Annotated in this window: 69 protein-coding genes and 1 pseudogene (2 of these 70 cut by a window edge); 60 read left to right on the forward strand and 10 right to left on the reverse strand. The window is 65.2% G+C overall.

Annotated elements, in window-relative coordinates:
- From EBN1_RS16735 to EBN1_RS16780, 10 genes are all read left to right on the forward strand, one after another.
- Positions 1-665 carry the 3' portion of an AAA family ATPase gene (locus EBN1_RS16735; protein ID WP_011239155.1) on the forward strand. The gene continues 625 nt to the left of window position 1, outside the view, so the window shows 665 of its 1,290 coding nt (coding positions 626-1,290); the start codon falls outside the window, past its left edge; the stop codon is at positions 663-665.
- Positions 666-750: 85 nt separating this feature from the next.
- Entirely contained in the window at positions 751-1,005 is a 255-nt protein-coding gene (locus tag EBN1_RS16740) for a hypothetical protein (protein ID WP_193759528.1), read from the forward strand.
- 24 nt (positions 1,006-1,029) lie between these two features.
- Positions 1,030-1,500, forward strand: a complete 471-nt coding sequence (locus EBN1_RS16745) for a glycosyltransferase (RefSeq protein WP_049780306.1) — start codon at positions 1,030-1,032, stop codon at positions 1,498-1,500.
- 208 nt (positions 1,501-1,708) lie between these two features.
- Positions 1,709-2,044, forward strand: a complete 336-nt coding sequence (locus EBN1_RS16750) for an H-NS histone family protein (RefSeq protein WP_011239157.1) — start codon at positions 1,709-1,711, stop codon at positions 2,042-2,044.
- Between the two features lie 60 nt (positions 2,045-2,104).
- The gene (locus EBN1_RS16755) at positions 2,105-2,968 is read left to right on the forward strand and encodes a toxin-antitoxin system TumE family protein (RefSeq protein ID WP_011239158.1); all 864 of its coding nucleotides are present in this window, start codon (positions 2,105-2,107) and stop codon (positions 2,966-2,968) included.
- Complete coding sequence (locus EBN1_RS16760) at positions 2,965-3,312, forward strand: HVO_A0114 family putative DNA-binding protein (RefSeq protein WP_011239159.1); 348 nt, start codon at positions 2,965-2,967, stop codon at positions 3,310-3,312. The genes EBN1_RS16755 and EBN1_RS16760 overlap by 4 nt, the downstream gene beginning before the upstream one ends.
- Positions 3,305-3,718 carry a type II toxin-antitoxin system HicB family antitoxin gene (locus EBN1_RS16765; RefSeq protein WP_011239160.1) on the forward strand — a complete coding sequence of 138 codons (414 nt, stop codon included), beginning with the start codon at positions 3,305-3,307 and terminating at the stop codon, positions 3,716-3,718. Before EBN1_RS16760 ends, EBN1_RS16765 begins: the two co-directional genes overlap by 8 nt.
- Before the next feature lie 210 nt (positions 3,719-3,928).
- Complete coding sequence (locus EBN1_RS16770) at positions 3,929-4,210, forward strand: nucleotidyltransferase family protein (RefSeq protein ID WP_011239154.1); 282 nt, start codon at positions 3,929-3,931, stop codon at positions 4,208-4,210.
- On the forward strand, positions 4,207-4,680 hold the full coding sequence (locus EBN1_RS16775; RefSeq protein WP_041646533.1) for a ribonuclease HepT family protein: 474 nt from the start codon (positions 4,207-4,209) through the stop codon (positions 4,678-4,680). The genes EBN1_RS16770 and EBN1_RS16775 overlap by 4 nt, the downstream gene beginning before the upstream one ends.
- 21 nt (positions 4,681-4,701) lie before the next feature.
- Positions 4,702-4,902 carry a hypothetical protein gene (locus EBN1_RS16780; RefSeq protein ID WP_041646535.1) on the forward strand — a complete coding sequence of 67 codons (201 nt, stop codon included), beginning with the start codon at positions 4,702-4,704 and terminating at the stop codon, positions 4,900-4,902.
- A 12-nt stretch (positions 4,903-4,914) separates the two neighbouring features.
- Here EBN1_RS16780 and EBN1_RS16785 read toward each other — a convergent pair.
- Positions 4,915-6,485 (reverse strand): IS3-like element ISAzo10 family transposase gene (locus EBN1_RS16785; RefSeq protein ID WP_085938654.1). Its coding sequence is split into 2 segments (ribosomal slippage): positions 4,915-6,053 and positions 6,053-6,485, totalling 1,572 coding nucleotides; the frame shifts between segments, so codons are not numbered across the junction.
- Between EBN1_RS16785 and EBN1_RS16790 the strand changes: the two genes are divergently transcribed.
- From EBN1_RS16790 to EBN1_RS16855, 14 genes and pseudogenes are all read left to right on the forward strand, one after another.
- Positions 6,468-6,794 (forward strand): UDP-N-acetylglucosamine 2-epimerase, encoded by a 327-nt coding sequence (locus EBN1_RS16790; RefSeq protein ID WP_011239162.1) that lies wholly within the window; start codon positions 6,468-6,470, stop codon positions 6,792-6,794. The genes EBN1_RS16785 and EBN1_RS16790 overlap by 18 nt on opposite strands.
- Positions 6,795-7,108: 314 nt before the next feature.
- The gene (locus EBN1_RS16795; RefSeq protein WP_011239164.1) at positions 7,109-7,909 is read left to right on the forward strand and encodes a TIGR04255 family protein; all 801 of its coding nucleotides are present in this window, start codon (positions 7,109-7,111) and stop codon (positions 7,907-7,909) included.
- On the forward strand, positions 7,900-8,478 hold the full coding sequence (locus EBN1_RS16800) for a hypothetical protein (RefSeq protein WP_011239165.1): 579 nt from the start codon (positions 7,900-7,902) through the stop codon (positions 8,476-8,478). The genes EBN1_RS16795 and EBN1_RS16800 overlap by 10 nt, the downstream gene beginning before the upstream one ends.
- A gap of 68 nt (positions 8,479-8,546) precedes the next feature.
- Entirely contained in the window at positions 8,547-9,332 is a 786-nt protein-coding gene (locus EBN1_RS16805) for a hypothetical protein (RefSeq protein ID WP_157866641.1), read from the forward strand.
- Between the two features lie 223 nt (positions 9,333-9,555).
- The gene (locus EBN1_RS16810) at positions 9,556-9,900 is read left to right on the forward strand and encodes a VanZ family protein (protein WP_041646536.1); all 345 of its coding nucleotides are present in this window, start codon (positions 9,556-9,558) and stop codon (positions 9,898-9,900) included.
- Between the two features lie 40 nt (positions 9,901-9,940).
- Positions 9,941-11,500, forward strand: coding sequence for an ATP-binding protein (locus tag EBN1_RS16815; RefSeq protein WP_011239169.1), 1,560 nt, complete (start codon positions 9,941-9,943; stop codon positions 11,498-11,500).
- Positions 11,501-11,821: 321 nt separating this feature from the next.
- Positions 11,822-12,280, forward strand: a pseudogene (locus EBN1_RS16820) (IS110 family transposase); the annotation flags it as partial.
- 295 nt (positions 12,281-12,575) lie between these two features.
- Positions 12,576-12,905: a hypothetical protein gene (locus EBN1_RS16825; protein WP_157866642.1), complete on the forward strand. Its 330-nt coding sequence runs from the start codon at positions 12,576-12,578 to the stop codon at positions 12,903-12,905.
- Between the two features lie 205 nt (positions 12,906-13,110).
- A complete protein-coding gene (istA, locus tag EBN1_RS16830; protein WP_011239172.1) occupies positions 13,111-14,673 on the forward strand; it encodes an IS21 family transposase in 1,563 nt (520 codons plus the stop codon).
- A 22-nt stretch (positions 14,674-14,695) separates the two neighbouring features.
- The gene (gene istB, locus EBN1_RS16835; RefSeq protein WP_011239173.1) at positions 14,696-15,430 is read left to right on the forward strand and encodes an IS21-like element ISAzo4 family helper ATPase IstB; all 735 of its coding nucleotides are present in this window, start codon (positions 14,696-14,698) and stop codon (positions 15,428-15,430) included.
- A 395-nt stretch (positions 15,431-15,825) separates the two neighbouring features.
- Positions 15,826-15,987, forward strand: coding sequence for a hypothetical protein (locus tag EBN1_RS16840; protein ID WP_157866643.1), 162 nt, complete (start codon positions 15,826-15,828; stop codon positions 15,985-15,987).
- Positions 15,988-16,002: 15 nt separating this feature from the next.
- Positions 16,003-16,356, forward strand: coding sequence for a VanZ family protein (locus EBN1_RS16845; RefSeq protein ID WP_011239175.1), 354 nt, complete (start codon positions 16,003-16,005; stop codon positions 16,354-16,356).
- A 54-nt stretch (positions 16,357-16,410) separates the two neighbouring features.
- Positions 16,411-17,634 (forward strand): ISAzo13-like element ISAzo13 family transposase, encoded by a 1,224-nt coding sequence (locus tag EBN1_RS16850; RefSeq protein ID WP_011237251.1) that lies wholly within the window; start codon positions 16,411-16,413, stop codon positions 17,632-17,634.
- 333 nt (positions 17,635-17,967) lie between these two features.
- Complete coding sequence (locus tag EBN1_RS16855) at positions 17,968-18,312, forward strand: HepT-like ribonuclease domain-containing protein (RefSeq protein WP_011239177.1); 345 nt, start codon at positions 17,968-17,970, stop codon at positions 18,310-18,312.
- On the opposite strand, the gene EBN1_RS16860 is transcribed toward EBN1_RS16855, so the two are convergent.
- Together EBN1_RS16860 and EBN1_RS16865 are read right to left on the reverse strand one after the other, a co-directional pair.
- Positions 18,302-18,688 carry a type II toxin-antitoxin system VapC family toxin gene (locus EBN1_RS16860; RefSeq protein WP_041646537.1) on the reverse strand — a complete coding sequence of 129 codons (387 nt, stop codon included), beginning with the start codon at positions 18,686-18,688 and terminating at the stop codon, positions 18,302-18,304. The two genes, EBN1_RS16855 and EBN1_RS16860, sit on opposite strands and share 11 nt — an antisense overlap.
- Positions 18,685-18,933, reverse strand: coding sequence for a type II toxin-antitoxin system Phd/YefM family antitoxin (locus EBN1_RS16865; protein WP_041646538.1), 249 nt, complete (start codon positions 18,931-18,933; stop codon positions 18,685-18,687). The genes EBN1_RS16860 and EBN1_RS16865 overlap by 4 nt, the downstream gene beginning before the upstream one ends.
- A gap of 169 nt (positions 18,934-19,102) precedes the next feature.
- Between EBN1_RS16865 and EBN1_RS16870 the strand changes: the two genes are divergently transcribed.
- From EBN1_RS16870 to vapC, 17 genes are all read left to right on the forward strand, one after another.
- Positions 19,103-19,438 carry an H-NS histone family protein gene (locus EBN1_RS16870; RefSeq protein ID WP_011239179.1) on the forward strand — a complete coding sequence of 112 codons (336 nt, stop codon included), beginning with the start codon at positions 19,103-19,105 and terminating at the stop codon, positions 19,436-19,438.
- A complete protein-coding gene (locus EBN1_RS16875; protein WP_011239180.1) occupies positions 19,419-19,898 on the forward strand; it encodes a VanZ family protein in 480 nt (159 codons plus the stop codon). The genes EBN1_RS16870 and EBN1_RS16875 overlap by 20 nt, the downstream gene beginning before the upstream one ends.
- A gap of 14 nt (positions 19,899-19,912) precedes the next feature.
- Complete coding sequence (locus EBN1_RS16880) at positions 19,913-20,179, forward strand: type II toxin-antitoxin system Phd/YefM family antitoxin (protein WP_011239181.1); 267 nt, start codon at positions 19,913-19,915, stop codon at positions 20,177-20,179.
- The gene (locus EBN1_RS16885; RefSeq protein ID WP_011239182.1) at positions 20,179-20,550 is read left to right on the forward strand and encodes a type II toxin-antitoxin system RelE/ParE family toxin; all 372 of its coding nucleotides are present in this window, start codon (positions 20,179-20,181) and stop codon (positions 20,548-20,550) included. The genes EBN1_RS16880 and EBN1_RS16885 overlap by 1 nt, the downstream gene beginning before the upstream one ends.
- Complete coding sequence (locus EBN1_RS16890; RefSeq protein WP_011239183.1) at positions 20,543-20,854, forward strand: helix-turn-helix domain-containing protein; 312 nt, start codon at positions 20,543-20,545, stop codon at positions 20,852-20,854. The genes EBN1_RS16885 and EBN1_RS16890 overlap by 8 nt, the downstream gene beginning before the upstream one ends.
- A gap of 41 nt (positions 20,855-20,895) precedes the next feature.
- On the forward strand, positions 20,896-21,339 hold the full coding sequence (locus EBN1_RS16895) for a type II toxin-antitoxin system VapC family toxin (RefSeq protein WP_011239184.1): 444 nt from the start codon (positions 20,896-20,898) through the stop codon (positions 21,337-21,339).
- Between the two features lie 227 nt (positions 21,340-21,566).
- Positions 21,567-21,854 (forward strand): type II toxin-antitoxin system TacA family antitoxin, encoded by a 288-nt coding sequence (locus EBN1_RS16900; RefSeq protein WP_041646540.1) that lies wholly within the window; start codon positions 21,567-21,569, stop codon positions 21,852-21,854.
- On the forward strand, positions 21,851-22,342 hold the full coding sequence (locus EBN1_RS16905) for a GNAT family N-acetyltransferase (protein ID WP_011239186.1): 492 nt from the start codon (positions 21,851-21,853) through the stop codon (positions 22,340-22,342). Before EBN1_RS16900 ends, EBN1_RS16905 begins: the two co-directional genes overlap by 4 nt.
- An 83-nt stretch (positions 22,343-22,425) precedes the next feature.
- Complete coding sequence (locus tag EBN1_RS16910) at positions 22,426-22,716, forward strand: type II toxin-antitoxin system Phd/YefM family antitoxin (RefSeq protein WP_011239187.1); 291 nt, start codon at positions 22,426-22,428, stop codon at positions 22,714-22,716.
- Positions 22,716-23,153, forward strand: a complete 438-nt coding sequence (locus tag EBN1_RS16915) for a putative toxin-antitoxin system toxin component, PIN family (RefSeq protein ID WP_011239188.1) — start codon at positions 22,716-22,718, stop codon at positions 23,151-23,153. Before EBN1_RS16910 ends, EBN1_RS16915 begins: the two co-directional genes overlap by 1 nt.
- A gap of 205 nt (positions 23,154-23,358) precedes the next feature.
- Positions 23,359-23,697: an H-NS histone family protein gene (locus EBN1_RS16920; protein WP_011239189.1), complete on the forward strand. Its 339-nt coding sequence runs from the start codon at positions 23,359-23,361 to the stop codon at positions 23,695-23,697.
- A gap of 185 nt (positions 23,698-23,882) precedes the next feature.
- On the forward strand, positions 23,883-24,134 hold the full coding sequence (locus tag EBN1_RS16925; RefSeq protein ID WP_011239190.1) for a type II toxin-antitoxin system Phd/YefM family antitoxin: 252 nt from the start codon (positions 23,883-23,885) through the stop codon (positions 24,132-24,134).
- Positions 24,121-24,258, forward strand: a complete 138-nt coding sequence (locus tag EBN1_RS16930) for a type II toxin-antitoxin system RelE family toxin (protein ID WP_277813115.1) — start codon at positions 24,121-24,123, stop codon at positions 24,256-24,258. The genes EBN1_RS16925 and EBN1_RS16930 overlap by 14 nt, the downstream gene beginning before the upstream one ends.
- 33 nt (positions 24,259-24,291) lie before the next feature.
- The gene (locus tag EBN1_RS16935; RefSeq protein ID WP_277813127.1) at positions 24,292-24,450 is read left to right on the forward strand and encodes a type II toxin-antitoxin system RelE/ParE family toxin; all 159 of its coding nucleotides are present in this window, start codon (positions 24,292-24,294) and stop codon (positions 24,448-24,450) included.
- A 483-nt stretch (positions 24,451-24,933) separates the two neighbouring features.
- Positions 24,934-26,484, forward strand: a complete 1,551-nt coding sequence (locus EBN1_RS16940; RefSeq protein ID WP_011239193.1) for an O-antigen ligase family protein — start codon at positions 24,934-24,936, stop codon at positions 26,482-26,484.
- 73 nt (positions 26,485-26,557) lie between these two features.
- Positions 26,558-26,791 carry a type II toxin-antitoxin system VapB family antitoxin gene (gene vapB, locus EBN1_RS16945; protein ID WP_011239194.1) on the forward strand — a complete coding sequence of 78 codons (234 nt, stop codon included), beginning with the start codon at positions 26,558-26,560 and terminating at the stop codon, positions 26,789-26,791.
- Positions 26,791-27,192, forward strand: coding sequence for a type II toxin-antitoxin system tRNA(fMet)-specific endonuclease VapC (gene vapC / locus EBN1_RS16950; protein WP_011239195.1), 402 nt, complete (start codon positions 26,791-26,793; stop codon positions 27,190-27,192). Before vapB ends, vapC begins: the two co-directional genes overlap by 1 nt.
- Before the next feature lie 206 nt (positions 27,193-27,398).
- Here vapC and EBN1_RS16955 read toward each other — a convergent pair whose 3' ends face one another.
- Together EBN1_RS16955 and map are read right to left on the reverse strand one after the other, a co-directional pair.
- Complete coding sequence (locus EBN1_RS16955) at positions 27,399-29,987, reverse strand: [protein-PII] uridylyltransferase (protein ID WP_011239196.1); 2,589 nt, start codon at positions 29,985-29,987, stop codon at positions 27,399-27,401.
- Between the two features lie 6 nt (positions 29,988-29,993).
- A complete protein-coding gene (map, locus tag EBN1_RS16960) occupies positions 29,994-30,815 on the reverse strand; it encodes a type I methionyl aminopeptidase (RefSeq protein ID WP_011239197.1) in 822 nt (273 codons plus the stop codon).
- A 369-nt stretch (positions 30,816-31,184) separates the two neighbouring features.
- Here map and rpsB point away from each other — a divergent pair, with 369 nt between their 5' ends.
- The 17 genes from rpsB (at position 31,185) to EBN1_RS17045 (ending at position 46,594) form a co-directional block, all read left to right on the forward strand.
- Complete coding sequence (gene rpsB / locus EBN1_RS16965; RefSeq protein WP_011239199.1) at positions 31,185-31,940, forward strand: 30S ribosomal protein S2; 756 nt, start codon at positions 31,185-31,187, stop codon at positions 31,938-31,940.
- Between the two features lie 52 nt (positions 31,941-31,992).
- Positions 31,993-32,883, forward strand: coding sequence for a translation elongation factor Ts (gene tsf, locus EBN1_RS16970; RefSeq protein ID WP_011239200.1), 891 nt, complete (start codon positions 31,993-31,995; stop codon positions 32,881-32,883).
- A gap of 10 nt (positions 32,884-32,893) precedes the next feature.
- Entirely contained in the window at positions 32,894-33,610 is a 717-nt protein-coding gene (gene pyrH / locus EBN1_RS16975; protein WP_011239201.1) for a UMP kinase, read from the forward strand.
- A gap of 10 nt (positions 33,611-33,620) precedes the next feature.
- Positions 33,621-34,178 carry a ribosome recycling factor gene (frr, locus tag EBN1_RS16980; protein WP_011239202.1) on the forward strand — a complete coding sequence of 186 codons (558 nt, stop codon included), beginning with the start codon at positions 33,621-33,623 and terminating at the stop codon, positions 34,176-34,178.
- Between the two features lie 46 nt (positions 34,179-34,224).
- A complete protein-coding gene (gene uppS / locus EBN1_RS16985; RefSeq protein ID WP_011239203.1) occupies positions 34,225-35,016 on the forward strand; it encodes a polyprenyl diphosphate synthase in 792 nt (263 codons plus the stop codon).
- Positions 35,009-35,836, forward strand: a complete 828-nt coding sequence (locus EBN1_RS16990; protein WP_011239204.1) for a phosphatidate cytidylyltransferase — start codon at positions 35,009-35,011, stop codon at positions 35,834-35,836. Before uppS ends, EBN1_RS16990 begins: the two co-directional genes overlap by 8 nt.
- A 3-nt stretch (positions 35,837-35,839) precedes the next feature.
- The gene (gene ispC, locus EBN1_RS16995) at positions 35,840-37,051 is read left to right on the forward strand and encodes a 1-deoxy-D-xylulose-5-phosphate reductoisomerase (RefSeq protein ID WP_011239205.1); all 1,212 of its coding nucleotides are present in this window, start codon (positions 35,840-35,842) and stop codon (positions 37,049-37,051) included.
- Positions 37,048-38,412, forward strand: a complete 1,365-nt coding sequence (gene rseP, locus EBN1_RS17000) for an RIP metalloprotease RseP (protein ID WP_011239206.1) — start codon at positions 37,048-37,050, stop codon at positions 38,410-38,412. Before ispC ends, rseP begins: the two co-directional genes overlap by 4 nt.
- A 7-nt stretch (positions 38,413-38,419) precedes the next feature.
- Positions 38,420-40,720, forward strand: coding sequence for an outer membrane protein assembly factor BamA (gene bamA, locus EBN1_RS17005; protein ID WP_011239207.1), 2,301 nt, complete (start codon positions 38,420-38,422; stop codon positions 40,718-40,720).
- Between the two features lie 112 nt (positions 40,721-40,832).
- Positions 40,833-41,336: an OmpH/Skp family outer membrane protein gene (locus tag EBN1_RS17010; RefSeq protein ID WP_011239208.1), complete on the forward strand. Its 504-nt coding sequence runs from the start codon at positions 40,833-40,835 to the stop codon at positions 41,334-41,336.
- A gap of 12 nt (positions 41,337-41,348) precedes the next feature.
- Positions 41,349-42,359 carry a UDP-3-O-(3-hydroxymyristoyl)glucosamine N-acyltransferase gene (gene lpxD / locus EBN1_RS17015; RefSeq protein WP_011239209.1) on the forward strand — a complete coding sequence of 337 codons (1,011 nt, stop codon included), beginning with the start codon at positions 41,349-41,351 and terminating at the stop codon, positions 42,357-42,359.
- Positions 42,360-42,363: 4 nt separating this feature from the next.
- A complete protein-coding gene (gene fabZ / locus EBN1_RS17020; protein WP_011239210.1) occupies positions 42,364-42,801 on the forward strand; it encodes a 3-hydroxyacyl-ACP dehydratase FabZ in 438 nt (145 codons plus the stop codon).
- The gene (gene lpxA, locus EBN1_RS17025) at positions 42,798-43,568 is read left to right on the forward strand and encodes an acyl-ACP--UDP-N-acetylglucosamine O-acyltransferase (RefSeq protein ID WP_011239211.1); all 771 of its coding nucleotides are present in this window, start codon (positions 42,798-42,800) and stop codon (positions 43,566-43,568) included. Before fabZ ends, lpxA begins: the two co-directional genes overlap by 4 nt.
- A gap of 4 nt (positions 43,569-43,572) precedes the next feature.
- On the forward strand, positions 43,573-44,748 hold the full coding sequence (gene lpxB, locus EBN1_RS17030) for a lipid-A-disaccharide synthase (protein WP_011239212.1): 1,176 nt from the start codon (positions 43,573-43,575) through the stop codon (positions 44,746-44,748).
- Positions 44,721-45,335, forward strand: a complete 615-nt coding sequence (rnhB, locus tag EBN1_RS17035; protein WP_011239213.1) for a ribonuclease HII — start codon at positions 44,721-44,723, stop codon at positions 45,333-45,335. The genes lpxB and rnhB overlap by 28 nt, the downstream gene beginning before the upstream one ends.
- Positions 45,332-45,787 (forward strand): CopD family protein, encoded by a 456-nt coding sequence (locus EBN1_RS17040; RefSeq protein WP_011239214.1) that lies wholly within the window; start codon positions 45,332-45,334, stop codon positions 45,785-45,787. The genes rnhB and EBN1_RS17040 overlap by 4 nt, the downstream gene beginning before the upstream one ends.
- Before the next feature lie 21 nt (positions 45,788-45,808).
- Positions 45,809-46,594: a TrmH family RNA methyltransferase gene (locus EBN1_RS17045; RefSeq protein WP_011239215.1), complete on the forward strand. Its 786-nt coding sequence runs from the start codon at positions 45,809-45,811 to the stop codon at positions 46,592-46,594.
- 16 nt (positions 46,595-46,610) lie between these two features.
- On the opposite strand, the gene bioD is transcribed toward EBN1_RS17045, so the two are convergent.
- From bioD to EBN1_RS17070, 5 genes are read right to left on the reverse strand one after another with little or no spacing between them, the layout of a single operon-like run.
- Positions 46,611-47,288 carry a dethiobiotin synthase gene (gene bioD, locus EBN1_RS17050; RefSeq protein WP_011239216.1) on the reverse strand — a complete coding sequence of 226 codons (678 nt, stop codon included), beginning with the start codon at positions 47,286-47,288 and terminating at the stop codon, positions 46,611-46,613.
- Positions 47,281-48,147 carry a methyltransferase domain-containing protein gene (locus EBN1_RS17055; protein WP_011239217.1) on the reverse strand — a complete coding sequence of 289 codons (867 nt, stop codon included), beginning with the start codon at positions 48,145-48,147 and terminating at the stop codon, positions 47,281-47,283. Before EBN1_RS17055 ends, bioD begins: the two co-directional genes overlap by 8 nt.
- Complete coding sequence (locus EBN1_RS17060; RefSeq protein WP_011239218.1) at positions 48,140-48,892, reverse strand: alpha/beta fold hydrolase; 753 nt, start codon at positions 48,890-48,892, stop codon at positions 48,140-48,142. Before EBN1_RS17060 ends, EBN1_RS17055 begins: the two co-directional genes overlap by 8 nt.
- Positions 48,889-50,049 (reverse strand): 8-amino-7-oxononanoate synthase, encoded by a 1,161-nt coding sequence (bioF, locus tag EBN1_RS17065; RefSeq protein WP_011239219.1) that lies wholly within the window; start codon positions 50,047-50,049, stop codon positions 48,889-48,891. Before bioF ends, EBN1_RS17060 begins: the two co-directional genes overlap by 4 nt.
- Before the next feature lie 5 nt (positions 50,050-50,054).
- Complete coding sequence (locus EBN1_RS17070) at positions 50,055-51,386, reverse strand: adenosylmethionine--8-amino-7-oxononanoate transaminase (protein WP_011239220.1); 1,332 nt, start codon at positions 51,384-51,386, stop codon at positions 50,055-50,057.
- 142 nt (positions 51,387-51,528) lie between these two features.
- On the opposite strand from EBN1_RS17070, the gene yaaA reads away from it, so the two are divergent.
- Together yaaA and EBN1_RS17080 are read left to right on the forward strand one after the other, a co-directional pair.
- Positions 51,529-52,314, forward strand: a complete 786-nt coding sequence (yaaA, locus tag EBN1_RS17075; RefSeq protein ID WP_011239221.1) for a peroxide stress protein YaaA — start codon at positions 51,529-51,531, stop codon at positions 52,312-52,314.
- Positions 52,315-52,343: 29 nt separating this feature from the next.
- On the forward strand, positions 52,344-52,903 hold the beginning of the coding sequence (locus EBN1_RS17080; RefSeq protein WP_011239222.1) for a M14 family metallopeptidase. It continues 565 nt past the right edge of the window; 560 of the gene's 1,125 nt are visible here — the first part of the coding sequence; its start codon is at positions 52,344-52,346; its stop codon lies off the right edge, out of view.

A 52,903-nucleotide genomic window follows, 5' to 3' on the forward strand; every position in this document is an offset into this window, starting at 1 on the left:
ATTACCCCTCGCTGCGTATGCCCTATGGGCAGGACGTCGCGCTGATTCACGCCTCGGCGGGCATGCGCCGTATCGCCGCCCTGGCCTATCTGCTGGTGTGGATCTGGCGTGAGCATCAATTGGCGTGCGAGCAGACCGGACGGAAGCCGGCCAGGGAGATCATCTTCCTGATTGATGAAATCGAGTGCCACCTGCACCCGCAGTGGCAGCGTCGCATCGTGCCGGCCCTGCTGAAGGTGATGCAGGCACTGACAGGCAGGAAGGTGCTGGTGCAGCTCATCGTGGCAACGCATTCGCCCCTGGTGTTGGCCTCGGCCGAGCCGTTGTTCGACGGTGAGGAGGATGCGGTATTTACCATTGGCCTGCGCGAAGGGCAGGCGGTGATCGTGCGCGAAACCTGGGCGAAGCAGGGGGATGTGGTCAACTGGCTGGTGTCCGATGCCTTCGGCCTGCAGCAGGCGCGCTCGGTGGAAGCGGAAGAGGCCATCGAGGCGGCTGAGGCCTGGATGCGGGGCGAGCGTGATGCGCTGCCGCCGCACCTGACCAACGAACGAACCATCCATAAGGCCCTGGAGCGTGCGCTGCCCGGCGGCGACCATTTCTGGCCGCGCTGGGTCGTTTGGGTGGAAAACCACCAGGTGGCCAAGAAGGATAAGCGTTCGTGATTCCGGTGCCCAACCCCATCTGGACGGCTGGATCAACAGTTCGAAGAACAAGAAGCGGTCCCAGGATTTCCTCGATCCCTTTGAAGTGGGTGATGGGTGGTTCGAGATCGACCTGCCCTCTCTGCAACTGAAGCTGACCGACGCAGTACCGGACGCCTATCGGGCTCGTGCCGAGTACACCTTGCGCAATCTGCCGATCCGGGATGACGAACGCCTGATCCGGCAGCGTCGTGCGTGGTACCAACTGTATGAGCAGGGCAAATTGACCCTCGATGGGCTTCGTGAGAAGGCGCCGCTGATTGCGACGGCCGTCGAGAAGAAGGTGGCTGCCAAGCCCTGATGATTTATTGAAACTCTTGCGACTATGAAAAAACTGAAAGTCATGTCCGTGGTCGGCACCCGGCCCGAGATCAACATGGGTGTGGCGCAGGGCATGGATATCCTGCTCGATCTGGCCGAACGGCTGCGCGCCCGGTCCGACGTCGGCTTCCTCTTCGTCGGGCGCGGCAGCGACGCTCGTCGTCTCGCTGCCGATGCGCAGGCTCGCGGGCTGGACAACGTGCTGTTCCGCGACGAGATCCACCCCGACGAGATTCCCGGCTTGTATGCCCAATGCCATGTCGGCGTGGTCGCGCTCGACCGGCGCCACAAGACGCACAACATTCCCGGCAAGTTTCTGACCTACATGCAGAGCGGCCTGCCGGTGCTGGCGAATATCAATCCCGGCAACGATCTGGTGGATCTCATCGATAGCGAGCAAGTAGGGCGGATACCGGGATGGCGTCGCGCTGCAAGGCACTGGCGGCACGGCTGTTTTCACCCCGAACGGCCGTAAGGCAGATTGTCTCGGCGCTGGGCTCATCAACGCAGGGAGTCGTAAAGCCGGCGTAGATCAAACCCCAGCCAGCACGGTTTTTCGGCGGTTTCTGCTGCAGGCGAAAAGCAGAGTTGCGGCACCCGGCATCGACGGTCAGGCATGGTGCCGGCGTGGGTGGAAGCCACACCATTCGAACGTCGAATACAACACAAATGGAGTACGCGGAATGAGCACCTATCAGGAAATCCTCGCGCAGATCGAAGCGCTCAAGCAGCAGGCGGAAGAAATGCGGCAGGCCGAGATCGTCGGCGTGATCGCCGACATCCGGCAGAAGATCGCCGACTACAACCTGAGTGCAGCCGATCTGGGCTTCGGCGCGCCGGCGCGGGCCGAGAAACCGGCGGCGGGCAAGCGCGGGACGGTGAAGGCGAAATATCGCAATCCGGCCACCGGCACGAACTGGTCGGGCCGCGGCGTGATGCCGAAGTGGCTGAAGGCCGAGCTGGATGCGGGCAAGGCGAAGGAGGCGTTCCTGATTGCGGATGAAGGGGCGCAAGTGTGATGAATCGCGTTCGCGGCGCGGAGCGAATGCAATGAAAAATCCGGAGCCGGGATTTCGGGGATGCCCGCCGCGGGCGGGCAACTGGCGTGGAAGGTCGTCGCCCTGGCGATAGTGGTCGCGCTCTTCGCCGGGGGCAGGGACACGCCTGCAGTCGCGGGGCTGATCGCATTGCCGTGGGACAAGCTGATGCATGCCACCGCGTTCGGCGTGCTGGCGCTGTCGCTGGTGCGCGGCTTTTCGCTGCCGCTCGTCCGGGCGGGCGCCGCGGCGGCGCTGTTCGGGGTTGCCGACGAGCTGCATCAGACCACCTTGCCGGGACGCGATCCGAGCGTCGGGGATTGGGTAGTGGTACGGGCGCACGCTGATCGGCATCGAGCGCTGGTATCCGTCCAGCAAGCGGTGCTTGGACTGCGGGCATACCGTCGCCAAGTTGTCGTTGAACGTGCAGGAATGGACGTGCCCCGAGTGCGGCACGATCCACGATCGCGACATCAACGCTGCGCCCAACGTTTTGGAGACGGAGGTGGCAATCTTTATCAGCGGTTGATACACTTTTCCATGCGCGAAGACCCTGGCATCGCTACCCTTGTCGAACTGCACGACCAGACCATTGATCAGGGCAATGGCTACTGGATCAAGATCGAAGCGTGGCGGGTGGAGGTTACGCACGACATCCCGCACGGCATCCGTTACTCGCTTACCTTGCACGAGCCCTATGGCAAGCGGATCCTGGGCTACGACAACGCCCATGCCATCAAGCCGCCAAAGAAGTTCAAGTACGCGGGAACCCGGCTGCCGTATGACCACAAGCATCGGCACGTCAGCGATAAGGGCGTGCCTTACGAGTTTCGCGATGCTCACCAGTTGCTGGCCGATTTCTTCAATGAGGTCGACCGCGTGTTAGAGGAGATCATGGGGTCATGAAAGCTATCGTCGTTGGAATCCTGCCGCAGGACCGCATCCGCGAGCGCATGCTGGCGATCGCACGCGGTGAGTACAAGCCCAAGCCCACCGAGCCCAAGATCTGGTTCACCTCGATGCGTTCACTGGCCGAAGTCCTGAGTGATGAGAACCGCGCCTTGCTCAAGGTCATCCAGGAGGCCAAGCCTCAGTCCATCTCTTCGCTGGCCGACATGACCGGTCGCAAGCCCGGCAACCTGTCGCGCACGCTCAAGATGATGTCGAACTATGGGTTTGTGGAGATGAAGCGGGAAAACCGGCATGTGCGTCCGATCGCTAAGGCAACGGAGTTCAGGATCGTTGCCTGAGGACACCGAAGCTCTACTTTCTGGATGTGGGGCTTATCATGGCTGGCAACAAAGGGACACCCACTTTGTCCTTGCCCACTTTCCGGGCTGTTTTTCCGCTGCGGACGAATTGGCCGACCTGCCGCGCATGGCGCAGGAGGCCGTGGAGGTGCATTTCGAGGGGGAGGACATGGCGATCCCGAAGCCGTCCGCCCCCGAGCAATGGGGCGATGATGAGCGCTTCCACGGCGGGTACTGGATGCTGGTGGAAATCGACCTGGCGCGGGTAAGCGCAAAGCCCGTGCGGCTGAATATCTCGCTTCCGGAATACCTGGTGCGGCAGATCGACGCCTATGCCGCGTCCCATCATCAAAGCCGGTCGGGCTTTCTTGCCCGGGCGGCAGAAGAGGCGATGCGAGCGCGATAGCCAGTTCGTACCCCCATCGTAAACAGGGGGATACCCACTTTCTTTCGTTCTCGGATATCTTCGGCATCGATCTGGTTCTGCTCGCCAAGCCGAACGCCACGGCAAGGCAGATGCAGCACATGGTCGATCTGTGCGAGGCCACCGCGCCCACCCCGACACGTTCGCGTGCTCGCTGTAAACTGCAAGATGCCCCAGGAACGGAGTGCGCACATGCGAATTTCTGCCGACAAGGCTCATCTTGCTTCCGACATTATCGCCAGTCAATACGGCGAAAATGCCCGGATATGGTTATTTGGCTCTCGCGCTGACGACAACCAGCGCGGTGGCGATGTGGACCTCTACGTGGAAGCTGACTCCACGGACGTCATGCGAAAGGTTCGCTGCAAGGCAGCGCTTACCGAGTTGTTCGACCTGAAAGTGGACCTGATCGTAGGCACAGGCGACAAACCGATTCATCGCATTGCAAGATCAACTGGAGTGCGTTTGAAATGACCGAAAACCTCAGGATCATTCACAAAAAGCTCGGCTACCTGGCTCGCATGCAAGCCGACTTGCAGCACTCCACTGGAAAGATGGCTTCTCCGCTCCGGAAGATACAGCTGGGCGATATTGCCGGAATGACGCCTGACGAGCGCGAGACGGTCTCCGCCTTCACGACCCGATTTGCCGCGTATCAGGAGCAGATCGGCAAGACCATGCGAAGCATCGCCATTGAAGAGGAAAGCGCTACCACCCCGTTCGGAGCAATTCTTGCGCTGATGGAAAAGCTTGGGATCCTTGACAGTGGGGAGAAATGGAAGGAACTCCGAGAACTTCGCAATCTGGTCAGTCACGAATATGAGGACGATCCGGACGAACTGTTTCAGGCCCTCAACAAGCTGGTAGAGAACGCTCCGTACCTCACGGCTATCCACGAAAGAATCCAGGATTTTGTCACGCAAGCCTACCCGGCTGCTTCCTGACTCGACCGTTCGAATATCCCAATGAAAAAACTCAAAGTCATGTCCGTGGTCGGCACGCGGCCCGAGATCATCCGCCTGTCGCGCGTGCTGGCCGCGCTCGACCGGCATTGCGAGCATGTGCTGGTGCATACCGGCCAGAACTACGATTACGAGCTGAACCAGGTCTTCTTCGACGACCTGGGGGTGCGCAAGCCGGATCACTTCCGGAACAAGTCAAGATAGTTGTCGCCTGATTCATGCAACCAACCGCCCTATGTCTTCAGCATGCAAGTGGTCGCGTACGACCGCGTCGCGCTCCGGATTGAGCGTGACCGCGCCGATCGGGGTCCAGTCGCGTGTCCCACGGGACCAGCGTGCGGGGTGGCGCTCGCGGGCCTGGAGATACGTCTGATGGCGTGCAGCCAGGATCGCCCGATCCTCCAGCGCGTGTCGCTGCGCCGGCGTGACGTAGCGGATGCCGCTGTGGCGGTGCTCGAAGTTGTACCAGCGCACGAAGTCGTGTCCCCAGAGGCGGGCGTCTTCCAGGGTGGCGAAGCCGCGCGCCGGGAATTCGGGGCGGTACTTCGCCGTCTTGAAGAGCGACTCCACGTAGGCGTTGTCGTCGGAGACGCGCGGGCGCGAGTACGACGGTTTGACGCCCAGCCAGTGCAGCATCGCGAGCACCGTGGTGGCTTTGAGCGTGCTGCCGTTGTCGCCGTGAAGCACGGGTTTGTCGATCATCGCGTGGACGCCTTCGGAGAGCGCGGTGCGCTTGAGCAGGCTCACCGCATGGTCAGCGTCATCGGCGTCGTGGATCTCCCAGCCGACGATCTTGCGGCTGTAGAGGTCCTGGATCAGGTAGAGATAGAACCAGCGCCCCTGCACCTGCGTGGGCAGATAGGTCATGTCCCAGCACCAGACCTGGCCGGGCGCGGTGGCCACATGCGTGGTCGGCGTGCGCGAGCGCTGGGGCGCCCGGGCGCGACCCCGGTGACGAGTTTGCCCGTGGGCGCGCAGCACGCGCTGGAAGCTCGATTCGCTGGCGATATAGACGCCTTCGTCGGCCAGCGCCGGCACGATGCGCGCCGGCGGCTGATCGGCGAAACGCGGCTCGTTGGCCACCGCCAGGACGCGGGCGCGCTCCTCGTCGGTGAGCGCATGCGCGGGCGTCGGGCGCTCGGCCAGAGGCCGGCGGTCTCCGACCTGCAGGCCGTCCTCGGCCTTCCAGCGTTGCAGGGTACGCACGGTGATGCCAGCGAGCTCACACGCCGGGCGCAAGCGCGCACCGGCTGCGTGAGCAGTCTCGATGTGGCGGACCATCGTTTGGCGATCTTCCAGGCCGATCATGCGTCCTCGTCCTTGTCCGTTGGAAAGATCACCTCGAGCTTTTTTGACAGCACCAGCAGCGCGGCGGCTTCGGCCAAGGCCTTCTCCTTGCGGCGCAGGTCGCGCTCGAGGTCCTTGATGCGACGCCGGTCGGCCTTCTGTTCCCGGTGGCTGGTGCGCGCCGCGTCTTCGGGGTCGGCCAGCGCCTGTGTGGCCGCCGTGCGCCATTGCTCGAGCTCCTGCGGATACACGCCGTTCTCCCGGCACCAGGCGCTCTTGCTCGCCTCGTCCATCGCTGCGGTGACCAGCACTGCCTCGAATCGGGCCGGCGCTGTCCAGGCCCGCTCGCGAGCGGGCCTGGACAGCGCATCCGCGCGCCACCGCTCCAGCGTGGCCGTTGAAATGCTCAGTTCGCGGGAAACCGTCTCCACCGATGCGCTCTCCGGTGGCAACAACCGTGCTACCGCCTTGTCCTTGAATGCTTGTCCGTATCTGGCCACTTCGTTCTTCCGTTATCGCCCTCGGGTTTCGGATTCTATCGAGGCGACAACTATCTTGACCCAGAGGGCTTCCTCAACAGCGCGGCTGGCAGCAGCGGGGCGGCGCATACGATCGGCAACCTGATCATCGGCGTGGACCACCAGGTGCTGGTCGAAGTCCTGCCCGAAGCGATGCTGGTGCTGGGCGATACGAACAGTTGCCTGGCGGTGATCCCGGCCAAGCGGCGCAAGATCCCGATCTTCCACATGGAAGCGGGCACCAGGCTGGCAGAACGCTGCTTGGGGTTGTTCGAGCAACGGTGGGGGTGACGCTGGGCTGGGTGGCGTGGCGCTGCGGCGGGGTTGTGCTGCACCGGTCAGACGGTTGCCAGGTGTGAGAAGGCATTGGCCGAGTTTGACGAGCGCATCGTGGTTGAGCGGACGATGGGGGTTTATGGGGAACTGGTGGGGTGAGGATGGGGGGGAGCGCTGTTTGGTGGGGTCTCCTATTGGAGCGGGGGGTTGCGGCGGAGCCGCTCCTACGGGGAGCGGTTCAAGCTGCTGCAGTCGAAAGAACTTCCTGAGGGCTTGCGGTCGAAGTGTATAGTTCGGTGTATAGAAACGCTTCGTAGAGGGGGAGTGGCATGGTGCGCGATGAGGGCTATCCGAAGCTTGAACGGCAGCCGCTGACGCTGGTGCTGGCGGAATTTCGCTTTGCTCGGGTGACGTTCGATCCGTCTGCGCTGGCGATGCTCAAGGAGCGGATGGCGTCGCGATTCGGGGAGATGACCGAGGGCGTGGCGCAGCAGGTGCAGTTGGGCGACGCAGGGGTGACGATCATGCCGGCGCCCTATGTGATCTGGCGGGCGCCGGAGTCTGGCGCTTCGGTGCACCTCGAGGTGGATCGGATCGCCTATGCCACGACGATGTATCCGCGCTTCGAGGGCTTCGCGCGCGATTGCCTGGCGGTGCTCGAGGCCTTGATCGAGACGCTGCAGCCTGTGACCTTGCACCGGGTGGGGCTGCGCTACAATGACGCCATCATTCCGATGCCAGATGAACTGCTTGAGCAGTATGTGGAGGCGCCGTTGCTGCCGTTTTCACCCCTTGCCGCCGGCAGTGGCGCGGTGGTCCGCCACCTGAGCGAGACGGTGGTGCAAACCACGGCGGGAGCACTGGTGGTGCGGGCACTGGCCGGGATGCATGGGTTGGGCATGATGCCCGACTTGCTGGGGCAGTTCGGTTTGCCGCTACGGGTCGATGTGCCGCCCGACCGGCCTGTGGCGGTGCTGGATTTCGACCATTACTGGGAAGTGGCGGAGGCTGAAGGCGTAGCCTTCGACGTCGATACCGCGAGCGATCGGCTCACCCGGCTACATGAGCCGGCCCGTGAGGCTTTCTGGAAAGTGACGAAGGAGTTTGCGAGGACACAGCGATGGAACTGACTCGAAGCGGGTCTGCAGGCGCGCCAAAGGGATTCATGGCAGTCATCTTCAGAGGGGCCGAGGGTGAAGGGGCTGGTGTTGTCACCCAGGCAAGCGGCGGTATCTTGATGCGCTTTTTTTCGGATACATCGGGCGGCGGTGACAGGATGCGCGTTCTTCCGTCGCTTCCGCAGCCCGAGCAGACGCGCGACCATGCCCGGACCGGTGCGGGTGTCGCTGCCGATCTGGATCTGATCGCGCGCGCATTTGGCTTGAATGTGGCGCAAATAGCCGAGGTTTGCGGCGGCGTGACGCGACCGACGGTTTATGCGTGGCGCGATGGTTCGGCGCCCCGGCCGGCAAAGCTGACCCGCATTCATAAGCTGCGCCGCGCCGCGCTCGATTGGGAGCGATCAGGATTCGGCGTGCCCGGTACTGCAATGACCGCCCCGATCATCCACGAGAAGAACTTGTTCGATCTCCTGCGAGCCGATCCGCTGGACCTTGCAGCGATCCAGTTCGCAGGCGGCCGTCTTGCAATGGAGCGCGAATTGGCAACCAAGCGCACTTTTGCCGACCCATTTCGCTGAGGGGCCGTTGATCGATGGCGGAGCTTGGAAAGCGAATTGCAGATCGGGGTTGGCGACAGGGGAGCGTCTTGCAGTGCGACGACTCCGGACTGCTGGGCGAGTGTTACGCCGAGGGGCGACCTGCGGGCGCTGTGATCGGCTTGGTGGTGAGCCAGTCTTGCGATCTGACGCATGAACGGCTCGAAGGCGAACCGTTCGTGGAGATCCTTGTTGGGTGCCGGGCCGAGGACGATGCGGCCTTGAAGCTGCGAGGCAATTGCACCGGCGGTAAGCATCCTCGTTGCTTGCATGTGCCGATAAGGCACGGACGTGATCAGGTTTGGTTTCAGTTCTTGCCGTGGGATCGGGTCGTCATCGATCGCGGGGCGCTGGTCGAAATATTGCCGGATGACGAGCGTGTGATCCTGCATGCGGACCTGGACATGCTGGTCAACTGGCTGGCACAGCGCTATGTCCGCGCAGCCTTTCCGGATGACTTCAACAATCTCCTCGACACGGCTCGAAACAAACAGAAGAAGTTGCACGCACGCCTTTCACCCGACGTCTCGGGGCTCTATGCACGACTGAACCCGGACCGTGACCTGCTCGAGGGCGAGCGTTACGCGCTCGATCTGTTGGCGTTGGTGCCGGGGTTCCGTGGTGGCGAGCTCTCGTCGGTAAGCAAGACCGTGGAGGCACTGGTCGATTTGATTCGAAGTGCCGGCATTGATGCTCGCGGAACTGTGAAGCTGGAGGACGAGGTTTCGTATGGGTTCGTGCGTTCCTTCCGGCGTTTTCCGCTTGAACACCTTTCGCTGCGTGGCGACCCGCCCGATCCGATGCCCTTTGAGCTATCGGCGAGTGAGCTGCGCTGATTCGTGTTGCTGCCCAGCTACCGCGAGGGCCTGCCCAAAGGCTTGATCGAAGCCGCCGCCTGCGCCCTGCCCCTGATCACCGCCAACGCCCCCGGCTGCACGATTCCCCCGAACTGCGCCAACGCCTGGGGGCTGCTGCGCGGGAGAAGGCGTTGGCGGAGTTTGACGAGCGCATCGTGATTGAGCGGACGATGGGGGGTTATCAGGAGCTGCTGGGGTGAGGATGCGTAGCGCGCTGTTTGTGCTTGCCTGCCTGGCGGTGGCGGTGTTGTCGCTGCTGCCCGGCACGGCGCTGCCGCCGGTGGCCTTCAACGTGTGGGACAAGGCGCAGCACGCCGGCGCCTTTGCCGCGCTGGCCGTGCTGGGCCTGTGGGCGTTTCCGCGCCAGCCGGCGGCGGTGGTGGGGGCCTTGTTGGTGTATGGCGTGTTCATCGAGCTGGCCCAGGGCGCCACGAGCTGGCGCTATGGCGACTGGCATGATTGGCTGGCCGATGCGGTGGGGGTGACGCTGGGCTGGGCAGCGTGGCGCTGCGCCGGGGTTGTGCGGGGAAGGATGGGCGTGGCGTAGCGGCTACAATCGGAGCTTCGCTGTTCCGGAGCCGGCCCTCATGTCCCGCAAGAAGCTGCCCATCGGTATTCAGACTTTCGCACGCATTCGCGAGGATGGCTGTTATTACGTCGACAAGACGGGCTTCGCGCTGCAGCTGATCGAGGAAGGCAACTATTACTTCCTGTCGCGCCCGCGGCGCTTTGGCAAGAGCTTGCTGCTCGACACGCTGGCCGAGCTGTTCGAGGGGAATGAGCCGCTGTTTCGCGGGCTGGCTGCGCATGGGAAATGGGACTGGACCCGGCGGTTTCCGGTGCTGCGGATCAGCTTTGGCGATGGGATGTTGCAAAGCCGCGCGGCGCTGGATGAGCGGATCGACGAGCTCTTGACGGAAAACGAGCAGCGACTGGGTTTGACCGTCGAGCGCGCCAGCGTTGCCGGCCGCTTCGGGGCGCTGATTCGCCAGGCCGAGCAGGTGCATGGCCAGCGGGTGGTGGTGCTGGTCGATGAGTACGACAAGCCGATCCTGGACAATCTGACCCGGCCCGGGATCGCGCGCGAGATGCGCGACGGGTTGCGCAACCTGTATTCGGTGATCAAGGGCCAGGATGCCCACATCCGCTTCGCGATGCTCACCGGGGTGTCGAAGTTCAGCAAGGTGAGTTTGTTCTCGGGGCTGAACAACCTCAACGACATCACCCTGGATGAACGCTACTCGGCCCTCTGTGGCTATACCGACGAGGACGTCGACACGGTGTTCGCCCCCGAGCTGCCCGGGCTGGATCGGGACGAGATCCGCGCCTGGTACAACGGCTACAACTGGACGGGGACATCGGTCCATAACCCGTTCGATCTGTTGTTGCTGTTCCAGAAGCGGCAGTTCCGGCCGTTCTGGTTCGAGACGGGGACGCCGACTTTTCTGGTCGATTTGCTGACGGCGCGGCGTACCTTTACGCCGGACCTCGAAAGGGTGGTGGCGCTCGAGTCGCTGCTCTCGAGCTTCGATGTCGACCGGATTCCGACCGAGGCGCTGATGTTCCAGGCGGGCTATCTGACCATCGATTCGGTGCGCTATCTGCCCGGCCTGATGCAGCTGACGCTGCGCTACCCGAACCTGGAGGTGCGCAGCAGCCTCAACAATGCCCTGCTGGAGGTGCTCTCCGACGACCCGGCGCGACACGGCGTGCACCTGCCCCAGCTCTACGACCTGTTAACGGCAAACGATTTCCCCGGCCTGCAGCAGCTGTTTACCGCCTTCTTCGCCAGCATTCCGCACGACTGGTACCGCAACAACCCGATCGCCCAGTACGAGGGCTACTACGCCAGCGTGTTCTACAGCCACTTCGCCGCGCTGGGGCTGGATATTCGGCTGGAGGATGTGACGAATCGCGGTCGGATCGACATGGCGGTGCTGTTCAACCGCAACGTCTATCTGTTCGAGTTCAAGGTGGTGGAGCTGGTGCCCGAAGGCAAGGCGCTGCAGCAGCTGCGCGACCGCGCCTACGCCGACAAGTACCGCGCCCGCGGTGAGCCGATCCACCTGATTGGGGTGGAGTTCAGTCGCGACAGCCGCAGTGTGGTGGGGTTCGAGGTCGAGCGGGTCGATGCGGCCTCCTCGTAGGATGTTCTAGTAATCCGTTCCAGAAAAATCATTCCAATGAATCCGTTCGGGCTGAGTGGGATATTCGCCCGATGGTCGAAAGGCGTTGGCAAGAAACAGGGCGGTGGTAGTGTTCGGGGAGTTGCTTGTGGACAAAGACCGACTGAGCACTGGTGCCCTGGAGCCCGTCCTCTGAGTATGGTTGAGGCATCGTCGGCGAGTATGGTGAGTCCCCTGGCGCGTTGGTGCTGGCCACCGGCGGGTCTGTCCGACATCCCGATTGAGAGATTGAGCGTATCGACATGCCCACGTCCGCGAGCGACCTTGACTCAAGGAGAGAACATGGCGCAACGAGTTGGTCCGACCCGACGCGGAGTTGACGGCACACCGGTCGAGCCGTTGAGCATCAAGCATCCCAACGCTGCCGGCATCGACATCGGCGGGGCAAGCCACTATGTGGCGGTGCCGCCTGATCGGGTAGGCAAAGGCGAGCCCGCGGTGCGCGAATTCGGACCGCACACCGAAGACCTGGTCGCGGTTGCCAATTGGCTTTGCGCGTGCCGCATCGATACCGTCGCGCTCGAATCGACGGGGGTGTATTGGATAGCGCTGTACGAGCTTCTGCAGGCGCGTGGCTTTGAGGTGTGGCTGGTCGATGCCAAAAGCGTACGCCACGTCAAGGCGCGCAAATCCGACGTGCTTGATTGCCAGTGGTTGCAACAACTGCACAGCTTCGGACTGCTGAGTCAGGCGCATCGGCCGGATGAGCAGGTTTGCGCGCTGCGCGAGATGTCGCGGCTGAACTGGCCCCGGAAAGCAGACGAGGTTGAGGCCGCATATCGGCGACCAATCAGGGCGAAAAACCTGCTTGATCATCCACCCAAGGGCGTACCGGCAGGCTTTTCGATCGAGTTCGCACCGGTTCGCAGCAGCGCGCAGCGCTTCGATTCCGCACTTTCAATAGTCGTTTGATGCGGGGTACCACCCCACCAGGAAGCGACAGGGGGTAATGCGATTCCGCAAACATTGGCTGCGGTGTGCGCCGCGATTTTTCAGGGACGGGTAGATACGGAAATCGTCCAATCCGACCAGGTCGGTGCTGGTCAATGCAGGTCGCAACCCGGCGCTTGTGCCCGGCGAGAAGTTTGTGCGGCTGATCAAGGAGCGGTTTGACGATGAATTCACAAAAGTCTTCGGCATCGAGCCAGACGCCCTCACGGCCAACGAGGCAGAGTACCTGGTTGGCTTCAAATCGATTGACGCCATCCGAAATCGCCTTGCTGCAGCAGAGCAAGAAATCGATCGCCGACTACGTTCAAAAGGAATTACCCGAGCGTCTGAAGCAACGGCATCTGGAGCACATGCTGACAAAGGTGTGACGCCTTCCGAACCCGGGGTGCGGATTCCGACCCAACGTGACCGCTGACTCCGAAATAGTGTGACCGGTGAATCCGCGGTCGTGACCGCGGATTCCGATTTGATCGTGACCGATTTCGGCGAGTTGTCGGAATGGGCGGTCACGATGTCGGAATCAATGGTCACGATCAAATCGGAACGGGTTTGTGAGGCCAAGCGTGGCAACGTCGTTTGTCAGGCCGGCTACCCTCGCGCGCTTTGCGCGGAGACCGAGGATGCCGGCGGAGCGGATTGCCATGCACAAGATCAGGGAGCTGTTACGGCTCAAATACGACTGCGCGCTGTCGCATGAGCGCATTGCCCGCGCGCTGTCGATTTCCAAAGGCGTGGTCGCCAAGTATGTGAAGGCGGCCGAGGAGTGCGGCCGGCCGTGGGCCGAGTTGTCGGCGGCCGACGAGGCAGAGTTGCGCCGGGTGCTGGGGGTCGCCCGGCGTGGACGTGGCGCGAGCGTCGCGAATGTGCCGCCGGATCTGGCGGCGGTGCATCAGGGGCTCAAGCGAAAGAACGTTACGCTGGCGCTGCTGTGGGAAGAGTACGTGCAGACGGCCGACGGGCCGAGCTATCAGTACTCGCGCTTTTGCGACCTGTACCGCGCGTTCGCCCGCACGCTCAAGCGCTCGATGCGCCAGGTTCACCGCGCCGGCGAGAAACTCTTCATCGATTACGCGGGCGACACGGTGCCGATCGTCGACGCCGACACGGGCGAGATTTCCCGCGCGCAGATCTTCGTCGCGGTCCTCGGGGCCTCGAGCTACACCTTCGCCTGTGCCACGGCGACGCAGTCGCAGGCCGACTGGCTGGGGTCGCTTGCCCGGGCGCTGGCCTTCATCGGCGGCGTGCCCGAGCTCGTGGTGCCCGACAATACGCGCTCGCTCGTCGGGCAGGCCGACCGGTACGAACCGCAACTGCAGCGCACCACCGCCGAGTTCGCCGCGCACTACGGCGTGGCGATCCTGCCCGCGCGCCCCTACAAGCCGCAGGACAAGGCCAAGGTCGAAGTCGGCGTGCAGATCGTGCAGCGCTGGATTCTGGCGCGGCTGCGGCATCAGCGTTTCTTCTCGCTGGGGGAGTTGAACGAGGCGATCGCCGCGTTACTCGAGCCGCTGAACACGCGTGCCTTCCGGCGCCTGCCAGGCTCGCGCCACGAAGCGTTCGAGACGCTCGATCGGCCGGCGCTGCGCCCGTTGCCGGCCACGCCCTTCCAGTTCGCCCAGTGGAAGCGGGCCAAGCCCAACATCGATTACCACGTCGAGTTCGACGGGCATTACTACAGCGTGCCGTATGCGCTCGCCGGCCAACCGGTGGAGTTGCGCATCACCGCGAGCAGCATCGAATGCTTTGCCGCAGGCCGTCGCGTTGCGGTGCATGCGAGAAGCCACCGGCACGGGGCTTTCACCACGCTCACCGAGCACATGCCCGCATCGCATCAGGCGCACCGTCAGTGGTCCCCGGGCAAACTCATCGCCTGGGGTGCCACGGTCGGACCTCACACCGAGCAGGTGGTCAGCCACCAACTCGAACGCATGCCGCACCCCGAGCAGGGCTACCGGGCATGCCTCGGGCTGATGCGCCTCGGTCGTCAATACGGCAACGAACGCCTCGAAGCCGCGGCGACCCGCGCCGTCACCCTCGGGGCAATGCGTTACCGCAGTGTCGCCTCGATCCTCAAGAGCGGGCTCGACCGCGCACCGCTCCCCACTCCCACTGCCGCTAGCCAAACCGAACTGGCGCTCCCCGCCGTGCACGAGAACCTGCGCGGGGCGCGCTACTACCACTGATTCCACCCACCGGAGAACATCGATGCTGATGCAACACAGCCTGCAACAACTGCGCACCCTGCACCTGGAAGGCATGGCCCGCGCCTTCGAGGAGCAGCTCACCCAGCCCGCCATCACCGCGCTCAGCTTCGAGGAGCGCTTGGCGCACCTCATCGATCGGGAGTGCCTGCTGCGCGACGGCAAACGCATCGATCGGCTGCTCAAGGCCGCCCGCATCAAAGCCGCTGCCGCCTGCCTGGAGGACGTCGACTACCGCGCCGGGCGCGGCCTCGAGCGCAGTCAGATCGCCGCGCTCGGAACCGGCCAGTGGATTCGCCACCACCAGAACTGCCTCATCACGGGCCCCACCGGCAGCGGCAAGACGTGGCTCGCCTGCGCGCTCGCCAACGCGGCGTGCCGGCAGGGCCTCGCGGCCTACTACGTGCGTCTGCCGCGGCTCTTCGAGGAGCTGCGCATCGCGCATGCCGATGGCAGCTTCAGCCGACGCCTCATGCAGCTCGCGCGCATGGATCTCATCGTCATCGACGATTGGGGCCTGGCCGCGCCGTCGGCGCAGGAGCGAAGCGACCTGCTGGAGCTGCTCGACGACCGCGTCGGCACGCGTTCGACCGTGATCACCAGCCAGCTGCCGATCGAGCACTGGCACACCTACCTGGGCGACCCGACCTTCGCCGATGCGATCCTCGATCGCGTCGTGCACGCCGCGCACAAGCTCGCCCTCAAGGGCGAGTCGATGAGAAGAAAGGAAAAGGCATGAGGCCGTGCGCGCGAGACGCCTTACCCACAGGCGCCCGCCCGCCAGCGTATGAGGCGCGCTGGCGGCCGCCTGTGGATAAGCCTGCGCCGTGCCCCGAATTGACCGTGATCGTGACCGACACGGTTAGAATCTGAACACCACGCTTCGCGCGCAGACCCCCCGGTCACGTTCGTCGGTGCAGGCGGTCACGTTCGTCGGAATGCGCACCGGGGCTGATGGTACGGCCCGATAACCGCATCATGTCGTGGAGCATGGTGCGGCTTTTTATTTTTTGCAGACGAATATGAAAAAACTGAAAGTCATGTCCGTGGTCGGCACCCGGCCCGAGATCATCCGCCTGTCGCGCGTGCTGGCCGCGCTCGACCGGGATTGCGAGCGATGAGCAGGTGGGCCAAGTGTGCGAAGACAACCAGGTGGAGAACTTGCTGGGTCTGGCTGAAAAGCTGCTGGCGCAGATCGAGACGGACGCCGGGCTGGCGGAACGGTGTTTGGGGTTGTTCGAGCAGCGGTTTGCGGTGCGGCAGACGGTGAAGCAGATTGTGGCGGCGCTGGAGTGAGTGAAGGTGTAGGTGATGCGTAGCGCGCTGTTTGCGGCTGCCTGCCTGGCGGTGGCGGTGCTGTCGCTGCTGCCCGGCACGGCGCTGCCGCCGGTGGCCTTCAACGTGTGGGACAAGGCGCAGCACGCGGGCGCCTTTGCCGCGCTGGCCGTGCTGGGCCTGTGGGCGTTTCCGCGCTGGCCGGTGGCGGTGGTGGGGGCGTTGCTGGTGTATGGCGTGTTCATCGAGCTGGCCCAGGACGCCACCGGCTGGCGCTATGGCGACTGGCACGATTGGCTGGCCGATGCGGTGGGGGTGACGCTGGGGTTCATGGCGTGGCGGTGCGGAGCGTGGTTCAGCTGCAGTGCGGGCGCGCCAGCAGTGCGCTAAGGACTCGTTAAAAAACAACTTGAACAGTAAGGTCGACGCCGTTATGCTGCGCAAATGGCATCTACCGATGATGAGATTGAGCAGCGTTACCAGCTTTTGTCGAGCCGGCTGGATGAGCGACAGCGTCGGCTGTTTGTAGCGACGGAGGCGAAGGTGTTTGGCCGAGGCGGCATTTCGGCCGTATCGAGGGCGACGGGGGTATCGCGCGTAACGATCACGGCTGGCCTGGGTGAGCTGGAATCTGACGCGGTTGCGGAGTCCGCCCCTTTGCCGCCAGGGCGAGTGCGTCGTTTGGGCGGGGGGCGCAAGAAGCTTGCGCAGACCGATCCCACCCTGCTGTCCGACCTTGAAATGCTGATTGACCCGGTGACACGGGGTGACCCTGAGTCGCCGCTGCGCTGGACCTGCAAGAGTTTGCGGAAATTGGCCGACGAACTGCGTAGCCAGGGGCATCAAGTGAGCCATGTCGTCGTGGGGGAACTGCTCAAGGCGCAAGGCTACAGCCTGCAGGCCAATGCCAAGACGCTTGAAGGGGGCGATCATCCGGATCGCGATGCTCAGTTTATCCAGATCAATGCCCGCGTCGGAACTGCGCTCGAAGCGGGCGAGCCGGTCATCTCGGTGGACACCAAAAAGAAGGAGCTGGTCGGCGCCTACAAAAATGCCGGTCGGGAATGGGAGAAGGCCGGCCGGCCGGTCGAAGTCAAGGTGCATGACTTCATTGATCCCGATTTGGGACGTGCCAACCCATACGGCGTCTATGACGTTGGCGCAGACCAGGGGTGGGTCAGTGTAGGGACCGATCATGACACCGCGGCCTTTGCAGTGGAGTCGATCCGCCGCTGGTGGTTCGCCATGGGCCAAGCCCTATACCCCGGAGCCCGCGAATTGACGATCACGGCAGACGGCGGTGGGAGCAACGGCTCTCGAGTGCGTCTGTGGAAGCAGGAATTGCAGACGCTGGCCAACGATCTTGGATTCCCGGTTCGGGTTTGCCATTTCCCGCCGGGCACCAGCAAGTGGAACAAGATCGAACACCGGTTATTCTCGTTCATCAGCATGAACTGGCGCGGTCGCCCGTTGATCAGCCATGAGGTCATCGTCAATCTGATCGGCTCCACAACGACTCGTTCCGGTTTGGCAGTGCGCGCGCAACTCGACACCAACATCTATCCCAAGGGAGTCAAGGTCCCTGACGACGCATTCGCCGCTATCAATATCGAACGCGATCCTTTCCATGGCGAATGGAATTATCGAATCAGCCCCAGAGCCCAATAATTGTTCAGGTTATTTGCGAACAATTCCTAATTGAGGATACAGGACGAAACGAGGTGTTCTGGTTTCCAGCATCAGGTTATCAGCGCGAACAAAGGGACACCCACTTTGTCCTTGCCCGGTAACCGGGCGGGCAAAAGGGCTGTCTTCTCTCATTACACATAAATACACAACAGGATTGATCGCTGCGCAACATCTACCGGCAGGCCGGATGGGATTGGAGGTGAGGAACATGTTGTATCCCGTGTACGTGCATAAGGACGAGGGCCGCGTGCTCACCCCGGCGGCGCTACCTCCCAAGTTCCGTAGTCAGGTCCTGCACGAGGCGCAAGCAGTATGAACAAGAAGGCCCTGCGGCTGAACGACTACGTGCACCCCGTGCGCGATGCCGCTGATCGCATCCAGCGTTACACGTTTGGCAAATCGCAGCTCGATTTCACCGCGGACGAGCAACTGCAGGATGCCGTCGTTCGCAACATCGAGATCATCGGCGAGGCCGCCCGCAACGTCAGCCTGCATGCGCCGGAATTCGCGCAGCAGAACGTCCAGATCCCTTGGGCAGCACTGTACGCCATGCGAAACCGGGTGAGTCATGGCTACTGGACCATCGGGGCGATCGGCCCGAGGGGCGCGGCCCCCTCTATCGGCCGGCGGCCGAATCGCCGTGAGCTCAGATCTTGATGATCGTATCGCTGTAACGCGACACGAGATGGTCATGCGTCATCAACCGCATCGGTTCGACAAGCGCCTGCGCCACCAGAATCCGGTCGAACGGATCCTGGTGGTGTGCAGGCAGGTCCTCGACCGCCACGACATGTTCGGCTTCGATCGGTAGCAATCGATAGCCCGACTCGCCGAAGTAGCGCGCTGCATCCTGGCTGGAGACGGGCATATCGCCGCGCCCGAGCGAATGTTTGATGGCAATTTCCCATACGCTTGCAACGCTGACCCAAACCGTGGTTTTGCGCGACGAAATCAGCTCTCTGGCTTTGTGCGGCAGCTTCGGACTGTCCGTGATTGCCCACAGGGCGACGTGCGTATCCAGAAGCAGATTCAAGATTGCTCTCCGCCCATGAACAGCTGCGCCACTTCCTCGTTGCTGGCGTCGATGTTGTCCGGCACCTCGAATTTGCCTTTCGCAACACCGAGGCGCTGGCCTTCCGGCAGCGTGTCGATCGGCACCAGCTTGGCGACCGGGCGGCCATTACGGGCGATGACGATCTCGCGTTCCTCCCCTAGCTCGATGGCTTCGACCAAACGGAACAGCGAAGACTTTGCCTGAAGCATATTGACGGATTGCACAGGGTTCTCCTGAAATTCGAGATTAGTCTAGTCTGGCTAACCTGCGAGTGCAACCTGAAGTGCCGTGTGCGAGCCGTCGCAAAACGTGGCCGATCACCGATTTTGCCGCGATGTTGGGATATGCTCGCGCCGGTCGGAAAATTCGAGAAACATAAACGGAGTACGCGGAATGAGCACGTATCAGGAAATCCTCGCGCAGATCGAAGCGCTCAAGCAGCAGGCCGAAGAAATGCGGCAGGCCGAGATCGCCGGGGTGATCGCCGATATCCGGCAGAAGATCAGCGACTACAACCTCAGCGCGGCCGACCTGGGCTTCGGCGCGCCGGCGCGGGCCGAGAAACCGGCTGCGGGCAAGCGTGGGACGGTGAAGGCGAAATACCGCAACCCGGCCACCGGCGCGAGCTGGTCCGGCCGCGGCGTGATGCCGAAGTGGCTGAAGGCCGAACTGGATGCGGGCAAGGCGAAGGAGGCGTTCCTGATTGCGGATGAAGGGGCGCAAGTGTGATGAATTGCGTTCGCGACGGGGATCGATTGCGATGAAATCCGGAGCCGGGATTTCGGGGGTGCCCGCCGCGGGCGGGGAACGGGTGTGGAAAATCGTCGCCCTGGCGGCAGTGGTCGCGCTCTTCACCGGCGGCGGCCACACGCAGGCGGTCGCGGGGCCGTGGGACAAGCTGATGCTTGCGACCACGTTCAGCGTGCTGGCGCTGTCGCTGGTGCGCGGTTTTTCGCTGCCGCTCGTCCGGGCAGGCGTGGCGGTGGCGTTGTTCGGGGTCACCGACGAGCTGCATCAGACCACCTTGCCGGGACGCGATCCCCGAGCGGGGGACAGGGTCTTTGCAATCAAGCGCTCGCCCTCGCGGGCGTTTTGGCGGCGGCTGGGGCCAGTCGGTGTGCGCCATGGAGGTGAAGAGGCGTCGGGCGGGGCGGAGAGTTCACGCTGCCCTGCGGGGCTGCGCCTATAATCGGGTTAGCCAACTTGCTCAGGAAGTGTCGTTATGTCCCAGTCTACGAAGCAAAGACTCGGTTTTCTGAGCTCCTCGCCGCCGTGGAGCATGGCGAGCAGGTGATCATCACGCGGCGCGGGCGGGCGGTCGCTCGGATCGTCGCCACCGAGGAGCCGCCCGAGTCCACCGAGTCGCGGCGTGCACGGGTGGCAGGTACTTTTGCTCGGCTGCGGGAACTGCGGCAGGGCTTGACTCTGGACATGGATGTTCGCCAGGCGATCGAAGACGGTAGGGACTGATGCCATTCGTCCTGGATGTTAGCAAAATCGCTAACATCCAGGGCATGAACTGGACAGTCAGTTACTTCAACGAGCGCGTGCGGGAGGAAATCACCAAATGGCCAGTCGGCATCTACGCTGACTTCCTGCGCCTCATCTTCCTGATGGAAGAGCACGGTGCTGACCTGCGCCTGCCGCACTCTCGCGCCATGGGCGATGGCCTCTTCGAGCTGCGCTGCAAGGGTGAGGAAGGAATTGGCCGAGTGTTCTACTGCACGTTGGTCGGACGCCAGATCGTCATCCTGCACAGCTTCATCAAAAAGACGCAGGAAACTCCAGACCGGGAGCTGAAGACTGCCCGCAAGCGACTGAAGGAGGTCAAACATGGATAAAGAGCATTTCAAGCCGGTTCGCCTGGACACCAAGGCCGAACTTGCCCGTGCCATGCAACGGCCGGGATTCAAGGCTGCGTGGGACGGACTGGAGGAAGAGTACGCGGCACTCAACGAGCTGCTCCAGGCGCGCAAGCAAGCCGGCCTGACGCAGGAAGAAGTCGCTGCGCGCATGGGCACGACCAAGAGCGCCGTGTCGCGTCTGGAAGCATCCATTCGTAGCGAAAGCCATTCGCCCTCGTTCGCCACGCTGCGCAAGTACGCACACGCCTGCGGCAAGCGACTGGTCATCAAGATGGTTTAATTGAAAAATCGGGGACGGACGGGAAGGATCCCGATTTTTCGGTGATTACCGCTGATACCACGCTCGGCGTGCTGTGCAGCGAGCATCCCGGCATCGCGGTGCTGACGGAGCCCGAATCGGTCAGCGCGCTGATCGAAGGCATCGAACGCTGCCCGAGTCATTGCTGGCCGAAGTCCTCGACTTCGCCGAGTTCTTGCGGGCCAGGCATGCCGGGCCCGCATCGGTCGCAGGCGGCCGCGATTTGCGCGATTTGTGCGACGGGCTGGAACACTCGACAACTTTCAATGAACCCCCCGAGCTCATCCAGCGGCGGCTGCGCGATGAATGGCGCTAAGTTCCTGCTGGACACCAATTTCATCCTCGGGATGCTGAAGTCTTCACCTGCCGTTCTGGAGACGCTGGCTACCAGGCATTTGACTGCGAGCCAGTGTGCGTTCAGCGCAGTTACGCGGATGGAGTTGCTGGGTTTCCCGGGCACCCGATGAGGAGCGGTTGATTCGGACGACGCTCGAGCAGTTCCGATATCTGGCGATCAGCTTCGAGGTGGAAGAGAAAGCCAGCACTCCACGCTTGACGAAAAAGGACCCCTCCGACCCCAGTGCGAGCGGTGTCCTGTTCAGTCGCGACGAGCACGCTGACCCGATAGTAACTGTAATGACAATGCCTCTACGTCTTCCTATACTGGCAACCTCAAGCAAGAGGAGCGACGATCATGTCTGCGGCCAATTCCATCGCCAAACGCGACACATTGAATCTGCGCATTAAGCCCGAAGTGCGCGGTTTGATTGACCGCGCGGCCAAGGTGCGGGGCAAGAACCGCACCGACTTCATCCTGGACGCGGCACGCAATGCAGCCGAAGAGGCGTTGCTGGATCAGGCTTTGTTCCTGGTCAGTGAAGACGCCTATGCCGAGTTTGTCGAGCGTCTGGACCGATCCCCTGCACTCAATCCGCGACTGAAAAAGACTTTGCAAACACCGGCGCCGTGGGACAAGCGGTGAGTCTGACCGCGCCAGAACCCTTGACTGCGCACCACGACACCAGCGCATTTGCCTGTGGCGTCGAGAATCTGGATCACTGGCTCAAACAGCGCGCCCTGAAAAACCAGGCCAGCGGTGCGTCACGCACTTTTGTGGTTTGCGAAGGCAAACGGGTGCTTGCCTACTACGCGCTGGCGTCCAGCGCGGTAGCAGCGGAAGCCGCCACAGGTCGCCTACGGCGCAACATGCCCGATCCCATTCCGGTTGTGGTTCTGGGACGGCTTGCCATCGATCGATCGTTGCAGGGCGGCGGCATCGGTCGTGCCCTGGTGCGTGATGCGTGTTTGCGCGTGCTTGCCGCAGCCGACGCCATTGGCATTCGTGGAATGATCGTTCATGCCTTGTCGGAGAGCGCTCGGGCATTTTACGAGCGTGCCGGATTCGACCCGTCTCCCCTCGATCCCATGACTTTGATGGCCACCATTGCCGATCTGCGCGAGGGGCCGTAACGCAGAACAGTAATGATGAAAGAGCTGCCCCATTTGCCCATTTTAACCGTTATGATCATTATGGTTAGAGAGGAGAGCGGGCAATGATTACCCAGACCAGTGCAGTGGCATTCAGGCAGAACCTTGGCGAGATGCTCAATCAGGTGCAGTACCGCCACGACAGCGTGGTGATCAACAAGGACGGGAAGCCGGTGGCGGCCCTCGTCGATGCGCGCCTGTTCGAGCGTATTCGGCGCATTCAGGGGCGTTTCGAGGCCTTGTGCGAGCGCATCGAAGCGGGATTTGCTGCTGTGCCCGAAGCGCAGGGCCTGGACGAAATCGACGCGGCAGTTGCGCTCGAGCGTGCGCAGCATCGCTCGTCAACGCCGCGCTGATGGCGTCGCACACGCTGCGCGTCGTTCTCGACACGAATGTGCTGCTCTCGGGCATTGCCTACCCGGGTAGCGTGCCGGGCAAGATCATGGCCGCCTGGCGCCACGGCTCCGTCGATGTCGTGCTGTCGTCCTTCATCCTGGACGAGTTGCGACGGGTTCTCCCTCGACTCGCCAATCGACACGGATTGTCGGCCACCGAGATTGACGACCTGGTCGACATCCTCTCCATCCTCGCCGTGGTGATCGACCCCTTGCCGGCGGCCGAAGCAGAACTGCGAGATATCAATGACCTCCCGGTGCTGGGCACCTTGCTTGCCGCACGCGACAACGAGGGCGCCGATTACCTGGTGACCGGCGACAAGGACCTGCTCGTTTTGGCCGAACGTTTTCCGATCGTCACCCCTGCGGAGTTCTGGAAAAGGCATGGCGGTTTGTGAGGTGGATTCAGCCATCGCTCCGTTTGACCGATCGTGCAGGGTTCTCCTGAAATTCGAAATTAGTCTCGTCTGGCTAACCCGCGCGTGCCCCTGAAGCTTCGTGTGCGAGCCGTCGCAAAACGTCGCCGATCACCGATTTTGCCGCCCTGTTGGGATATGCTCGCGCCGGTCGGAAAATTCGAGGAACATAAACGGAGTACGCGGAATGAGCACCTATCAGGAAATCCTCGCGCAGATCGAAGCGCTCAAGCAGCAGGCCGAAGAAATGCGGCAGGCCGAGATTGCCGGCGTGATCGCCGACATCCGGCAGAAGATCAGCGACTACAACCTGAGCGCGGCCGATCTGGGCTTCGGCGCGCCGGCGCGGGGCGAGAAACCGGCTGCGGGCAAGCGCGGAACGGTGAAGGCGAAATATCGCAACCCGGCGGCCGGCGCGAGCTGGTCCGGCCGCGGCGTGATGCCGAAGTGGCTGAAGGCCGAGCTGGAAGCGGGGAAGGCGAAGGAGGCGTTCCTGATTGCGGATGAAGAAGCGCAAGTGCGATGAATCGCGTCTTGCTTGCGCGCTGTGAGTGCTTGACCTTTGCCACTGTCTACGCAGGAGAATCCACGAACAAGGAGACGCACGATGGCCAGACTGTCTTTGCGGCATCGAACAGGGCGGTGACAAGCAGCTTGTCCAGCTCTGAATTGGGCTCTATATTTAGAGCCAATTCAGAAAGGAGAAATGAAATGGACGCGATCTACGCCGACTTCTCGGTCAGCATGTCCGAGTTCAAGAAAAACCCGGCCCAAGTGCTGCGCACCGCTGGCGAAAAACCCGTGGCGGTACTCAACCATAATCGCCCGGCCTTCTACATGGTGACACCCAAGCTCTTCGAGGCGCTGCTCGATGAGTTGGCCGACCGCGACTTGGTGGAACTTGCACGGCAGCGAGTGGCACGCAAGGAAACTGCGGTCGAGGTGGATATTGACACTCTCTGACTCGTCCTCGACACCCACGCGCTATCGCCTGAAGTTTCTGCCCGAGGCCCTCGCTGAGTGGAACGCGCTGGACGGCAGCGTCAAGGAGGTGCTGAAGAAGCTCTTGCGGAAGCGACTGGAGTAACCCCGCCTGCCCGGGGCCGAACTTCATGGCGATCTGCGCGACTGCTACAAGATCAAGCTGCTCAAGCAGGGCTATCGGTTGGTTTACCAAGTCGAAGATGATGTGCTGGTCGTACTCGTCCTGGCAGTGGCCAAACGCGAGGATATGGCGGTTTACCGAACAGCGGTAGATCGTTTGCTGTCCCGACAGTAACCCCTCACGCTGCTTTGCCTATGCTGCGCATTCCGACGAACGTGACCGCCTACGCCTGCGAGTTTCTCGACAAAGGACCGCATGCTGGAACGGTTTCTGGCGGAGCGCTGAGCGCCTCCGCCCGGCCGACCCGCCCGGCACACCGGACACGCCTACGTGGTGCTCGCGTACCGGCTGCGAGTGGCGGATTCGATCACGCTGGCCCTGCCCGAAGCGCAGCACGCGCTATCGGTCGCCTACGGCGCAACATGCCCGATCCCATGACTTTGATGGCCACCATTGCCGATCTGCGCGAGGGGTGAGGAAGGAATTGCAAGCGCCTGGTCATCAGGAAAGTCTAATCCCGCTACCTGCGTACCGACGCAGCGCCACCCCCGGAATCGGCGTGACAGCTTGATGTTGAGGTGTACTACTACCCTGTAGTATCACACTATCGGAGAAGCAGACATGACCAACGAATGACGTCTGGAAGGTTGTGAGCGGATGAATGGTTTGACGATGGACGGGACGGGGCAGCGGTCGATGGGCTGGATGGCGTGGGTCGCGGGGTTGATGCTGGTGTTCGCGCCGCTGGTGCGCGGGGCGAACCGGCCGCTCGCGTTGCTGGCGCTGGAACTGCTGGCGCTGTTGCTGTTGGCGGGCGCAGTGGCGCGGCCGGTGTTCGTCGAGCGGCTGTCGCGGCCGTTGCTGCTGGCGCTGGCGATGATGGTCGCGGTGCCGTTGCTGCAGCTCGCGCCGCTGCCGTTCGAACTCGGGGCAACGCTGCCGGGGCACGGGGCGTATGCCGTCGCGCAGCGGGAAGCGGGCGCTGCGCCGGATTGGCTGGCGCTGTCGACGGTGCCTTATCTCACCGAGCAGGCGCTGTGGGCGCTGCTGCCGCCGCTGGCGGTGTTCCTGGTTGTGGTCGGGCTCGACGACACGCGGGTGCGGCGGCTGGTGATGGTGTTTGTCGCGGTCGCGGTGTTCCAGGCGGTGATGGGCCTGATGCAATACGGCGCGGGGCCGGAGTCGGCGCTGCGCTTCGGTTACGAATCGTCCGGCGACAGCGCGATCGGCACCTATGCGAACCGCGGACACCTCGCGGGCCTGCTGCTGATGGCGCTGCCGATCGGCCTGGCGCTGCTCGCGTCGACGATTTTTTCGCTGGACGAATCGGCGAGCCGTCGCCAGCGGCGGGGCGGAGCGCTGTACCGGCTGAAAGCGCTCGTCGCCGGCGAGGGCGAGATGAACCGCACGGCGGTGTATGCGGCAGTGTGCATCGCACTCCTGCTCGGCATCGTGTTCGCGCGCTCGCGCAGCGGGATCGCGCTCGGCATGGTCGGCGTGGTGTTGTCGGCAGTGGTGCTGATGCGCAATTTCGGCGCCGGTTTCGCGACGCGCATGGTCGGCGCAGTGTCGGCGCTGGGGGTCGCGCTGGCGGTGGCGATCGGGCTCGCCCCGGTGTTCGCGCGCTTTGCGCAGGACGCAACCGCCGATGCACGCTGGCCGATCCTCGATGCGACGCTGGAAGCGGCATCGGCGTTCTTCCCGTTCGGCAGCGGCATGGGGACGTTCCCGGCAGTGATCCGGGCGTTCCATCCGGCCGAGATCGGCGGCGAGGTGTACATCAACCACGCGCACAACGATTTCGCCGAGTGGTGGATGGAAGGCGGCGTGCCGGTGCTGGTGCTGATGCTGACGCTGGCGGCGATCTACCTGCTGCGCTGGCGCGCAGTGTGGGCGGTGCGCAACTGGCGGCCGCTGCACATGATGCAGGTCGGCGCTGGGCTGGGCGTGCTGCTGATCCTGCTGTTCGGGCTGACCGACTACAACCTGCGCATCCCCGCGAATGCGGTGTACTTCGCGTTCCTCGCCGCAGTGTTCTTCCACCCCGGCGAGCGGGAACGGGAGCGCCGGCGCCGGGAGGAGCGTCGTCGGCCGGCAGCGGTCGCGGAACCCGTGGCCGCGCAGGCGAGGGCGGAGCCTGTCGTGCCGCCGATGACGTGGGCGGGGGAGGCCGGCGCGGGAGCGGGGCGCAATCCGTTTGCGGATTGAGTGTGGAGCCGGAGGCACTACGCGGTGTGGGATATACTTCCGCCGTATCCCATTCCATGAACTGGAGACATCCATGACCACAACCACCGTCTTCACGAACAATCGCAGCCAGGCCGTGCGACTGCCGGCAGACATGCGCTTGCCCGCGAACGTCAAGCAAGTGGACATCCGCGCTCGCGGGTTGGAGCGAATCATCGCGCCGGTGGGCCATACGTGGGATTCGTTCTTCATCGATGGGCCGCAGGTTGCCGACGATTTCATGGAAACCCGCGCCAGCCAGGAACAGCAGGAACGCGAAGCCCTCTGATGCTGCGCTATCTGCTCGATACGAACATCGTGATCTACGTGATCAAGCGCCGGCCACTGTCGGCATTGGCGCTGTTCAACGTGAACGCGGGACATATGGCGATCTCCTCGATCACCCTCGCGGAGCTGATGCACGGCGCCGAGAAAAGCAATGCGCCGGCGCGTTCGCTTGCCGCCGTGGAGGATTTTTGCAGCCGCCTCGAGGTGCTGCCATACGGTCCGAAAGCCGCAATGCACTATGGCAACATCCGTGCTCGACTCGAGTCTCGCGGTCAGACGATCGGTGTCAATGACCTGCACATCGCAGCCCACGCACGCAGCGAGGGTCTGACGCTCGTGTCGAACAACTTGCGCGAGTTCGAGCGGGTGGAAGCATTGCAACTGGCGAACTGGGCAATCTGAGAACTGTCAATCATCCGCCTGCCGGCAGTGCTGGCCGAGCAGTTCAGTCAGAAACTGTGCGAGTACGAGGATTCGAAGAAAATGCCGTACGTGACGAGCATAGAGCAGAGCGGAATTGAAAAGGGTATACGGCAGGGCATGCAACAGGGCAGGCATCAGGGCGAGGCGGCGGTGCTGGTGCGCCAGCTGACCCGGCGTTCGCCCTGTTAAATGTGCAGCCGCTGCAGCAGTTCGCGTTCGATCTTGACGACCCGGGCATCCTGCGACAGCCCGTTTCCGCTGAGCAGGAACGTATCTTCGACGCGTTCGCCGAGCGTCGCGATCTTCGCGGTGTGCAGGACGATGCCGTTCTGCGCGAGCACTTCGGCGACCGCGAACAGCAGCCCGCGGCGATCGGCCGCGGTCAGCGACAGGATGTAATGCCTGCCGGACTCGTCGGGCAGGATGCTGACGCGCGGCGTGATCGGGAAATGCTTCACCTGACGCGACAGCCGGCCCGCGGACGGGCGGTCGGGCGGGGCGGATTTTTTCAGGCGTTCGGTGAGCTCGTGCTCGATCAACGTGATGACGTCGCGGTAATGCTCGGCGTTGCCCGGGTCCTGCAGCATGAAGCTGTCGAGCGCGTAGCCGTGGCGCGTGGTGTGCACCTTGGCGTCGAGGATCGAGAAGCCGAGGCGGCCGAAGAAACCGGTCAGGCGCACGAAGAGATCCTTCTGGTCGCGCGTGAACACCATCACCTGCACGCCCTGGTCGGCGTCGGAGACGCGCGCCTTGACGACCGGCTCGAGGGCGTCGGGGCGGTAATACAGCGTGCGGCTGTGCCACGCGATCTCTTCGGCCGAATGGCGCATGAAATACACGGCATCGAGCTGGGCCCACAGCGCGTCTTCGACGCCGGGCCGCAGCCCGTGGTAGCGCAGCAGGGCGCGCGCGTTTTCCTGGCGGTCGTCGAGCCCGAGCGCCTCCTGCGGCGTCGCGCCGCGCAGCAGGCGCCGGGTGGCGAAGAAGAGATCTTCGAGGAGCTTGCCTTTCCAGCCGTTCCAGACCTTCGGGCTGGTGCCGCGGATGTCGGCGTGCGTGAGCAGATACAGCGCGGTCAACCGCCGCTCGGTGCCGACAGTGTCGGCGAAGCGCCCGATGACGGCGGGGTCGGAGGTGTCTTCCTTCTGTGCCACGTGGGACATCGTGAGGTGATGCTCGACGAGCCACACGACGAGATCGGCGTCTTCGCGGGCGAGGTGGTGATGCTCGCAGAATTCGCGTGCGTCGATCGTGCCGAGCTTCGAATGGTCGCCGCCGCGTCCTTTCGCGATGTCATGGAACAGTGCGGCGACGTACAGCAGCCAGTGCCGGTCGAAAGCCATGATGAGCTGCGCCATCAGCGGATATTCGTGCGCGTGCTCGCCCATCGTGAAGCGGCGCATGTTGCGCAGCACCATCATGATGTGCTGGTCGACGGTGTAGACGTGGAACAGGTCGTGCTGCATCTGCCCGACGATGCGTCGCCACGAGGGCAGGTAGCCGCTGAGGATGCCGTACTGGTTCATGCGGCGGAACTCATGCACGATGCCGCGCTTTTGCTGCAGGATCGCGACGAAAAGCTCGCGGTTGTGCGGGTCGGCACGAAACGCGGCGTTGATGCGCTTGCGGTTGAGCCACAGGGCGCGCAGCGTGCGGGCCGTCATGCCCTTGAGCTCGGAGCGCTGCTGGAGGATCAGGAAACACTCGAGCAGCGCCGACGGGTGCCGGGCGAAGGTGTCGTCTTCGCGCATGTCGAGCAGCTCGCGCACCGCCTGGAAGCGCTCGTTGATGACGATCGCCGCGCCGGCGCGGCGGGGAAAGATCTCGACGCCGTAGTTCTGCAGCAGGATGGTGTTGGTCTGCGTGACCTTCTTCGCGTTGACGTAGTAACGCTGCATGAACACTTCGGAGGCGCGCTTGGCTGCGGTCGCCTCGATGCCGAGGGCGCTGGCGAGCCTTTCCTGGTAGTCGAACAGCAGCCGGTCTTCGCTGCGCCCGGTGAGGTAGTGCAGGCGGATGCGCACGTGCTGGAGGAAACGCTCGATGCTGCGCAGGTCGCGCGCTTCGGCGCCGGTGATCAGCCGCCGGCGCGCGAGGTCGCGCCAGTTGCGCCCGAGCCCGGCGGCCCGCGCGATCCAGCCGAGCATCTGCAGGTCGCGCAGGCCGCCGGGGCTCTCCTTGCAGTTGGGTTCGAGCGCGTAAGGGGTGTCGTTGTAGCGCGCGTAGCGCTTTTCCTGTTCGAGCTGCTTGGCCTTGAAGAACACGCGCACGTCGAGCAGCGCGCGATAGCGCCGGCAGAATTCCTCGAACAGTGGCCGGTTGCCTTCGAGCAGGCGCGATTCGAGCAGGTTCGTCTGAACCGTGATGTCCTGTTCGGCGGCGTCGATCGCTTCAGCGACGGTGCGGGCGCTGTGGCCGATCTCGAGCCCGACGTCCCACAGCGCACCGAGCAGCACGGACAGGCGCGCCTGCATCGCGTCGTCGGCGGTGTCGGGCAGCAGCACCATCAGGTCGACGTCGGAACACGGGAAGAGCTCGCCGCGGCCGTAGCCGCCGACCGCGAGCAGCGCCACGTCGGCGGGCATCGCGCACGCGCGCCACAGGCGGTGGATGGTCTCGTCGACGAGGTGCGCGCGGCCCTTGAGGACGGTGGATGTCGCCGGATGGCCCTCGTAGGCCATGCGGATGCGCATGCTGCCATCGGCGAGACGTGCACGGGCCTCGGCAATCGCGGCCTGGACCGCCGCGTCCGTGGGGATCGCCGCGGTGCTCATCGCGCCTCAGGCAAGCGCCGGGAACAGCGGCGCGACGAGCGCCGGCGGTGGAGGACAGTCCGCCGAGAGCGTCAGCACTTCGACGCCGGTGTCGGTGACGAGCACCATGTGCTCCCACTGCGCGGACAGGCTGCGGTCTTTCGTGACGATCGTCCAGCCGTCGGGGAGCTCGGAGATCGCCGCCTTGCCGGCGTTGATCATCGGTTCGATCGTGAAAGTCATGCCGGGGCGCAGCTCGATGCCGGTGCCGGCCTTGCCGTAGTGCAGCACCTGCGGTTCTTCATGGAACTTCAGGCCGATGCCGTGACCGCAGAATTCGCGCACCACCGAGAAGCCGTTGCTCTCGGCGTGCTTCTGGATGATGTGGCCGATGTCGCCGAGCCGGGCGCCCGGGCGCACGACGGAGATGCCGAGCCACAGGCATTCGAGCGTCACCTGGCACAGGCGCTTCGCGAGGATCGACCCGTCGCCGACGATGAACATCCGGCTGGTGTCGCCGTGGTAGCCGTCCTTGATGACGGTGATGTCGAGGTTGACGATGTCACCTTTCTTCAGCGCCTTGTCGCCCGGCACGCCATGGCAGATCTGGTGATTGACCGACGTGCAGATCGACTTTGGGTAAGGCGGGTAGCCGGGCGGGGCGTAGTTGAGCGGCGCGGGGACGGTGTGCTGCACGTTGACCATGTAGTTGTGGCACAGGCGGTCGAGCTCTCCTGTCGTCACGCCCGGCTGGACGTAGGGCGTGATGTAGTCGAGGACTTCCGCGCCGAGCCGGCCGGCGACGCGCATTTTCCCGATTTCTTCCGGCGTCTTTATTGTGATGCTCATCGTTTCGTGGGGTCGCGTGTAAATGAGAAAGGCTAGCGCATGCGCAGGCGCGCGGCAAATTCATGCTGCCCCGCGGGAGGCGTACGGGCGCGGCGAGCGCGAAGCCGCCTTGAGTGGAGAATGGCATAGCTGCTATTATCTCGGGCTTGTCTGCCGACCGAGGCGGGCAAAATCCACACGCCCGGCATCGTACCGAAAGGGTCCGCCGGATCGAGGCAAGTGCCTCGTGGCGGTTTTAGGCACTGAAATGAGGTTGCCGAAAGATCGCGGAGAAATCCGCGAGCGTTTGCGAATATCCGACTCTGACGGTATTTGCGAACGGGCAATCGTGCCGGGCGGCGGTTCAACCCTGAAAATCCGGAGTTTCAAATGACTGTCACGATGCGTCAGATGCTCGAAGCGGGCGTCCACTTTGGCCACCAGACCCGATTCTGGAATCCGCGCATGGCCCCGTACATTTTCGGCCAGCGCAACAAGATCCACATCGTCAACCTCGAAAAGACGATGGGCAAGTACAACGAAGCGATGAACTACGTGCGCAAGCTCGCGGCCAATCGCGGCACGATCCTGCTCGTCGGCACCAAGCGCCAGGCACGCGAGATCGTCTCCGAGGAAGCCAGCCGTGCCGGCATGCCGTTCGTCGATGAGCGCTGGCTCGGCGGCATGCTGACCAACTTCAAGACGGTCAAGCAGTCGATCAAGCGCCTCAAGGAAATGGAAGCGATGGTCGAGGATGGCTCGATCGAGCGCCTGTCCAAGAAGGAAGCGCTGATGGCGACGCGCGAAATGGACAAGCTGAAGAAGAGCATCGGCGGCATCAAGGACATGGGCGGCCTGCCCGATGCGATGTTCGTCATCGACGTCGGCTACCACAAGATCGCGATCACCGAAGCGCAGAAGCTCGGCATCCCCATCGTCGCCGTCGTCGATACCAACCATTCGCCCGAGGGAATCGACTACGTGATCCCCGGCAACGACGACTCGTCGCGTGCGATCCGCCTGTACGCTCGCGGCGTCGCCGACGCGGTGCTCGAAGGCCGCAGCCAGGCGCTGCAGGACGTCGTCGCCGCGGGTTCGGACGAGTTCGTCGAAGTCCAGGAAGACGGCTCGGACGAGCAGGCCTGAGCCCTGCCGGCCTTTGATCGCGTCGAATTGAATACGGAATACAGGAGTTAGCATGGCGGAAATTACCGCAAGCATGGTCAAGGAACTGCGCGAGAAAACCGACGCGCCGATGATGGAGTGCAAGAAGGCGCTGACCGAAGCCGCGGGCGACCTGGCCAAGGCCGAGGAAATCCTGCGCGTCAAGCTCGGCAGCAAGGCGAGCAAGGCAGCGTCCCGCGTGACCGCCGAAGGCATCGTCGCCACTTGGCAGTCGGCCGACGGCAAGCTGGCCGCGCTGGTCGAAGTGAACTGCGAGACCGATTTCGTCGCGAAGAACGACGACTTCCTCGCGTTCTCCGCTGCGGTGGCCGAACTGGTCGCGACGCGCAATCCGGCCGATGTTGCCGCGATCGGCGCGCTCGACCTCGGCGGCCAGACGGTCGAACAGGTGCGCACCGCGCTCGTCGGCAAGATCGGCGAGAACATCACGATCCGCCGCTTCACGCGGATCGACGCGCAGGGCGCGGTGGCGAGCTATATCCACGCCGGCGCCAAGATCGGCGTGCTGGTCGACCTCGTCGGCGGCTCTGAGGCGCTCGGCAAGGATCTCGCGATGCACATCGCCGCGGCCAAGCCGAAAGCGCTGATGGCGTCCGAGATTCCGGCGGAGCTGATCGACACCGAGCGCCGCATCGCGATCGAGAAGGCGCGCGAAGCCGGCAAGCCGGAAGCGATGCTCGACAGGATCGCCGACGGCACGGTGCAGAAGTTCCTGAAGGAAGTGACGCTGCTCGGCCAGCCGTTCGTCAAGGACGACAAGCTGACGATCGAAGCCCTGCTGAAGTCGCGCAACGCGTCGGTGGCGAGCTTCGTGCTGTACATCGTCGGCGAAGGCATCGAGAAGAAAGTGTCCGACTTCGCCGCCGAAGTGGCTGCGCAAGCCGCCGCCGCGGCACAGAAGTAAGGGCCGCCAGATGAGTGTCGCCGCCTACAAGCGCATCATGTTGAAGCTGTCCGGCGAAGCCCTGATGGGGGACGATTCGTACGGCATCAACGAGGATGTGGTCAGCCGCATCGTCGCCGAGATCGCCGAGGTGAATCGCCTCGGCGTGCAGGTCGGCGTCGTGATAGGCGGTGGCAACATCTTTCGCGGCATGAAGGGCGCTGCGTCCGGCATGGACCGGGCGACCGCCGACTACATGGGAATGCTCGCGACGGTGATGAACGCGATGGCGCTCGCCGACGCGTTCCGCCGTGCCCAGGTCGAGGCGCGCGTGCAGTCGGCGCTGCGCATCGACCAGGTCGTCGAGCCGTACATTCGCGGCCGGGCGATCCGCCACATGGAAGAAGGCCGCGTCGTGATCTTCGCTGCCGGCACCGGCAACCCCTTCTTCACGACCGACACCGCGGCGGCGCTGCGCGGGTCGGAGATGGCGGCGCAGATCGTGCTGAAGGCAACGAAAGTGGACGGCGTGTATACCGCCGACCCGAAGAAAGACCCGCAGGCGCAGCGCTACCACCGCATCAGCTTCGACGAGGCGATCGGCCGCAATCTGGCCGTTCTCGACGCGACGGCGTTTGCGTTGTGCCGCGACCAGAAACTGCCGATCAACGTGTTCTCGATCTTCAAGCCGGGCGCGCTCAAGCGCGTCGTGCTCGGCGAGGACGAAGGCACGCTGGTCCATTCGTGAGGACTCGACGATGATCCCCGAACTCAAAAAGACGACCGAGCAGAAGATGCAGAAGTCGATCGACGTGCTGAAGGCGGACCTTGCGAAGGTGCGCACCGGTCGCGCCCACACCGGGCTGCTCGACCACGTCATGGTCGAGTACTACGGCAGCATGGTGCCGATCAGCCAGGTGTCCAACGTGACGCTGATCGACGCACGGACGATCGGCGTGCAGGTGTGGGAAAAGCCGATGATGCAGAAGGTCGAGCGGGCGATCCGCGACTCCGACCTCGGCCTCAATCCCGCGAACCAGGGCGACATCATCCGCGTGCCGATGCCGGCACTGACCGAAGAGCGCCGCCGCGACCTGACGAAAGTCGTCCGCCACGAGGGCGAGGCGGCGAAGGTCGCGATCCGCAACTTGCGTCGCGACGCCAACCAGCACCTCAAGGATGCGGTCAAGGACAAGACGATCTCGGAAGACGACGATCGCCGCGCCCAGGAAGACATCCAGAAGCTCACCGACCGGAACATCGCCGAAATCGACAAGCTGCTCGCGCAAAAAGAGCAGGAACTGATGCAGCTCTGATCCTCCCGGATCATCTCCAATCCGGACGAACCGCGGGAGACGCATCATGACGGAATCATCCTTCATCAGTTCGACTCGCGACGTCCCCGCGGTGTCGGGCGTTCCCCGGCACATCGCGATCATCATGGACGGCAATGGCCGCTGGGCGCGCAAGCGGTTCCTGCCACGCGTCGCCGGCCACAGCCGCGGCGTCGAATCGGTGCGCAGCGTGATCCGCGCGTGCATGGAACGCGGCGTGTCCTACCTCACGCTGTTCGCGTTCAGCTCCGAGAACTGGCGCCGCCCGGCCGACGAGGTGTCGTTCCTGATGCAGCTGTTCATGCGTTCGCTGCAGAAGGAAGTCGACCGGCTCCACGACAACGGCATCCGTTTTCGCGTCATCGGCGACCTGTCGCGCTTCGACCCGAAGCTCGTCGACATGATCCGTCGTGCCGAGGCGCGCACCGCCGCCAATGAAAAGCTGACCCTGACGATCGCCGCGAACTACGGCGGCCGCTGGGACATCCTGCAGGCGATGACGCGGATGCTGGCGAAGCACCCCGAGCGGCGCGAAGGGTTCACTGAAGAGGACCTGTCCGGTGAGCTGTCGCTGAACTACGGCCCGGAACCGGACCTCTTCATCCGCACCGGTGGCGAACAGCGGATCAGCAACTTCCTGCTGTGGCAGCTCGCCTATTCCGAGCTTTATTTCACCGATACGTTGTGGCCCGATTTCGACGTCGCGGCGCTGGACGAGGCGATCCGCTCGTACCAGGCGCGGGAGCGCCGTTTCGGGCGGACCAGCGAGCAGCTTCGTCAGGCCGAAGGCGCGGTCTCTCCGTCCAGCGGCCATGCTTAGGACGCGCATCATCACGGCGCTGGTATTGCTGGGGGGCCTGCTGGCGGGGATCTTCCTGCTGCCGCCGTGGGGCTGGCTCGCGTTCGCCGCGACCATCTGCGCGGCAGCAGCGTGGGAGTGGGGCGGCCTCGGCGGCTTTCCCGCTGGCCGGCGCAGCGCGTTCGCGGCGCTGATGGGCGTCGCCTGCCTGCTGACCGGCGCGATGAGCGGGCTCGCGAGCGACGTCGCCTCTCCACCGGCCGGGCTCGCGGCGCTGTACCTCGCGAGCGGCGTGTTCTGGGTTGCCGTCGTGCCGCTGTGGCTGGCGAGAAAATGGCGCATCACCGGCGCGGCCGGCACTGTGATCGTCGGCCTCGTCGTGCTGCTGCCGCCGGCGCTCGCGCTGGCGCACCTGCGGATGCTCGGTCCGTGGCTGCTCCTCGCGGTGATGGCGGCGACGTTCGTGTCGGACATCGCGGCGTATTTCACCGGGCGCGCGTTCGGTCGCCACAAGCTGGCGCCGGCCATCAGCCCGGGCAAGACCTGGGAGGGCGCTGGCGGCGCGGTTGCCGGCGTGCTCGTGTTCGCGCTGATCGTTCTGGCTGCGAGCGCGCCGTCGATGCTCGACGGGCGCACCATATTGCTGGTGGTTCCGCTGCTCGCCGCATTCACGGCCGTCGGCGTCCTCGGCGACCTTTTCGAGTCGCTTCTCAAACGTCAGGCCGGCGTCAAGGACAGCGGCAGCCTGCTGCCCGGGCACGGCGGCATCCTCGACCGCATCGACAGCCTGACCTCAACTCTTCCGCTGGCCGGTCTGGCGGCTTTATGGCTGGCCCTCTGATCGATGTCTGACCCGACTCCCCCACGTCTGCAACGCGTCACAGTGCTCGGCGCGACCGGTTCCATCGGCATGAGTACGCTCGATGTACTCGCCCGGCATCCGGACCGCTTCGAGGCGTTCGCGCTCACCGCGCAGATCCAGGTCGAGCGCCTGTTCGAGCTGTGCCTGCGCTTTTCGCCGCGCTTCGCGGTGCTCGTCGATTCGGCCGCGGCGTCCGATCTCCGCCAGCGCCTGAAAGCCGCCGGTTCGGCGACGGAAGTGCTCGCCGGCCCCGGAGCGCTCGTCGATGTCGCGGCGCATCCCGACAGCGACGCGGTGATGGCGGCGATCGTCGGCGCCGCGGGCCTTGCGCCGGCGCTCGCCGCGGCGCGCGCCGGCAAGCGCGTGCTGCTCGCGAACAAGGAGGCGCTGGTGCTGTCCGGGCGGCTCTTCATGCAGGCGGTGGTCGAGAGCGGCGCCGAGCTGCTGCCGATCGACAGCGAGCACAACGCCGTCTTCCAGGCGCTGCCGCAGGGTTACGCGCGCGATCCACAGCGCTGCGGCGTGCGGCGCGTCCTGCTGACGGCATCCGGCGGTCCGTTTCGCGAGCGCTCGATCGAGAGCCTCGCGGACGTCACGCCGGACGAAGCGTGCGCCCATCCGAACTGGGTCATGGGGCGAAAGATCTCGGTCGACTCGGCGACGATGATGAACAAGGGGCTCGAAGTCATCGAGGCCCACTGGCTGTTCGCGGTGCCGCCGGAGGCGATCGAAGTTGTCGTGCATCCGCAGAGCGTCATCCATTCGATGGTCGAATATGCCGACGGCTCGGTGCTCGCGCAGCTCGGCAACCCGGACATGCGCACGCCGATCGCGCACGCGCTCGCCTATCCCGAACGCATCGACGCCGGCGTGCGCCCGCTCGATCTGTTCGAGATCGGCCGGCTGAACTTCGAGCGCCCGGACTTCGTCCGGTTTCCGTGCCTGGCGCTCGCGTACGACGCGTTGCGCGAAGGCGGGGCGGCGGCGGCCGTGCTCAACGCCGCGAACGAGGAAGCCGTCGCCGCGTTCCTCGAGCGGCGCGTGGGATTCACGCGCATCCCCGACATCATCGCGGCGACGCTCGAACGCGCGCGCGATCTGTCGGTCGATTGCATCGAGGCAATCCTCGATGCCGATGCGCGCGCACGTGAAGTCGCGCGAAGTGAAATCCTCGCCCGACAGACGACTCCATGAACATTCTCGAATACCTGATCCCGTTCGTTCTCGCGCTCGGCCTGCTGATCCTCGCTCACGAGCTGGGCCATTACCTGATCGCGCGCGCGTGCGGCGTGAAAGTGCTGCGTTTCTCGATCGGCTTCGGGCGCCCGCTGCTGCGCTGGACGGCCGGCGCCGACCGGACCGAATGGGTGATCGCGGTGTTCCCGCTCGGCGGCTACGTCAAGATGCTCGACGAGCGCGAAGGCGAAGTCCCGCCGGCCGAGCTGCACCGCTCGTTCAACCGGCAGTCGGTATGGCGGCGCTTCGCGATCGTCGCAGCCGGGCCGCTCGCCAACTTCCTGCTTGCGATCGTGCTGTACTGGGGCCTGTTCGCGACCGGCACCGAGGAGCTCAAGCCGCGGCTCGCGCTGACCGACGGACCGAGCATCGCCGCGTCGGCCGGCGTGCGCGAGGGCGATCTCGTCGCCGCGGTCGATGACGAACCGGTGCGCAGCTGGCCCGAGCTGCGCTGGGTGTTGTTGCGCCACGCGCTCGACGCGCGCGAGGTGACGTTGCAGGTCCGCACTGCCGAAGGCGGTGACGCGCTGCGCACGCTCGACCTGTCCGGCGTCGAGGTCGACGACGGCGAGAGCGACCTGATCGCGGAAATCGGCCTGCGCCCGTGGCGCCCGCTGATTCCGCCGGTGGTGGGCCGGATCATCCCGGACGGCGCTGCGGCGGCGGCAGGCATCAGGGAAGGCGACCGTTTCGTGTCGCTTGCCGGCGAGCCAATCACGTCGTGGGTGGACTTCGTCGAGCGGGTGCGCAGCTCGCCCGGCGAATCGCTGCCGGTGCGGCTGATGCGCGGCGACACACTGGTCGAGACGACGCTCGTGCCCGAAGTGTCGGAGGACAGAGGCGAACGCGTCGGAAAAATCGGTGTCGCGGTGGCCGAACCGCCGGGCGGACGCGAGGAGATGTTCGCAGTCGTGCGCTACGGCCTGGTCGACGGATTGTCGAAGGCGATTGCCCAAACCTGGGAAACCAGCGTATTGAGCCTCAAGATGATGGGCCGCATGCTGACCGGCGAAGTGTCATGGAAAAACCTCTCGGGACCGGTGACGATAGCGGACTATGCCGGGCAGTCGGCGAAGCTTGGATGGAACCATTACCTGAAGTTCATCGCGCTGATCAGCATCAGCCTGGGGGTGCTGAACCTGCTGCCCATCCCGGTGCTGGATGGGGGGCATTTGCTGTATTATGTGATCGAAATTATCAAGGGCGGCCCAATTCCCGAGCGCGTGATGGAGATCGGCCAGCAAATCGGCCTGGTTGCGCTTGCAATGCTGATGGCATTCGCCTTTTACAACGACATAACTCGTCTCATTTCTGGCTGAATCCCTAATGAAACACAAGCTTCTCACCGGGCTGCTGACGGCCCTGTTCGCCGTCGCGCCGGTGCATGCGTTCGAGCCTTTCGTCGTCAAGGACATCCGGGTCGAAGGCATCCAGCGAACCGAAGCCGGAACGGTATTCAACTACCTTCCCGTGCGGGTCGGAGAGACCTTCACGGAGGCGCAGGCCGCCGAGGCGATTCGCGGCCTGTTCGCCACCGGGTTTTTCAAGGACGTGCGGATCGAGGTCGAAGGGGACGTGCTGGTGGTGCTCGTCGACGAGCGTCCGGCGATCGCCCAGATCGACTTCGTCGGGGTCAAGGAGTTCGACAAGGAAGCACTGAAGAAGGGGCTGCGCGAAGTCGGTCTCGCCGAATCGCGGATCTTCGACCGGTCGTTGCTCGAACGCGCCGAGCAGGAGCTCAAGCGGCAGTACCTGAGCCGCGGCAAATATGCCGCCGTGATCGAGACGACGGTCACGCCGCTCGAACGCAACCGCGTCGGGCTGAACTTCAAGGTCGATGAGGGCGAAGTGGCGAAAATCCGCCAGATCGAGATCATCGGCAACAAGGCGTTCAAGGATTCCGAGGTGCTCGGCCTTTTCCAGCTGACCACCCCGGGGTGGCTCACCTGGTACACGAAGAACGACCAGTATTCGCGCCAGAAGCTTGCTGCCGACCTCGAGAACTTGCGTTCGTATTATCTCAATCGCGGCTATCTCGACTTCAACATCGATTCCACCCAGGTTTCGATCACGCCCGACAAGAAGGACATCTACATCTCGGTGAGCGTCACCGAAGGCGAGCGCTACACCGTCTCGGCAGTGCGCTTCGCCGGCGACCTGATCCTGCCCGAAGAGGAATACCGCAAGCTGGCGGCGATCAAGCCGGGCGAGATCTTCTCGCGCGAAAAGCTGACGGAGACGACGAAGGCGGTCGCGGACCGCCTCGGCAACGAAGGCTACGCTTTCGCCAACGTCAATGCGTCGCCGGAAGTCGACAAGGAAAAGCGCGAAGTCGCGTTCACGATCTTTGTCGACCCGGGCCGCCGCGTGTATGTCCGTCGCATCAACGTCGGCGGCAACACGAAGACCCGCGACGAGGTGGTGCGGCGCGAGATGCGCCAGATGGAAGGCGCCTGGTACGACGCTGAAGAGATCAACCGTTCGCGCACCCGCATCGACCGCCTCGGGCATTTCGAGGAGGTGACTGTCGAGACGCCGGCGGTAACCGGCACCACCGACCAGGTCGACGTGAATTTCAACGTCAAGGAGCGCCCGACCGGCAACCTGACGCTCGGCGTCGGCTTCTCGAGCTCGGAAAACGTCGTGCTCTCCGCGTCGGTGTCGCAGCAGAACCTGTTCGGCAGCGGCAACGCGCTGACGCTCGCGCTCAATACCAGCGAGTCGAGCCGCACCTATGCGCTGTCCTTCACGAACCCGTATTTCACGCAGGACGGCCTGAGCCTCGGCTGGGACGCCTATCACCGCACCTACGATCCGTCGGAATCGCTGTCGGTGGCGCCATACAAGACCGTGTCGTCGGGCGCGGGCCTGCGCATGGGCTATCCGATCGCGGAAGACGACGCGATCAACTTCGGCCTCGCCGTCGATCGCACCGTCATCACGACGTTCGACGAGAGCCCGCAGCAGTACCTCGACTTCTGCGACCCGGACAAGGACGACTTCGACTGCGACTCGGTGACCAGCCTGGTCGCCACGGCCGGCTGGTCCCGCGACACGCGCGACAGCACGTTCTATCCGCGCATGGGCAGTTACCAGCGCGTCTTCGGCGAGCTGAGCATCCCGCCCGGCGCGCTCCGTTACTACAAGCTCAATTACCAGTACCAGCACTGGTTCCCGTTCGGTCGCGACTACGCGCTGATGCTCAACACCGATCTGGGCTGGGGCAAAGGGTACGGCGGCAAGCCGCTGCCGTTCTACAAGAATTTCTACGCCGGCGGCATCGGCTCGGTGCGCGGCTTCGACCAGAGCTCGATCGGGCCGAAGGATCCGATCAGCGAAGACGCTCTGGGCGGCAACCGGCGCGTGATCGGCAACGCGGAATTCTATTTCCCGCTGCCGGGCACCGGCAGGGACCGCTCGTTCCGCATGTCGGCTTTCTTCGACGTCGGTTCGGTGTGGAGCGAGGGCGACAAGGTGAAGGCCGGCGACCTGCGCTACAGTACGGGACTGGCGTTCTCGTGGAGTTCGCCGATCGGCCCGCTCAAGTTCAGTTTCGGTCTTCCGCTGAAGAAGAAGGAAACGGACGAACTGCAGAAATTCCAGTTCCAGTTGGGCTCGGTCTTCTGAGCGCCCCCGGGAAACGGCTTGCCGTTTTCGCCCCCAAGGGGACAGGAAAACCCGGGGCGGCCCGGCGTTTTCTCGAGAGAAACCGATCTACCGGATTGCGTTGGAGAAAGATGTGAAAGTTACGACCCTGACCGTTCTTGCCGCTGCGCTGCTGAGCGTTGCCGCGCCCGCCGCCCTGGCCGAGTCCAGGCTCGGCTTCGTCAATTCCGACCGGGTGATGCGCGAGGCCGCGCCGGCCGTGCGGGCGCAGCAGCGTCTCGAGAAGGAGTTCGAGAAGCGTGACCAGGAGCTTCAACGCCTCGGCAAGGAACTGCAGGCGCTGCAGGAAGATCTCGAACGCAACGGCGTGACGATGGCCGAGGCCGACCGGCGCAACAAGGAACGATCGTTCAACGACCTGAACCGGGACTTCCAGCGCAAGCAGCGCGAGTTCCGCGAAGACCTGAATCAGCGCCGCAACGAGGAGCTCGCGTCGGTGCTCGACCGCGCCAATCGCGCCGTCAAGCAGATCGCCGAAGCGGAGAAATACGACGTGATCCTGCAGGAAGCCGTGTACGCGAGCCCGCGCATCGACATCACCGACAAGGTGATCAAGGCGCTGGCGGACAGCAAGTAAGCGCAGCGTTCCATGTTCCGCCTGGATGAACTCGTCGAGCGCCTCGGCGGTGAACTGCTGGGGGACCCGGCAACTGCGGTGCGCCGCGTAGCGACGCTGGAGCAGGCCGGCGAAGGCGATCTCGCTTTCCTCGCGAATCCGAAGTACCAGTCGCGCCTCGCCGCGTGTGGCGCGTCAGCGGTCATCCTTGCCCCCGCTGCGCGCGACCTGACAGGCCTGCCGCGCATCGTCACCGCCGATCCGTACATCTATTTCGCGCGCGTCGCGCAGCTGTTCAACCCGCCCGAAGCGTTCGTGCCGGGCGTGCATCCCGCGGCGAGCGTCGCGAGCCCTGTTCCGGCTTCGGTGACCATCGCGGCCGGGGCGTCGATCGACGTCGACGTCGAGCTCGGCGAACACGTCGTCATCGGCCCGGGCTGCCGCATCGGGCGCGGCGCCCGCATCGGCGCGGGCTCGCGGCTCAATGCCAATGTCACGATCTATCACGACTGCGTGCTCGGGCGCGACTGCATCGTGCATGCCGGCGCAGTGATCGGTGCGGACGGGTTCGGCTTCGCGCGCGAGCGCGACGGCAGCTGGGTCAAGATCCCGCAGGTCGGCCGCGTCGTCATTGGCGATGACGTCGAGATCGGCGCGAACACGACGATAGACCGCGGCGCGCTCGACGACACCGTCATCAGCGGCGGTGTCAAGCTCGACAACCAGATCCAGATCGGTCATAACGTGCGCATCGGCGCGCACACCGCGATCGCGGGCTGCGTCGGCATCGCCGGCAGCACCACGATCGGCGCGCGCTGCATGATCGGCGGCCAGGCCGGCATCATCGGGCACCTCGAGATCGTCGATGACGTCGTGGTGTCCGCGGGCACGCTGGTGACCAAGTCCATTCGTCGGCCCGGCGTCTACACCGCGAACCTGCCGGTGCAGGGCCACGCCGAATGGGTGAAAAACTTCGCCCACCTGCGCCATCTGGATGCGCTGGTCGATAGAATACGCGCCCTCGAAGAACGCAAAGCCCGGTGATCGCATGGATATCAACGAAATTCTCCAGTACCTTCCGCACCGCTATCCCTTTCTGCTCGTGGATCGCGTGCTGGAGATCGAAGAAGGCAAGCGCATCCTCGCGCTGAAGAACGTGACGATGAACGAGCCGTTCTTTCCCGGCCACTTCCCGCATCACCCGGTGATGCCGGGCGTGCTGATCGTCGAGGCGATGGCGCAGGCCGCCGCGCTGCTGTCGTTCAAGAGCATGGGCGTCAAGCCCGACGAGAACTCGGTGGTGTATTTTGCCGGCATCGACAACGTGCGCTTCAAGCGCCCGGTGGTTCCCGGCGACCAGCTGCTGTTCGACGTCGTCATCACGCAGAGCAAGCGCAACATCTACAAGTACAAGGGGGTCGCCCGCGTCGACGGCGAGCTCGCGACCGAAGCCGAGCTGACCTGCGCGCTCAAGACGCTGTCATGATCCACCCGACCGCCATCGTCCACCCGGGCGCTGCGCTCGGAGCAAACGTCGTCATCGGCCCGTATTCGATCATCGGCGAGCACGTCGAGATCGGCGACAACACGCGCATCGGGCCGCACGTCGTCGTCGAAGGCCGCACCCGGATCGGGTGCGACAACGAGATCTTCCAGTTCTGCTCGATCGGCGCGGCGCCGCAGGACAAGAAATACGACGACGAGCCGACGCGGCTCGAGATCGGCGATCGCAACACGATCCGCGAGTTCTGTACGTTCAACGTCGGCACCAGCCAGGACGCCGGCGTGACGCGCGTCGGCAGCGACAACTGGATCATGGCGTACGTGCATATTGCGCACGACTGCGCGGTCGGCGACCACACGATCTTCGCCAACAACGCGACGCTCGCCGGGCATGTGCACGTCGGCGACTGGGCGATACTCGGCGGCTTCACCGGCGTGCATCAGTTCGTGCGCGTCGGCGCGCACAGTTTCTGCGGCGTCGGCACCGTGCTGCTGCAGGATCTGCCGCCGTTCGTGACCGTCGCCGGCAATCCGGCCAAGCCGCACGGCATCAACAGCGAAGGCCTGCGGCGGCGCGGTTTTTCCGCCGAGGGCATCGCGGCGATCAAGCGCGCGTACCGCGCCCTTTACCGCTCCGGGTTGAGCTTCGACGAAGCCCGCACCCGCGTCGGCGAGATCGCTGCAGACCACTCCGAAGTCGCTCCGTTCGGGGCCTTCCTTTCGGCTTCCCCGCGCGGCGTCGTGCGCTGAACCGATGGCGACGCGCATCGCGATGGTCGCGGGCGAGGCCTCCGGAGATCTGCTCGCGAGCCACCTGATCCGCGCGATCCGCCAGCAAGTCCCCGAGGCGGAGTTCTACGGCATCGGCGGGCCGAAAATGCAGGCCGAGGGCTTCGACGCGCTGTGGCCGTGCGAGCGGCTCGCGGTGCACGGCTATGTCGATGCGCTGAAGCGCTATCGCGAGCTGTCCGGCATCCGCAAGGCGCTGCTGCGGCGCGTGCAGGCGGACCGGCCGGACGCGTTCATCGGCGTCGATGCGCCCGACTTCAACCTGTGGCTCGAAGGCAGGATCCGCTCGTCCGGCATTCCGGCGATCCATTTCGTCAGCCCGTCGATCTGGGCGTGGCGTGGCGGGCGTATCAAGGGCATCGCGCGCTCGGTGTCGCACATGCTGTGCCTGTTTCCGTTCGAGCCGGCGCTGTACGAGAAAGCCGGCATCCCGGTGAGCTACGTCGGTCATCCGCTCGCCGACGTGTTCCCGCTCGTGCCGGACCGCGCCGCGGCGCGCGAACTCCTGAGCCTCCCCACCGACTGCAGGATCGTCGCGCTGCTGCCGGGAAGCCGCCAGTCCGAAGTGCGCAGTCTCGCGGCGACCTACATCGAGACGGCGCGTCTCCTCGCCGAGCGCCACCCGGACATCGGCTTCGTCGTTCCGCTGGCGACACGCGAGACGCGCGCGCTGTTCGAGCAGGCGCTGCACGCGGCCGACGCCGACGAGCTGCCGATCCGCCTGCTGTTCGGCCATGCGGTCGAGGCGATGACGGCGGCCGATGTCGTGCTCGTCGCGAGCGGCACCGCGAGCCTTGAAGCGGCGCTGCTGAAGCGGCCGATGGTGATCAGCTACCGCATCGGCAAGTGGCAGTACCGGCTGATGAAACGCATGGCCTACCTGCCGTGGGTCGGCTTGCCCAACATCCTGTGCAACGACAGCGTCGTACCCGAGCTGCTGCAGGACGACGCGACGCCGCAGGCGCTGGCCGACGCGCTCGACCGCTGGCTCAACGACGCCGACGCGTGTGCCGAGCTCGCGCTGCGCTTCGACGCGCTGCACCGCGAGTTGCGCCAGGACACCGCCGGGCGTGCGGCGGCCGCGATCCTTCCCTACCTGAACCGGAGCCCCGAATGGAAGCCATCCCGGCAATCGGCCTGATCTGCGGCGTCGACGAGGCCGGGCGCGGACCGCTCGCCGGTTCGGTCGTCGCCGCCGCGGTGATCCTCGACCCGGCCCGCCCGATCGACGGCCTGAACGACTCGAAGAAGCTCACCGAGCGGGCGCGCGAACGCCTCGCGCCGCTGATCCGCGAGCGGGCGATCGCGTGGGCGGTCGCCGAAGCGAGCGTCGAGGAGATCGACCGCCTGAACATCCTGCACGCGACGATGCTGGCGATGCAGCGCGCGGTCGCCGCGCTCGGCTGCGTGCCGGACCTCGTGCGCGTCGACGGCAACCGCTGCCCGCCGCTCGCAGTGCCGGCCGAAGCGGTCGTCAGGGGCGACGCGACGGTGCCGGCGATCGCCGCGGCGTCGATCCTCGCAAAGACGGTGCGCGACGCACAGATGATCGCGCTCGACGGCGAGTATCCCGCGTACGGTTTCGCGAGCCACAAAGGTTACCCGACGCCCGAACATTTCATCGCGCTGCGCCGCCACGGCGTCGTCGCGTGCCACCGCCGCAGCTTCGCGCCGGTGCGCGAGCTGCTCGACAATCCCGAACTCTGGCCTGCGGGGACGCTGACATGACTTTTTCTCACCTTATGCTGTTCCTGCACCTCGTCGGCGTCGTCGTGTGGGTCGGCGGCATGGCGTTCGCGTACCTGTGCCTGCGCCCCGCGGCGACCGCGCTGCCTCCGGCGCAGCGGCTGCCGCTGTGGGCCGCGGTGTTCGCGCGCTTTTTCCCGCTGGTGTGGGCGAGCGTCGCGCTGATTGCCGCGAGCGGCGTCGTGAGGCTGGTCGACACCGGTTTCGCGCGGGCGCCGGTCGCGTGGCACCTGATGCTCGTCACCGGCTTCGTGATGATCGCAGTGTTCGTGTGGATCTGGGCAGGGCCATGGCGCGCGCTGCAGTCGGCGGTGGCGGGCGAGAACTGGGCGGGCGGCGCGGTCGCGCTGAACCGCATCCGCCAGCGCGTGGCGTTCAATCTCGCGCTCGGCTTCGTCACGATCGCGATCGCGACGCTGGGGCTCGCCCTGTAAGAGTCAGGCGGGCCGTTCGCCGTGAAAACGATCACTTCCCGCGACAACCCGGCCGTCAAGCGCCTTCACGCGCTCGCGCATTCGGCGCGCGACCGGCGCAGCGAAGGCCGCACGCTGCTCGACGGCGCGCATCTCGTGCGGGCGGCGCTCGACGCCGGCTGGCCGCTGCGCGAGCTCGTCGCGAGCGACCAGGGGCTCGGCCGCGCCGAGATTGCGGACCTGCTCGAACGCTGCACGGGCGTGCCGGCGATCCACCTTACTGATGCGCTGTTCGCACACGTCAGCCCGGTCGACACGCCGTCGGGCCTGCTCGCCGTCATCGACCTGCCGGTGCCGCCGCCGACCCGCGCATTCGCCGAATCGCTGCTGGTGCTCGACGGCGTGCAGGATGCCGGCAACCTCGGCACGATCCTGCGTACTGCGGCGGCCGCCGGCATGCGCGACGTGCTGCTGACGCCGGGCTGCGCGCAAGCGTGGTCGCCGCGCGTGCTGCGGGCCGGCATGGGCGGGCACTTCTGCCTGCGGCTCTACGAGCATGCGGACGTCGCGGTGCTGCTGCAGGGCTACCCGGGACAGATTCTCGCGACGGGACTCGGCGCCGGCGCGCGCGGGCTGTACGAAATGGACTTGCGCGGCACGGTCGCGTGGCTGTTCGGCGCGGAAGGCCGGGGGCTGTCCATGGCCGTCGCGGCGCTTGCGACCGACACGGTCGTCATTCCGATGCCGGGCGCGGTCGAGTCGCTGAACGTCGCGGCGGCCGCGGCGGTGTGCCTGTTCGAGCAGGTGCGCCAGCGCCGCGTGGCATAGCGCGACGCCGGGGCGGTCAACCCGGCAGTCGCAGCGACGCGGCGACTTGCGCCGGGTCGGCGCCGGCGACGTGGGGGACCACGCCGAGCAGCGGAGCGTCGATGCGCCGCCGCAGCGCTTCGAGATTCTCGTCCGCGCGCAGCATCGCCGGATCGATGCGGTTCGCGATCCAGCCGGCGAGCGTCAGGCCGCGCGCCGCGATCGCCTCGACGGTCAGCAGCGCGTGGCTGATGCAGCCCAGCCGCATGCCGACGACGAGGATCACCGGCAGCCCGAGCTCGCGTGCCAGGTCCGCCGTGTCGTAACGGTCGCCGAGCGGCACGCGGAACCCGCCGACGCCTTCGACGATGACGACATCCGCCTGCGCCCGCAGGCTCTCGAACGCTGCGCGGATGCGCGCAGGATCGATTTCGACGCCTTCCTCGGCGGCGGCGATGTGCGGCGCGACGGGCGTCTTCAGGCAGTAGGGGTTCAGCCGGTCGAGGCCAGGGTCGAAGCTGGAGGCCGCGCGCAGCTGCGCGGCGTCCTCGTTGAGCCATTCGCCGGCGATCCATTCGGCGCCGGCGGCGACCGGCTTCATGCCGAGCGCGCTGCGACCGTCCCGCCGCGCCGCATGCAGCAGCGCGCAGGCGACGAAAGTCTTGCCGATCTCGGTGTCGGTTCCGGCGAGGAACCAGGCGCGGGGTTCAGTCATCTGTCGTTCCTTCAGGGGCCGCCGCGCTGCCCGCGCCGCCACTCGCCGCTTGCGCGGGTTTTTTCAGCGCAAGCAGGATCAGGTCGTAGGTCGCAGGTAGCAGGCCGTCGTCGCGGCGATGCGTCTCGTAGCGGGTTTCGAGCACTTTCCAGGCGGCGCGGCCGAGCGGCTCGCGCCGCCGCTGCGCGCCGAGGCTGTGCGCGCCGATCGACTTGATGTCGCGCAGCAGCTGGCGCAGGTCGGGGGCGACGGCGAAGACGGGAAAATTGTCGGCGGCGACCGGCTCGAAGCCGGCCGCGACAGCTTCCGCGATCCAGCGTTCGTGCGGGTGAAAGCGGATCGCGTGTTCGGCGTCGTCGACGGCGGTGAAAGCGTCGCGCAGTTCCCACAGCGTGCGCGGCCCGAGCGTCGCGATCCACGCTTCGCCGCCGGGGCGCAGGACGCGCGCAAACTCGCCAAGCGCGAGCGCCGGCTCGCACCATTGCAGCGCGAGGCTCGACCAGACGGCGTCGATCGAACCGCCGGCGAGCGGCAGCGCTTCGAGGTCGGCGCAAAGCGGCACCGGCTGCGCGTGGCCCGGCCCGGCAGTAGCGAGCCGGGCGAGCATCGCCGGTGCGAAGTCGAGCGCGATCAGCCTCGCTTGCGGGCAGAGGCGCGCGAGGAGATCGAGGCCGTAGCCGGTGCCGCATCCGGCATCGATGATGCGCTCCAGCGGCGGTGCCGACGCCAGCCGCAGTGCGACGAATGCTGCGAGCCGGTCGCAGATCTCGCGCTGCACCGCGGCTGAGCTGTCATAAGTCGCCGCGGCGCGATCGAACGCGCGCCGCACGACGTGTTTCGGCACCGTGCGGTTAACCACGGACGACGTCCTCGATGAGCACGGCACAGTCTTCCGGATGCGACAGGAAAGGCGCGTGGCCGCAGTCGTCGAATCGTGCGAGGCGGGCGTCGGGCAGTCGCGTCGCGAGCCATTCGGCGGCGGCGAGCGGCATCAGCGCGTCGCCGGCACCGTGAATCAGCTGCACGGGCTGGCGAACGTCGTCGAGCGCGGCACGCCAGTCGGTGTCCGCGAGCAGTTCGAGGCCTGCGCCCAAGGCCGCGGGACGACACTGTTCGAGATTCGCGAGCGCCGCATTCAACGCGTTCGACACGGTACGCCGGCGCGCGTCGCCGAGTGCCTGCAGGGCGACGAAGCGTCGCAGCGTCGCAGCCGGATCGTGCGCAAAATCGTCAATGAAGCCGGTGACGGTCGAGGCGGCGAGCCCGTACGGCCACGGTGCGGCGGCGTTTTCGGGGCGGGTGACGAAGCACGGCGACGTGCCGATCAGCACCAGCCGCGCGACTTTGTGCGGGTGACGCCGCGCGAGGTCGAGCGCGACGAGGCCGCCGAGCGACCAGCCGCATACGACTGCGTCGTCCGGCAGTTCGGGCAGCAGCGCGTCGCTCCAGGCTTCGAGAGTCGGGCCGCGCGCGGGGGTGCCGCCGTGACCGGGCAGCGCCGGCGTGCGGACGCGGAGCCCGGCCGGCAGATACGGCGTCAGCGCGCTCCACACTTGCGGCCCGAGTCCCCAGCCATGCAGCAGGACGAGATCCGGTCGGTTCATCGCTGCGCTTCGAGACGGTTTAGCGCCTGTGCGAGGCGGCGGACGTCGTCGGCGCAATGCGCAGCGGTCAGCGAGATGCGCAGGCGCGCAGTGCCGTGCGGTACGGTCGGCGGACGGATCGCCGGCACCCACAGACCTTCGTCCCACAGCGCGCGGGCGACGGCGAGCGCTTCGGCGTTGTCGCCGATCAGCACCGGCTGGATCGGCGTGCGCGACGGCAGCAGCTGCCAGCGGGCGAGGGTGAGTTCGCGCCGCAGCAGCGCAACGAGTCCGACGAGGTGTTCCCGGCGCTCGTCGCCCCGCTCGATCAGTTCGAGGCTCGCCAGCAGCGTTTCGGCGAGCGCGGGCGGCGCGCCGGTCGTGAAGATGTAGGTGCGGGCTTTTTGCATCAGCCACTCGACGACGTCGGCATGGCCGGCGACGAACGCGCCGGACACCCCGGCAGCCTTGCCGAGCGTGCCGACGTAGATCAGCCGCCACGAGGCGAGACCGGCTTCGGCAACCGCGCCGCGCCCGCCCGGACCGAGCACGCCGAAACCGTGCGCGTCGTCGACCATCAGCCACGCGTCGAAGCGCTCGGCCAACTCCAGCAAGGTCGCGAGCGGCGCGACGTCGCCATCCATGCTGAAGACTGCGTCCGTGACGATCAGCTTGCGCCTGGCCGAACTCGCTGCCAGCGCACGCTCCAGCGCCGCCGGGTCGCCGTGCGCGTAGCGGTGCAGTTCGGCGCGCGACAGCAGCGCGCCGTCCACGAGCGACGCGTGGTTCAGGCGGTCGGCGAAGATCGCGTCGCCGCGTCCGACGAGCGCCGGAATCGTCCCCGTGTTCGCCATGTAGCCGGTCGAGAAATACAGTGCGCGTTCGCAGTCGACGAACGCCGCAAGCCGCGCTTCGAGCTCGTCGTGGACGGCGTAGTGGCCGCTGACGAGGTGCGACGCGCCGCAGCCCGCGCCCCAGTGCACCGCGCCGGTCTGCAGCGCGCGCGTGAGGGCCGGGTTGGCGGCAAGTCCCAGATAGTCGTTGCTGCAGAACGCCAGCATGTCGCGTCCGTCGACGCGGGCGTGCGGCGCGCACGGGGTCGCGAGGCTGCGGCGCGTGCGCCTGAGCGCGCGGGTGTCGAGTTCGGCGAGATCGGCCTTGAGGCGGTCGAGCAGCATCGCGGTCAGCCCGGCGCCGGTTCGAGGGCTTCGGCGAGCGCCGCGGCAGCGCCGTCGACGAGATGCGCGACGTGAGCCGCGTCGAGGATGTACGGCGGCATGAAATAGACGGTGTTGCCGATCGGGCGCAGCAGCACGCCATGATCGAGCCCCGCGCGGAAGAAGTTGCGCGCGAAGTCGGGTCGCTCGGTCGCGACGTCGAACGCGAGGATCATGCCGCGCTGGCGCAGCTGCCGCACCGCGGGATGCGCGCCGAAACGCGCCCGGACGGCGTCCCCGAGCTGCCGGGCGAGCACGCGGTTCGCAGCCAGCACGCCGTCCTGTTCGAAGATGTCCAGCGTCGCCAGCGCGGCGCGGCACGCGAGCGGGTTGCCGGTGTACGAGTGCGAATGCAGGAACGCGCGGGTTGCGGAGTCGGCGTAGAACGCCGCATAGACGGTATTGGTCGCGAGCACCAGCGACAGCGGCAGGTAACCGCCCGAAATGCCTTTCGACAGGCACAGGAAATCGGGCCAGATGCCGGCCTGCTCGCACGCGAAAAAAGTGCCGGTGCGCCCGCACCCGACCGCGATCTCGTCGGCGATGAGATGCACCCGGTAGCGGTCGCACAACGCGCGGGCGAGGCGCAGGTATTCCGGGTCGTACATGACCATGCCGGAGGCGCCCTGCACGAGCGGCTCGACGATCAGCGCGGCGGTCTGGGCGTGGTGCTCGGCGAGATGCGCTTCGAGCGCGGCGGCGGCGCGGCGCGCAACGTCGGCGGCCGATTCACCGGGCAGGGCAAGGCGGGCGTCGGGCGTCGGCACCGTCGTGCCGGCGCGCACCAGCGGCGCGTAGGCGTCGCGGAAGATCGCGACGTCGGTGACCGCCAGCGCGCCGACGGTTTCGCCGTGATAGCTGCCGGCGAGGCTGACGAAGCGGGATTTTTCCGCAAGGCCGAGGTTGCGCCAGTAATGTGCGCTCATCTTCAGCGCGATCTCGGTCGCGGATGCGCCGTCCGAAGCGTAGAACGCATGTCCGAGGCGATGGCCGGTCAGCGCCGCGAGCCGTTCGGAGAGCTCGACCACCGGCTCGTGCGTGAAGCCCGCGAGCATGACATGTTCGAGCGTGTCGAGCTGCGCGCGCAGCGCGGCGTTGATGCGCGGGTTGCAGTGGCCAAAGAGGTTCACCCACCACGAGCTGATGCCGTCGAGCAGCCGCCGCCCTTCGGCATCGATGAGCCACGGGCCTTCGCCGCGCACGATCGGCACCAGCGGCAGCGCTTCGTGCTGCTTCATCTGCGTGCAGGGGTGCCAGACGCTCCTGAGGGATCGTTCGAGCAGTGACGGGGCGTGCATCGGGGCTTCCGGCCGGGTGGGACCGGGGAATGTCGCGCAATCGGGCTGCCCGTGTCAAACGCTGCGTCTCAGTCCCCGCGCGCCGTGAGGCATGGCGTTTTGCTACCATGCGTCGGCCCGGCAACGACAACAAGCACAATCCATGATTTTCGTGATCTCTCCGGCCAAGGCGCTGGATTTTGAAACCCCGCCGGTCACCGCTGCGGCCACCCAGCCGGATTATCTGCGCGAAGCCGAGGAACTGATCGGCATCCTGCGGCAGAAGACCCCTGCGGAGGTCGCGGAGCTGATGCACCTGTCGGACCCGCTCGCCGCGCTGAACGTCGCACGCTACGAGCGCTGGCATCGGCCGTTCACCCCCGACAACGCGAAACAGGCGCTGCTCGCATTCAACGGCGACGTCTACGGCGGGCTCGACGCGCCGAGCCTGTCGGAAGACGACTTCGCCTGGGCGCAGCAGCACCTGCGCATCCTGTCCGGGCTGTACGGCATGTTGCGCCCGCTCGACCTGATGCAGCCGTACCGCCTGGAAATGGGCACCCGGCTCGGGAATCCGCGCGGGGCGAACCTCTACGCGTACTGGGGCGACACGCTCGCCGAAGCGCTGAACCGGCTGCTCGCCGCCGAGCGCGACGCCGGCGGCAGCGCGGTGCTGGTGAACCTCGCGTCGCAGGAGTACTTCAAGGCCGCCGCGCGGGCGAAGCTCACCGCGCAGGTGATCACGCCGGTGTTCGAGGACTGGAAAGGCGGGCGCTACAGGATCATCACTTTCTACGCCAAGCGCGCGCGCGGCCTGATGAGCCGCTACGCGATCCGCAACCGCGTCGAGGACGTCGAAGGGCTCAAGGGCTTCGACGCCGAAGGCTACGGCTTCGCGCCGGACGTTTCGGATGCGGAAACGCTCGTATTCCGCCGCCGTGCCGACTGACGCTCATTACCGCGATCCGTGAGGGAAGCATGAAAATCAGCCACAACTTCGATGCCGGCGCGATCGAGGTCGTCAGCATCGCCGACCCGCAGGACATCCGCCTGCGGCTGCGCCCCGATAATGCCGCGGACCTGCACCAGTGGTTCTATTTCCGCCTGCACGGCGCCGCCGGCCGGCCGCTTCGCATGACGTTCGAGAACGCCGCCAGCGCGGCATTCGCCGAAGGCTGGCCGGGCTATCGCTGCGTCGCGTCGTACGACCGGCGCAACTGGTTCCGCGTCGCGAGTACGGCGTACGAGAACGGCCAGCTGATCGTCGAGCACACGCCCGAGCGCAACAGCATCTACTATGCGTACTTCGAACCGTATTCGCACGAACGCCACCTGGATCTGCTCGGCTGGGCCGAGATGTCCGCGTTCGCGCAGGTCGATACGCTCGGCACGACGGTCGAAGGGCGCGACATCGACCGCGTCGTCGTCGGGCGCCCGAGCCCGGGGCACAGGCCGGTGTGGATCATCGCGCGGCAGCATCCGGGCGAGACGATGGCCGAATGGTTCGTCGAAGGCCTGCTCGAACGCCTGCTCGACGC

This window comes from Aromatoleum aromaticum EbN1 (genome assembly GCF_000025965.1).
In the GTDB taxonomy this organism is placed as follows: domain Bacteria; phylum Pseudomonadota; class Gammaproteobacteria; order Burkholderiales; family Rhodocyclaceae; genus Aromatoleum; species Aromatoleum aromaticum.

Coding starts and splice junctions, on each gene's coding strand:
- ispC (WP_011239205.1), top strand. CDS start 35,840: ATGTCTGACCCGACTCCCCCACGTCTGCAACGCGTCACAGTGCTCGGC.
- frr (WP_011239202.1), top strand. CDS start 33,621: ATGATCCCCGAACTCAAAAAGACGACCGAGCAGAAGATGCAGAAGTCG.
- lpxA (WP_011239211.1), top strand. CDS start 42,798: ATGATCCACCCGACCGCCATCGTCCACCCGGGCGCTGCGCTCGGAGCA.
- uppS (WP_011239203.1), top strand. CDS start 34,225: ATGACGGAATCATCCTTCATCAGTTCGACTCGCGACGTCCCCGCGGTG.
- yaaA (WP_011239221.1), top strand. CDS start 51,529: ATGATTTTCGTGATCTCTCCGGCCAAGGCGCTGGATTTTGAAACCCCG.
- EBN1_RS16810 (WP_041646536.1), top strand. CDS start 9,556: ATGCGTAGCGCGCTGTTTGTGCTTGCCTGCCTGGCGGTGGCGGTGTTG.
- lpxD (WP_011239209.1), top strand. CDS start 41,349: ATGTTCCGCCTGGATGAACTCGTCGAGCGCCTCGGCGGTGAACTGCTG.
- rpsB (WP_011239199.1), top strand. CDS start 31,185: ATGACTGTCACGATGCGTCAGATGCTCGAAGCGGGCGTCCACTTTGGC.
- istB (WP_011239173.1), top strand. CDS start 14,696: ATGCTGATGCAACACAGCCTGCAACAACTGCGCACCCTGCACCTGGAA.
- rnhB (WP_011239213.1), top strand. CDS start 44,721: ATGGAAGCCATCCCGGCAATCGGCCTGATCTGCGGCGTCGACGAGGCC.
- bioD (WP_011239216.1), bottom strand. CDS start 47,288: ATGACTGAACCCCGCGCCTGGTTCCTCGCCGGAACCGACACCGAGATC.
- EBN1_RS16815 (WP_011239169.1), top strand. CDS start 9,941: ATGTCCCGCAAGAAGCTGCCCATCGGTATTCAGACTTTCGCACGCATT.
- EBN1_RS16800 (WP_011239165.1), top strand. CDS start 7,900: ATGGAACTGACTCGAAGCGGGTCTGCAGGCGCGCCAAAGGGATTCATG.
- pyrH (WP_011239201.1), top strand. CDS start 32,894: ATGAGTGTCGCCGCCTACAAGCGCATCATGTTGAAGCTGTCCGGCGAA.
- EBN1_RS16875 (WP_011239180.1), top strand. CDS start 19,419: ATGAAGGGGCGCAAGTGTGATGAATTGCGTTCGCGACGGGGATCGATT.
- EBN1_RS16940 (WP_011239193.1), top strand. CDS start 24,934: ATGAATGGTTTGACGATGGACGGGACGGGGCAGCGGTCGATGGGCTGG.
- EBN1_RS16915 (WP_011239188.1), top strand. CDS start 22,716: ATGGCGTCGCACACGCTGCGCGTCGTTCTCGACACGAATGTGCTGCTC.
- fabZ (WP_011239210.1), top strand. CDS start 42,364: ATGGATATCAACGAAATTCTCCAGTACCTTCCGCACCGCTATCCCTTT.
- EBN1_RS17070 (WP_011239220.1), bottom strand. CDS start 51,386: ATGCACGCCCCGTCACTGCTCGAACGATCCCTCAGGAGCGTCTGGCAC.
- EBN1_RS16920 (WP_011239189.1), top strand. CDS start 23,359: ATGAGCACCTATCAGGAAATCCTCGCGCAGATCGAAGCGCTCAAGCAG.
- EBN1_RS16755 (WP_011239158.1), top strand. CDS start 2,105: ATGCCCGCCGCGGGCGGGCAACTGGCGTGGAAGGTCGTCGCCCTGGCG.
- EBN1_RS16750 (WP_011239157.1), top strand. CDS start 1,709: ATGAGCACCTATCAGGAAATCCTCGCGCAGATCGAAGCGCTCAAGCAG.
- EBN1_RS16955 (WP_011239196.1), bottom strand. CDS start 29,987: ATGAGCACCGCGGCGATCCCCACGGACGCGGCGGTCCAGGCCGCGATT.
- EBN1_RS17060 (WP_011239218.1), bottom strand. CDS start 48,892: ATGAACCGACCGGATCTCGTCCTGCTGCATGGCTGGGGACTCGGGCCG.
- EBN1_RS16770 (WP_011239154.1), top strand. CDS start 3,929: ATGCGAATTTCTGCCGACAAGGCTCATCTTGCTTCCGACATTATCGCC.
- EBN1_RS16795 (WP_011239164.1), top strand. CDS start 7,109: ATGGTGCGCGATGAGGGCTATCCGAAGCTTGAACGGCAGCCGCTGACG.
- map (WP_011239197.1), bottom strand. CDS start 30,815: ATGAGCATCACAATAAAGACGCCGGAAGAAATCGGGAAAATGCGCGTC.
- EBN1_RS16890 (WP_011239183.1), top strand. CDS start 20,543: ATGGATAAAGAGCATTTCAAGCCGGTTCGCCTGGACACCAAGGCCGAA.
- bamA (WP_011239207.1), top strand. CDS start 38,420: ATGAAACACAAGCTTCTCACCGGGCTGCTGACGGCCCTGTTCGCCGTC.
- istA (WP_011239172.1), top strand. CDS start 13,111: ATGCCGGCGGAGCGGATTGCCATGCACAAGATCAGGGAGCTGTTACGG.
- EBN1_RS16850 (WP_011237251.1), top strand. CDS start 16,411: ATGGCATCTACCGATGATGAGATTGAGCAGCGTTACCAGCTTTTGTCG.
- EBN1_RS16855 (WP_011239177.1), top strand. CDS start 17,968: ATGAACAAGAAGGCCCTGCGGCTGAACGACTACGTGCACCCCGTGCGC.
- EBN1_RS16900 (WP_041646540.1), top strand. CDS start 21,567: ATGTCTGCGGCCAATTCCATCGCCAAACGCGACACATTGAATCTGCGC.
- EBN1_RS16745 (WP_049780306.1), top strand. CDS start 1,030: ATGAAAAAACTGAAAGTCATGTCCGTGGTCGGCACCCGGCCCGAGATC.
- EBN1_RS16885 (WP_011239182.1), top strand. CDS start 20,179: ATGCCATTCGTCCTGGATGTTAGCAAAATCGCTAACATCCAGGGCATG.
- bioF (WP_011239219.1), bottom strand. CDS start 50,049: ATGCTGCTCGACCGCCTCAAGGCCGATCTCGCCGAACTCGACACCCGC.
- EBN1_RS16775 (WP_041646533.1), top strand. CDS start 4,207: ATGACCGAAAACCTCAGGATCATTCACAAAAAGCTCGGCTACCTGGCT.
- lpxB (WP_011239212.1), top strand. CDS start 43,573: ATGGCGACGCGCATCGCGATGGTCGCGGGCGAGGCCTCCGGAGATCTG.
- EBN1_RS16910 (WP_011239187.1), top strand. CDS start 22,426: ATGATTACCCAGACCAGTGCAGTGGCATTCAGGCAGAACCTTGGCGAG.
- EBN1_RS17040 (WP_011239214.1), top strand. CDS start 45,332: ATGACTTTTTCTCACCTTATGCTGTTCCTGCACCTCGTCGGCGTCGTC.
- rseP (WP_011239206.1), top strand. CDS start 37,048: ATGAACATTCTCGAATACCTGATCCCGTTCGTTCTCGCGCTCGGCCTG.
- vapB (WP_011239194.1), top strand. CDS start 26,558: ATGACCACAACCACCGTCTTCACGAACAATCGCAGCCAGGCCGTGCGA.
- EBN1_RS16780 (WP_041646535.1), top strand. CDS start 4,702: ATGAAAAAACTCAAAGTCATGTCCGTGGTCGGCACGCGGCCCGAGATC.
- EBN1_RS16760 (WP_011239159.1), top strand. CDS start 2,965: ATGAAAGCTATCGTCGTTGGAATCCTGCCGCAGGACCGCATCCGCGAG.
- EBN1_RS16870 (WP_011239179.1), top strand. CDS start 19,103: ATGAGCACGTATCAGGAAATCCTCGCGCAGATCGAAGCGCTCAAGCAG.
- EBN1_RS16845 (WP_011239175.1), top strand. CDS start 16,003: ATGCGTAGCGCGCTGTTTGCGGCTGCCTGCCTGGCGGTGGCGGTGCTG.
- EBN1_RS16990 (WP_011239204.1), top strand. CDS start 35,009: ATGCTTAGGACGCGCATCATCACGGCGCTGGTATTGCTGGGGGGCCTG.
- vapC (WP_011239195.1), top strand. CDS start 26,791: ATGCTGCGCTATCTGCTCGATACGAACATCGTGATCTACGTGATCAAG.
- tsf (WP_011239200.1), top strand. CDS start 31,993: ATGGCGGAAATTACCGCAAGCATGGTCAAGGAACTGCGCGAGAAAACC.
- EBN1_RS16925 (WP_011239190.1), top strand. CDS start 23,883: ATGGACGCGATCTACGCCGACTTCTCGGTCAGCATGTCCGAGTTCAAG.